The following is a 55438-nucleotide window of genomic DNA, read 5'->3' on the forward strand; positions in this document are numbered from 1 at the left end:
TGGGCGGCGTGGTCGTCCTCCTGTTCGTCGCACTCGCAGCCCGAACCGAACGCGAGGTGGGGCGATGACACCCCTCGTCGAATTGTTCCTCGACCGTGGTGCGTACGTCCTGTTCGCTCTACTGGTCGGTGTCGGCCTTTACGTCCTCGTCGCGGACGACGACCTCGTCAAGAAAGTCGTGGGACTCAACCTCTTTCAGACGGGCGTGTTCCTGTTCTTCGTCACGAGCGCGTACCGGACTGGCGGGCGCGCCCCGCTGCTGTCGGCCGACGGCCCCTACGTGAACCCGCTCCCGCACGTCCTCATCCTGACGGCCATCGTCGTCGGGGTGAGCGTCACGGCACTCGCACTCGCGTTGGTCGTCCGCGTCCACGAAGCGTACGGCACCGTCGACGACGAAGTGATTCGGGAGGTACGCCGTAGATGACCCACCTAGTTCCCCTGCTCGTCGCGGTGCCGCTGCTCGGCGCGGTCGTCCCGTTCCTCCTCGGCGGGCGATTCCCGCGCTTCTCGCGGCGAGCGACGGCGGCGGTGTTACTCCTCCAGTTCGCACTCGCGATTCTCGTCGTTCGCGACGTGGCGAGGACCGGCAGCGTCAGCTACGTCGTCGGCGGACTCCCCGCTGCCTACGGTATCGGCCTGTTGGTCGACGCCCTCTCCAGCGTGTTCGTACTACTGGTCGCGGGAAGCGGGGCGGTGTTCTACTGTACGGTCCGGACCGATGCGACGGGGCCCACAGACAGCCTCTGGCTGTTGCTCGTCGCCGGTCTGACCGGCGTCACCGTCACCGCCGACGTGTTCAATCTCTACGTCTTCCTCGAAATCTCGGGGCTGGCGGCGTACGCGCTGGTCGCCGGTCGGCGCGACGGTGCGGCCGCCCTCGCCGCCCTCAAGTACCTGCTCGTCGGGACAGTCGGGGCGACGCTCTACCTCCTCGGCATCGGATACGCCTACGTGGCGACCGGCACGCTCGCGATGGCGGACCTCCGAGTCGCACTCGCCGGGGTCGGGTACGAGTCACCGCTCGTGCTCGCCTCGTTCGCGTTCGTCACCCTGGGGTTGGCGGTCAAACTCGCGTTGTTCCCGCTCCACCAATGGAAGCCCGACGCATACGCCACGGCACCGGTCGACGTGAGCGCGTTGCTCGCAACGCTCGGGTCGACGGTCCCCGGGTACGCCTTCGTCCGTCTCACGTTCGATGTCTACACCGTCGACCTCTTCGCGGCCGTCCCGCTCGTCCAACACAGTCTCCTCGCAGTCGGGGTCGTCAGCGTCCTCGCCGGCGGCTACCTCACGCTCCGGCAGTCGAACCTCCGCCGCCTGCTGGCGTACTCCTCGATACTCCAGTTCGGCCTCGTCGTCGTCGGGTTGGCGCTCGCGACCACTGCCGCCGTGACGGGTGCGCTCGTCCTTCTCGTCGCCAACGCAGTGTCGAAGGGCGGGCTCTACGTCGCGGCCGGACTGTTCGAGCGCGAGCGCGGTGCGACGACGGTGAGCGCGTTCGCAGGACTGGGTCGGGCGTGGCCGGTGACCGCAGGTGCGGCCGCGGTCGTCTTCGCCTCGCTCGTCGGTCTCCCGCCATCCGCAGGCTTCGCGGGGAAGTGGTACGTCGCCCTCGCGGCGGTCGAGTCAGATGCGTGGTTGGTCGCGACAGTCGTTCTCCTGAGCACACTGCTGTCGCTCGCCTACGCTGGCCGCGTCGTCGAGCGCCTGTTCCTCGCTGGTGAAGCTGCGACTGCAGCCACGCCCGGGCGGGTTCCGGCCGAACACGTGCGAGCGACCGACGGTGGCGTCGGCGGCAACAGCCCTGGCGTGTCCGAATCACCGCCGACAGTCACGTTGAACCGGGACCGACTGGCGGTGGGAATCGTGGTCGGCACGGCCGTGGCGACGGTCGTCCTCGGCGTCGGTTCGTCCGCGTTCGCGGACTGGGTCGCGCCGGTCGTGGAGGGGTGGCTATGACCGACACTGCGTCACTGCTTCCGCTCGCGGCCGTGCTCGTCCCGGCACTCGCTGTCGTGGGTATCGTCGCCCTCGGTCGATTTCCGTTGGTCAGAGAACTGTGTACCGCACTCGCGGCGCTCGGGACGGTCGCCTCGGTGTGGGCCATGGTCCAAACCGAGTCGACCGAGGTGACCACCCTCGGCAGCGTCGCCGGCGTCGACCTGTCGCTGCGGGCGGACCCCGCAGGACTACTGTTCGCGCTCCTCGCAGCCGTGCTGTGGGCCGCGACGAGTCTGTACAGTGTCGGCTACGTGCGGGCGCTCGACGAGCACGCCCAGACGCGCTACTTCGCCGCGTTCGCCGCGAGCATCGCCGCGACGATGGGCGTCGCATTCGCCGGGAACCTGTTCACACTGTTCGTGTTCTACGAACTGCTGACGCTCGCGACGTACCCGCTGGTCGTCCACGCCGAGACTGACGAGGCCCGCTCGGCCGGGCGAACCTACCTCGCGTACACCCTCGGTGGTGGCGTGGCTGCGCTCGCCGGCGTCGTCCTCGTCGGTGTCCTCGCCGGTACCGTCACGTTCGACGCGGGCGGCATCGAGGCGCTCGCCACGGTAGACCCGACCCTCGCCCGCGCCGCGTTTGCCTTGCTCGTCGTCGGCTTCGGCGTGAAGACGGCCATCGTGCCGCTCCACGGCTGGCTCCCGACTGCGATGGTCGCACCGACACCCGTCTCGGGGCTGTTGCACGCCGTCGCCGTCGTCAAAAGTGGCGTGTTCGCGCTCGGGCGAACCGTCCTCTACGTGTTCGGCCCGGAGACGACGTGGGACCTCGGAATGGGGTTCCCACTGGCCGTGGCCGCTGCAGTGACGATGGTCGTCGCCGGTCTCGTCGGGCTCCGACAGGACAACCTGAAGCGGGGGCTCGCGTACTCGACCATCAGCCAGCTCTCGTACATCGCGCTCGGGCTCGCACTCGCCACCCCGGTCGCGGTCTTCGGCGCGTTCGTCCACATCGTCGCCCACGCGTTCATGAAGATTACACTGTTCTTCGTCGCGGGTGTCGTCGCCGTCGAGACTGGCGAGAAGTACGTCTCCGACCTCGCCGGGGTCGGTCGCCGCTTGCCCGCGACGATGACCGCGTTCGCCGTCGCCGCCGCCGGCCTCGTCGGGTTTCCGCTGGTTGCAGGCTTCGTGAGCAAGTTCTATCTCGTGCTGGGTGCGGCCGAGAGCGCGTCCCCATGGTTGGTCGGTGCGTACCTGCTCGCTGGGCTGTTGAAGTTGCTGTACTTCTGGCCAATCGTCTACGTCGCCTTCTTCGGCGAGCGCGGCGGCACCGACGCCGCGAGTCGGCACGCGTTCGCGCCAGCACACGCGACCGACGGCGGCTACGTCGACACAGGCTACAGTGAGGCGATGACGTGGGAGCGTCGAACCATCTCCACCGAGACCTCACCGGCCCTGCTGTTGCCCATCCTGTTCACCGTGGGTGTCGCGATCGCACTCGGCCTCGCGCCGACCGAGTTCCCGTTCTGGTCACTCGCCGAAGCCATCGTCGCGGAGGTGTTCGCATGAGCGACTTTCTGACGCTCGTCCCACCGTGGGTAGCGTTCCTCGTGGCCATCGTCGCAGTCGTGGCACTACCGCGGCGTGCGGGGACCGCGGTCGCTATCGTGTTCACCATCCTGACGGTCCCATGGGTGTTACTCGCACCCGCCGGAACCGCGGTCACTGTCGCCCCGTTCGGCTTCGAGCAGGTGCTGTTCCGCGTCGACTCGCTTACGCGGCCGGTCGCCGCCCTGTTCGGTTTCGTCGCCGCGCTGAACCTCCTCTACGGAGATGGGACGGGGGCCGACGAGCGACAGACGGTGTACTCGCTGGCGTACATGGGCGCTGGCGTGGCGGCCGTCCTCGCCGGCGACTGGCTCACGCTCGTGGTTGCGTGGGAACTGCTCGCTGTAGCCGCGACGGTCCTCGTCTGGCACCACGGGGGGGAGGCCGTACGCCCGGCGTTCCGCTACGCGGTGTACCACCTCGTCGGTGGTGCGTTCCTCGTCGCTGGCGTGTCGTTGCACTACGCCACGGTAGGGACGTTCACCTACGACGGTGGTCTCAGCGTGGGAGTGCCGACGACGCTCGCGCTCGTCGGCGTCGGCGTCAACCTCGGATTCGTCGGCCTCCACGCCTGGCTGCCCGACACCTATCCGCGGCCACACGTCGCCGCCAGCGTCGTGCTCGCCGGCTTCACCACGAAAGTCGCAGTCTACGCCCTGGCACGGGTCGCGCCGGACGGGAACACCGTCGTCCTCTGGCTCGGCGCGGCGATGGTCATCTTCGGCGTCACGCAGGCGGTCCTCCAGACCGACATGCGACGACTCCTGTCGTACCACATCGTTTCGCAGGTCGGCTACATGGTCGTCGCCGTCAGCCTCGGCACGGCTGCAGGGATGACAGGCGCGTTCGCACATCTGACGGCGAACGTCCTCTACAAGGGCTTGCTGTTCATGGTCGCCGGGGCCATCGTGTTCCGGACCGGCGAGGCGTCGCTGAAGCACCTCGGTGGACTGGCTCGCCGGATGCCGGTCACGTTCGTCGCCTTCATCGTCGCGGCGCTGGCCATCACGGGTGTTCCGGGCTTCTCCGGCTTCGTCAGCAAGGGGCTGGTCACGAAGGCCGCCGAGACGACGGGCCCAGACCTCGTCTGGTGGGTGCTCGTCGTCGGCAGCGTCGGGACGGTGCTCTCGTTCGCGAAGTTCGGCTACTACGCGTTCATCCGGCAGGCACCCGAATCGATTGCCGTGCGTCCGGCCCCACGAACGCTGTCCGTGGTCTTGCTCGTCACTGCAGTTCCGTCCGTGGCGTTCGGCCTGCTGCCGGGCCTGTTCCTCGGCGTACTCCCAGGCGACCCCGGCAGTTACGACCCGTACGCCGTCAGCGAACTGACCAAGGCGTTGGTCGTCACCGCGGTGGGAATCGCCGCGTTCGTCCTGCTTCGGTCACCCATCGCTCGGATTCAGCCGGTCGACGTCGACCGATTCCTCCACCCGGCGGCGGCGTCGGTGGCCACCACGGCCGGCGCAGTCGCGGTCGAACTCGGAGCCACAGCCTCTCGGACCGGTCGCGCCTTCGTCGCACGGGCCGGCCGGTACGTCGGGCGTGACGCCCCAACTGGCGACACCACCGTCCACGATGCACTGTTCGCGTTGGCGCTGACGACGGCACTCGTGTTGTTCGTCGTCGCCATCGCCTGAGACACAAAAGACACGAAAAGACATGTTCACCAAAACCCACGACGATTCGAACCCGAACTACGACCGCCTCGTCGCGTACCTTCGCGACCGCTTCGACGACGACCTCCGGTGGGTCGCTTCGTTCGATGCGCAGCGTTACGACTACACGGTCCAGTACGTCCGACCGGATCTCCAGACCGAACTGTCGACGCACGATTTCGACACGGTCGTCCACCGCTCTATCGGACTGTTCCGTCGCCCGTACGTCGAGTCGGTATACACCCACCTCGGCGATGCTCGGACGCTCGTCATCGAGCACGAACGCGCCACCGCCGTCCACTTGTACCTCAGCGACACCAAGGGCGTCATCATCAAGATCAAAGCCGGAAACGAGATTTCGGTCCCCCGGTTCGCCGACGAGTGTTTCGACGCGATGTTCAGCGGGAGGGCAGCGCAGTGACGTTACAGGGGCTCGACGACCTCGATCGTCGCATTCTCTTCGAACTGCAGCGCGACGCACGACGTATCTCCTCGCGAGACATCGCCGAACTCGTTTCGGCGTCGCCGAGCACGGTTCGCAAGCGGATTCAGCGACTCGAAGACCGCGGCATCGTCACCGCGTACCGAACCGACATCGACTTTCAGGCCGCAGGCTATCAGCTACACGTACAGATCGTCTGTACTGCTCCCATCGGCGACCGCGAAGCGATGAGCGACCGGGCACTGTCCGTGCCGGGCGTCGTCGGCATCAGAGAACTTGCGACTGGCGAACGGAACGTCCTCGTGACGGTGGTGGGCAAGGACGGAGACGACCTCACGCGCATCGCGACCGCACTGAGCGACCTGGGCCTTACGATCCTCGAAGAGGAACTCGTCCGTCGGGAGACGACGCAGCCGTTCTCGGGGTTCGGTGATGCTGTAGGCGTCGACCAGTGAACAGTCGTCTCTCGGCACACCTTCTACCGGACGATGTCGCGCGGCTCGAACAACGATACGTCGTCGCGTTCCTCGGCAGTCTCTCGCAACCCATCGGAGAACCCCGATCGACAGAAACAGCAATAGTGGTAGTCGGGGTCGCCACCGTTCGGCGGGGTCCACTCGACACGAGCCGCACTCCGTTCAAGGTCTGCGAGGTCGCCCTCGTGCATCTCCCGCGTGGTCCACTTGCACTCGCCCGCGACGAGCGTCCCGTCGCTCCCGAGACCGACCACGTCGAGTTCGTGCTGTTTGTGCCACCAGTAGCCGATTCCCTGGTACGTCTTTGGCACGAGCGACGGCAGTTCGGTCTGACAGACCTGTTCGAACACTGCGCCCATGTACGCCGAGAACGACGGCGCGACGAGTTCGTCGTAGGCGTCGTCGCCCAGCTGTGCGAGTTTCCCCTCCTGAGCGTAGACGTAGCGGAACCAGAACCGGAACAGCGGTTCGGTCAGGCGATAGCGACTCTTTCGCGTCGCCGTCGGATTTGCGGTCACGGGGATGTCGCGCTCGACCAGTCTGAGTCGCCTGAGTTTCGCCAGATACGCCCCGAGTGAGTTTGAGCTGACGCCCGCGAAGTCGGCAATCTCGTTGGCCGCGCGCTTTCCCGTCGCGATGGCTCGCAGAATCGTGTAGTAGGTCTGGGGTTCCCTGATGCCGAATTCGGTGCGAAGGAGGAACTCGGGTTCGTTGTGGAGCAAGCCGTGTTCCGAGAGGACGTGTGACTGGACGTTTTCGGCCAGTGTCGCCCCCGGCGTGAGTTTCCGGAGGGAGTACGGCGTCCCGCCGAAGACACCCCACGTTTGAATCGTCGTCTCCGGGTCGTCCGCCGCCTCGTCGGTCGGGTAGAACTGTCGTGCGTCACCGAGCGAGAGCGGTGGCAGGTCGATGGTCCCGGTCCGACGACCGTAGAGTGGGCTCCCGCCGTCCAGCACCTTCTCCTCCATCACACTGTTGGACGACCCGACGAGCACCAGCGTGATGCCCGTCTCTTCCAGATGCATGTCCCACACCCGCTGGACCTTCGACGGGAGCGCGTCGTCGGAGTCGACCAGATAGGGGAACTCGTCGAGGACGACCACGGCGTCTTCGCGACCGAGCGCCCGCAACAGAGCCTCCCAGTCACGCTTGATGTCTGTGAGTTGTGGGTACGTCTCACTCGCCGTCTGGACGAAGTTCGTCAGTTGTGCGTCTGGCGTCTCCTCCGTCGCCTGCCAGTACACCGCGTCGTCGCGGTCCCGAATCGCCTCGCGGACGAGCGCGCTCTTCCCGAGTCGGCGACGACCGTAGACGACCTGCAAGTCGGCAGCGTCACGGTCGAAGCGCGATTTCAGCAGGTCGCGTTCTGACTCACGGTCGACGAAGCCGGGGTCGGTCATGCATAGAGTCGTGCCGAGAGAAACATAATTGTGCCAATTATCTAAAACACGATTTTACTAATCTAGATTTTACTATTTGCCCAGTCGGTCCGTCTCCCGCCCTGCAGTTGATCCACGCAGGTCGACGATACCGACCAAAACCTCACCGAAAAGTGGGTTCAAACATCGAAGATGAGAGCCGACGTTTCCACAACTCAGGGCGGTCAGTCGGTTGAACGTTCGTCGATGGCTCGCGGTGTTCGGACAGTACTACAACGATCAGCGACCGAATCAGTCGATCGATGGAAGAAATCCAGCTGAGGAGGGTACCTAGAAAGTGGCGAGGAACTGTACAGTCTCGGATGCGACACATCCTTATTTTCCATCCAATAGGGGCGCAGTATATCCGCCGTCGGCCGATTAGTCACAACGAGAGCCAGTGGAACCTAGTAAAGACGAGGCGGCTATCGCGTTCGTGGGCTGTCCCGAGTGTAGCCCCGGCATTCTTCGGCCTCTCGTTCCGAAGGGGTCCACCGTTGTGGACGAAACCGACGACACCGACGGGATGGTGTGGGCGACCTGTGACTCCTGCGGAGAAACCGTTGCGGTGCACTTCACTTTCTGACGGTCGTGTCCGCTCTTCGACCCGCCTGCTGCGAAATCGGTCCCTTCTGCAGATAACACGCTTGGCTCCCGTCCACGTCGGCCGACGCCCGTCCACCCGCCGAAGGGGCCGAATGGCAGCAACGATCACTCGGGAGCTTCGTCTTGCAAGTCGAGCGACGAGAGAACGTTCGAGACTTCCTTCGAATCGGGATACTCGTCGCTTGCGCTTCGCACATACGCTGGCGCAACTTCGATGACCGCTGAAAGGATCCCTACGGCTGGCTCCGTCTCTCCATACTGACTGACGTAAGCGAACACCCCGGGGACGATGGACTTGGTGTCTGCTGGTGCTGCAGCGATGGGGCGTTCAACGTCGGCCAGTGCACGCTGTCCCTGCTGTTCCGTCACGTGATGTAGAAAATTTGTGAGCGCCGTCGAAAAACTCGTCCGTACCCAGTGACTCCCGTCCGGCGTTTCTCGCTCGAGGGTCCGGATAGTCGTCGCAAGTGCGTTTTCGATCAGTTCGCCCGGTCTGTTCATCGATTCACGTCCTATGGCATCAAGCGTCTCGACCAACAGCGCTACTCCGAACTGTTGTTTCCATGCCTCGTCTTCGGCGACGAGCGACAGTATCGAGTCCTCGACTGGGCCGACACACTCACTCCATCGGTTCAGCGAGGGAACGAGCGCCATGCTAACGTATTTTCTGACGTACGGGTCATCGCTGTCGAGTGCGTCGACGAGTCGGCTCCGATGCGGTTCGAGTAGGTCGGGTCGTTCGACTCCGAGTGACGCGACGACGACCCCAGCTGTTCGACGAGGACTTCGACCTCTTGAAGCCCTGTCGGTGAAATCGTCGACGGGATCGGCGAGTGCATCGAGCAGTGTACCAACTGCCTCCGCGGGGTTCGGGTGGCCAAGAAACACTTCCGCACCGTTGTCGTACGTGTCGTCGTCGTAGCCACGAATCCAGTAGCCCGTGGTTGAATTCCCGACGAGGAGTTCGCCGGCTCGTTTTCGGACGATGTCGACAGGGTCGGTCAATCCGTCGACGAGGACCGACGCCAGTCGTGCGTGCAGGCCTTCAGGGCCGGCGTCCTCCGCGACGACGGCTTCCACGACTTCACTGAGCATCGTTACGTTGATTACGTTCTGGCGGACTCGCCAGTCCGTATCGTCGGCTAGTGCCAGATACCGCTCCAGCAACGTCCCGTTCGGGCCCAGGTAGACCCCCTCCGAACTGAACGTCCGGATACCTAGCACCCGCCGCACGACGACGGTAAGATAACTCCGCACCTGCGGGTCCGGGTCATCGAGATGAGCCGCAATCGTGGTCAGCGTCTCGCCAGTTGGCAGCGCATCCACCCCGAAAAACTCCGCGTTCTCGATGAACCGACGAGATAGTGTTTCAGCGGCAACGCGTCGAACTTCTGGGTCAATCCCGTCGAGTCGGTCGATTAATACGTCGACTGAGGGCAGGTCGTCCTCAGATGACGGCATGGATTCCGTACTTGGTAGCGAAGTAGTCGAAGAACCCGTCGGGCATCGTCCCAGCGTCCCGATTCAGCTGTTCGTGTTCGGCGAGGGTCGTTCCCTCACGCTCGTAGTAGGCGGCACTCACTGCGCCGACTCCGTCGTGTACGTGGACCAGCGCGACTCGGCTGACGTGCTCGATGACGGATTCCAAGCTCTCGACGACGGTGCGAGTACTGTACTCGATGCCACCGAACGCCAACACGTCGTTGTGGGTCGCTAGGTACGCGACCCTGTCGGTCCCCCTCTCGACAGTATCGATGACGGTGTCTGGGTCCCCACCAGCCGTGAGTTCGACGCCAAACCAGTGTCTATCTGCACCCATGGTGGTCTCTCATCTCTCTGTGATAGTAAAAGGCGACTGTCAGCACGTAAAATCGTGTTTCCGTTCTCCCGATGAACAACTAACGGCCAACAAAGTCCCTCTAGACGACGGAACCGGCTGAGCCCGAGACGAAATCAACCCGAACGTCCTCACGCAGTCAGTACGCCGAGCAGGTGGACGACGCCCAACAGCGTTGCCACCGCCACGACCGTCGTCGCCAGCACCGTCGCGGATGCGAGGTCGCCATCGCCGCCGAGTTCGCTCGAATAGATGTACGTCGAGACGGCGGTTGGCATCGCCAGCATCACGACGCCGGCACGGAGCGTGGTCGGGGACGCAGCGAGTGCCGTGAACACGATGACGGCGACGATGGGCATGACGAGCAGTTTCACCGCAGCGACGACACTGACCGTCGGTAGGTCGACGAATCCCTTGTCGGCCGTGAGTGATGCCCCGACGGCAGGCAACGCGATGGGAAGCGCGAGGCTGCCGATTGCACCGAGCGGATTCAGAATCACGCCCGGGAGTGCGACGTTGCTGGCGGCACCGACGAGTCCGAGCGCGAGTGCGATGAGGACGGGATTGCGTGCGAGCCCACGCAGTTCTTCGACCACATCCGCCTCGCCACTGGTTATCCGTGTCAACAGGAAGACAGTGAGTGTGACCTGGACGAGGGAGCCGATACCGAGGATGATGCTCGCTTTGCCTGCAGTGACGCCACCGAACGTCGCCGCGACGAACGGGACGCCGAGAAAGCCCAGATTGCAGTGGTACGATTGGACCACGGCGACGCCACGACGTGCTGGGGTTCCCCGACCACGATGGACGAGCCAACTGATGCCCGCGACGACCCCGAGGACGACGACGACGCCGACGAGGAGTCGCCAGACGAGCACCTCCGAGAGTGCTCGACCGACCGTCGACGAGAAGACGAGCGCGGGGAGTGCGACGTAGAACGCGAGTGTCGTGAGGTAATCCCGACGGCTCGGCGTCAACACACCGACAGCTCGCAACCCCACGCCGAGTGCCAACAGGACCAGCATATAGGCGAGCTGTGTGGCGACGCTCATACGGTCGCTCACCGGAGGAGATGTATCGGCGTTGCGATTGCGGCCAACGATGAATCTGTCCAGAACGAGGAGTCGGAGACAACTATCAGTCCACGCAACGATTTAGCAGCAGCGTCACGCTAGTCCAGCGAGAACGGCAGCCGATGCGGTGGCGGATGGGTGCGAGACGTGATCCAGACCGAGAAGAGGGACAACGAGCAACGTGGAGACGACGAGGACGACACCGAGGTTCGAGAGAATCGGACACTCGAAAGTGAGGAGCGTGAGGTCCGTCGATGGTGACCTCGCTATGGAGGCACGCCGGGACGTCACGATTTTCCTCCTCACCGCACTGCTGTGGTTCGTCGGTGGACTGGCGGTCTTCGCAACGGGTCGCTTGCCGGCCACGAGGGCATCCTGTGCTACCGCTTCGTGGGTCTGCTCGCTATTGCAACCTTGCACATCAGCGGGACCGTCGCCGGGGACGAACTGGTCGACATCGGCTGGGGGACGTTCGTCTTCTTGCGTGGTGACACCTACAGTCGTCACTATCACCATCCTCGTCGGCGAACTCGCCTCGAACATCGCGATGGCCGCCATCCCCGGGCCAGTGCTCATCAACGTGGGGCCGGCTTCCGTGACCGCCCTGGGTACTACGTCTGAACTCGGGGCGGTCATCTTCCTTGCCACCGGGAGGGCGTCTCTGCTCGTTTTGTTCCTCTGACCGTCCGTCCTCGGCCAAGCCTGTACAACGGACTTTAGTTCTCAACGCTCGCCACCATGTGATACTGCGTCGTTTCGAACCCGAGCTTTTCGTAGAGTTACTCCGCAGAACGAACTAGTACCACTCGTCGACACAACTGCTGAGACATTGTTTCTACTGAGGGCTCCGCAAATACGGCTCTCATCCACGAACTTGGGTTCCTGTAGAACGCTTCGTTTTGAGTCCTTAGGACCAGTACAGCCTATAGAGCTCCAGCGACCGACGACGAGTGTGACGCGCTCTCGGCCATGGCCTCGACGATGCTCGCGAGGGGCACCCGCGCCGAGGTGTCGGTCAGGAACGTCTCGAACGGGGTGAGCTGTGTTTGCCAGTCCGCAGCCCGGTCGACTTGCCCGCAGTACTCGACTGCAGCGATTGGTCCGTTCGCTGGGACCAGCCGGTCGGGTGCCCAGTCCATCCGCGTGAACTCGTAGCCGTCCGGGTAGAGACTCCGAAGGATGCGCGTCACCGCGTCGATGGCGTCGGTCTCGACGCCCACGTAGTACGTGGTCTCGTCCCCATCACCGACGAGCAGTGCCTTGATGGTCGGCCGTGGTGGCGCGCTGACCCGGTCGAGCAGCGATGTCGACGCTGTTTCGAGGCGGACCTGGTGGAGTCGTCGGAACTGCGCGGCGACGGTCTCCGCATCGAGTGCGTCCACTGTCGGACGGATGCGAACGTACGACCGTGATTCGTCGGCAACGACGGGCAGCGCATCATGCTCAGTGTGTGGGGTGCGACGGGCCATCTCCGGCTCCTGTGTCGATATATCCGACGCGTGAATACCGCATAAAGTGCTCTGTCAGCACACCACACGAATAGGGCGCATCCGCAGGCCAGTTGCCACTGCTCGCGTCCGTTCCACTGTCCCTTCAGCCGCGGCTACCGTTCTCGTCGACGACCGTGTTGCACGCGGGGTGCTTCCCGCGAGACGTACTCGAAAAGCCACCCCCAAAACGGGGTGGTGAGGAGCGAGCAGTGATGGTGACGACTGCGTGGTGGATTTTGCTCCTCGTTGGACAGACCCCCCGGCCTATCCATTTCGAACTCTATTCTCGGACCGATTAATCTTTGGGGGTAGAGATGCTGAGGCGTTGATACGTCCTGGGACGGTGCCGTGTGGAGTGAAGGGTTACGGTCGTGAATTTCTGACTTCAACCCTGAGCGCGTATTGATTCGACCCCTACCCTCGGGGACGCAAGCCAGTTTATCACCCCCTCCTGAGGGGTGAGGGGGACTTCCAGTACTCCTCGGAGACGCTTGATGTCTACCGACACCTGCGGCGACAGTGGACTGCTCGTTGGTTAATCTGATTGACCCTCAATTCCTCGGTGCGCCCGCACGGCATTTTATCGCCCCTTGAGGGGTGCGGGGCGTTCCTGTAGAGCGACCTGCGAGCAGTGATTTCGACAGTGGCGAGTAGACACATCTACGCGACTAGCTTCGACGAGTGCGAACGACTACCGATCGACCTGCCGTGCCCGGAGTGCGACGGCGACCTCGAACGCGAACGACGGCAGACGTACTGCGTCGACTGTGGGCTCGTGGTTCGAGAGTACGAGATCGACCACGGGCCGGACTGGTTCGACAACAACGATGGCAGAACGAGCAGTCGAATCGGGTCGCCACTCACCCCTTCCAGACACGACGATGGCCTGTCGACGGAGATCGGGTCGAGGAAAGATGCGAAGGGGAACGTCCTCTCCTCTCGAACGAGACGACGGTTCAGCAGGCTCAGACGCGAGCACAGCAGGGCACGAACACCGACGAAGCGGTCTCGGAACGCACTCCGCGGCCTCGTCGACGTGCGGCGTATCGCGAGCGAACACGAACTTCCACGAAGCGTTCGCGACCGAGCTGCCACCCTGTTCCGCGAGGCACAGGCCGAAAACCTCCTTCCCGGTCGTTCCGTGAACGCGATGGCTGCTGGTAGTGTGTATGCAGCGTGTCGCTGCTTCGACCTCCCTCGAACACTCGACGAGTTCGAACCAGTCGCCCGCTGTGACTACTCTGCACTCAGAAACGCATACATGGTGCTCCAGAGCGAACTCGGCCTCCACATCGCGCCGCCGTCACCGTCGACGTTTGTGCCGCGATACGCAGCACGCTTCGACGTCGGCGAGGCCACGCAGTTCCGGGCGCTCGAACTCGCCCGCCAGTTGGAGGAGACGGGCCGAGCAATAGGCAGAGCACCGACCGGCGTTGCCGCGGCGTGCATCTACGTCGCCGCGCAGGAGCACGATGAAACAGTGTACCAGACCGACCTCGCAGACGCGGCACACGTGACTCCGGTCACGGTGCGAGCGCGACGGGACGAGATTCAGGAACTGACGAACGCGTAACCCACAGGGTGCGCCAAGTCCGACCGGTTCACTATGCCTACAGATGTTTACGCTAGTCCAGAACAACTCTCACGACATGGCTACGGAGCTCACCGAGCGGGTGCAAGAAATTGCCGCCTCGAAGGGCGTTCCTGAATCGGAGACCCTCAAGCGGGCGTTGGAGCGCGGCGTCGAAGCCCTCTGGGCCGACCTCGTCCTCTCACGCTACATTAGCGACGAGATTGACCGCGAGAAGGCAATCGAACTCGTCGGACGAGCCCACGTCAAACGTGCAGAGCGCGAGCTCGACGCTGTTGAAGACGGCGTTCGATGGGGTCTCAGCGGGTAGCTGGCTTCTCCCCAAGACTCAATTTTTCCTCAGGAAGCAGTCAGGGCATCAATATCGTCGAGCGAGTACAGCTGCCAGTTATCCCCCACGTCTTCACGTAGCCCGTCTTCGAACCCACTCTTCGAGAATATCGCGAAGCGTTCGCTCCGAGACGCTGGCCCCCACCGAACACTGTCACTCTTCGCTCGCAAGTCTTCGACGAGTCCGTGCCCGACTGGCTCCGACGTCCACTTACACTCCCCGAAGAGGATTCGGTCGTCGTTCGGTGCGAGGCCGACGATGTCGATTTCGTCTTCGTCGTACCACCATCGACCAACGTCTGCATAGGCATCGAGATCACCGCGTCGGATGGCCTCCCAGACAGCCTGCTGGCAGATTGACTCGAACGTTGTGGCAACGTGGTCAGGGAGGGCAGGCTCAATGGTTCCATCGAGCACGAGGGCTGGTGCTTCTTCGATGCTCGACCGATTCGGTTCGACGAAACGGAACCAGAATCGTAGGAACTCGTCGGCGACGTGGTAGCGCGACCGCTTGGACTTCTTCGCCTTGGCTGTCACCGGTACCTCTCGGTCGAGTAAACGGAGTCGTCGAAGAGTCTGGAGGTATTTCGAAAGTGGCCCGGAATTGATGCCCGTCGCCCCGGCGATCTCGTTCGGTGTCGTGTGCCCAGTCGCCACCGCTTCGAGGATACTCATGTACCGTGCAGGGTTGCGCAACTCTGTGCGAAGGAGGAACTCGGGTTCGTTGTAGAGGACCGCCGTCGAGGAGAGAACCTGTGAGCGGATATTCGAACGCAAGTCCTGCGAATAATCGAACAGCAACAGGTACATCGGGGTGCCACCAGTCACGCTGAACGACCGAATCGCCGCCTCGATATCGTATGTGATGACGTTCCGTGCGTGGGCGAACGAGAACGGCTGCAGGTCGATTTGGCCCGTTCGACGCCCATACAACGGACTCTCATGACCGAGTACCTCCGACTCCATCGTGCTAATACTGGATCCACAGAGAACGAGCATCGAATCCGTATTCTGGAGCTGTTCGTCGACGAATCCCTGTAGATACGACGGGAGAGATGCGTTCTCGTCGACGAGATACGGGAACTCGTCTATCACGACAACCATCGCCTCGTCCGCGACTAGGTCGCCGAGGTATTCGAACGCATCTTCCCAATCGTCGATGCGTGGAACCCGGTCATCACGATACGTCGCTATCTGGCCGACGAACTTCTCACGCTGGCGGGTCTCTGACCCCTGTGCAGCAAGGAAATACACGTGCGGTCGCTCCGTACAGAACTCTTTGAGCAACGCTGTCTTCCCCACCCGACGTCGACCATACACGACGAAGAAATCGTGACCGGAAGCGTCGAACGCCGCTTCGAGCGCAGCGAGTTCGCGGTCGCGATTGTAGAAGGTCATACTCTGGATAATGATTATCGCGATAATGACTTTGCTGTTCCGGTCATAGAGATACAAGGAAGACACCAGTGGCTTCAGCCGCCTGTCGAAAACTCGATAGACTGAAGAAAGTCATTGAACTCGTCGGACGGGACTACATTACCCACACAGAGTGCGAACTCGAAGTTACCGAAGACGATGTTCGATGGGTAAAGTGTTTCTGAACTATCGGCCGTGCTCACCCTAACAGAGCGACTGCTTAGGGCGACTCGACGAGTGCGAGTATTTCGGGTGCTTCGAAGACTCGGTTTCGTTGTTTGTCAGTGAGTTCTTGGATGATTCCCTCCGCGGTGAGTTTCTCGATCGCGTCGTACACTGCCTGCCGTGACCGTCCCGTTCCCTCGATCGCACGCGACGCTTTCAGATACGGTTCTTCGAACAGATGGTCTATCACGTCGCGAACTGCTGGACTGTTCGGGAACTTCTCTCGATAGCCGTTTCGGAGCGATACGAGTTTACGACCGCAGTCGTAGGCGTCGATGGCTTGCTCCGCGATTGCGTTGAGCACGAACACAATCCACGTCTCCCAGTCCCCTCTCTGGCTGACCGCCAGCAGCCGGTCGAAGTACTCGGTTCGATAACGGTTGAAGTACGCCGAGAGGTACAAGTATGGTTCAGAAAGCAACTGTGATTGGTACAGCTGTAGCATGATGAGTAGACGGCCGAGACGTCCGTTCCCATCTCTGAATGGGTGGATGGTCTCGAACTGGTAATGCGTGAGGGCGATGTCGATCAACGGGGGGTACGTCCCGCTTCGGATGTACGCGAGAAGTTGATCGACGAGTAGTCGAACTGACTGGGGACTCGCTGGAACGAACCGGGCATGTTCGATATGGTTGTCTGGCCCGATCATGACGGCGATGTCCTCTCGCATCTGTCCTGGTCGTTTGTCTTCCCCACGGACATCGATGAGGAGCGTCTCGTGGAGGTCACAGATGAGTTCCTCATCGATCTGCCGTCCCTCAGCAAGGGCGTCGAACCCAGTACGAATCGCTTCGACGTAGTTGTACGCCTCCCGAACGTCCCGCAATTTTGCTGCTGACCGTTTTGGATCGTCGTCAAGGTTGTGGAGGACGATGTCGGAGACTGTGACGTCCGTTCCCTCGATCTGCGAACTCATCGCTGCTTCTCGAACCACAAATGGCGCAATCAGTAGGTTCTCGTTCTCGATGTCGTCATGGAGTGTCGAGAGTTGGCCCAGTGCGTATCGAGCGTCTCCGTACGCACGGAGCATGTCGTCAGTATACGAGATTTCGGGTGGAAGACTAGCGGGCTGATAGCAGGGCACGTCTCCATACATCTCGATCCGCCCTGGACCACCTTCAAACTCGTCTGGATTCATTTGACTCACACGACGTTCTACCACCACCTAAGTCTGCTGTTCCTATTTTACCAGATTAAGGGGAGGAAAATATGGTTATATGTCTCCGAAATTCAGAAATTATTGATTAAAACGGCGCTCGGCGGCCAGCAATTCAAATTCAGTTGGTATCGTTTCAACGGAGCACCCACAACAGCATTTTATCACCCCCTGAGGGGTGCGGGGGGCGAGAGAGCCTCTCGCTGAACACTATGTCGACAAATCCGCTCAGGAAACTCCAGTACCTGACTCGCGTCGGGAAGCGTGCACAGTACGAAGCGTTCGAGTTCGAACTCGTCGCCGACGGCGTTCGGGTTCGAAACGGCAGTCACGCAAACCCGGAAGACCACGAGTACCTCGTCACGGTTCGTGATGGCGTCCCGTCGTCGTGTACCTGTCCCGCCGACGAACACTACGAGGGTGCGTGCAAACACCGCGTCGCCGTCGCGATTCATCGGCCGGTCCTCGACGCAGTGATTGAGCAGCAACTCGTCGCCGACGGTGGCAAGGCCAAGCCAGTACCCGACGAAGTGGGCGACAGTCACGACACAGAGGAGTCGTGTGACTGCGACTGCGATGATCTACGCGACGGCTTCCCCTGCTGGACCTGCTACCGCGACGCGAAACGGACCTTCGACGTCTGACCTCGGCGACGACAGGGACGAACGACATCTTCACCCACCGTGCGAAGGGCATGGCCGAAGGGTCGAAGCGAACCTGTCAGAGGTTCAGTCGGCCGTTCTTTCGTCAGCAAGCCTGACAGTTGCGCGCATGCAACAGAGAAAGGTGCGCTATCCAGACGCTCATGGAACCCTTCACGACGTTTAAACGATTCAATACCCCGGGGAACGCCTGCGAGACCCAGTCGGCAGTTGCAATTGCTGAACGGACGCTCCTGTTAAAGGGGTGGTACCGCATCCCCTTCGAGCGGGAGGCGCCCCATAACCATCTCGAAGTCGACCACGGTCACGCCTGTCGTGCGCCCCGTAACTGCGGACAGCGTCGTGACCACGTTCGGGCAGTCGAACAACGAGTTCGACATCGGCGACGACGAGACGGTCGATGAATAGGCTGGCGACCATCAGGCCGTTCGCACCGCGGACCGCGATTCTCGGACCGGCCTCATCGAGGCCGTCCCTGGTCGCGTTACGAGCAACCACACCAACATCGACGCGGTATGGATGCCATGGTCGGCAGGGGCAGTAGCGACCTGACCGACGACGCTGGCGGCGATGCTCGCAAGCGCACGGTGGCCGATGCGAACACACCGGTCACGACCGTCCGCAGTCCGGCTGGGTAGACCTACTCCCACTTCGTCTGCACATGCACGCTCCCCCTTCCCCAACCCCGTCTGTGCAGACATACTCCCAACGCAGTTTTCTTCGGGTGTCTATACCCTCGGAGCAGCAGACTCCACGGAACGATGCCACTGTCTCCCTTGCTACTCCCCTGACTTGAAGTCGGCAGCCGCCGACGAAGAGGACCGAGAACGGCCTACTCGTCCACTTCGACGATGTCGGGACGGAGGCTCTCGACCGTTTCCAGCACGTCTCGACGGTCCTTCTGCGAGACGTCGTTCTCGGCCAGTGCAACGTCGAGATGCCCTGCGACGACGTCGTACTCCGCATCGGTGATGTCCATCCCATCGTGGGCAGCTTGCATGTCGTCACCGGTGTATTCGACTGGGCCACCCGTCACTGCCGAGATAAATTGTACCTGATGGGCACGAAGTGCCGTCGTGTCGCTCCCTTCGAAGTGATGGAGTACCCGTTCATCGGACAGGACACGATCGTAGAAATCGTCGACGACAGCCTCGACAGCATCTTGACCGCCGAGTCTGTCGAATACGGTTTTGTCTTTGGTCACATGTAGAAACCCAGTACCACGTGGAAAGGGTATTTCGGACGTTCTCAAATAGTGGGAGTACAGAGTTCCAATTAGTGTAGGAAAAATGTCTTTATGCTACTTTTTCAGTTCTGCTCTCACCGTGAGCGCGTCCTGGTTGTCGGAGATGGCGACGACGATCCAGACCCGGTCCTCTGCCATGATGTTTGGTAGCACACTGATTGGTGGTTTCCTCCTGCTCGGTAACACTGTCACCACGTGGGTGGCCGCCGGGCCGCCCACGAAACTGGAGTCGAAAAAGCCGGAACCAGAGCCTCGTCTGGGGCGTCATTGTCCCATCACTTACCACGGTTTCGCGGCCAGAGCGACGATTGATGGACCATCCGAACTATCCCGGTAACCTTCACGACGTTCAAACGATTCAAAACGCCGAAAAACTGGTTCAGGAGGTCTGAATCGACTGAACCGTCTGAACGGCTCTCCCCCTTCAAGTGGTCCTCGTCCCTCCGGTCAGAGTGGAGGCACTCCCCAATTGAACCCCTCTAAGCTGACCGTGATCGCACTTGCTGCGCTCCTCGTGAGCGCGGGCACAGTCGTGGCCGCGTCCGGACAGTCGAACAGCACGTTTAGTATCGGCGACAACGACACGCCGACCGTCCCAGCGGACGACCACGCGAACAAGACGGCCGACGAGCGGCCCGGTGAGCACGCGAGCAACGGACAGCACTCCGAGCACGCGAACGAGCGTGCCGAGAACGCAAGCGAACAGACTGACGAGCGCAACGAGAACGCCACCGAAAAGGCGAACGAATCTGCCAACGCCGACGAGAAGGGTCCCCGAACCGACCTTCCGACGGCTATCCCAGACCACGTCCGTGACCGCGTGCAGACCATCCACATCCGCATCACGGAATTCATCGACGGGTCGCTCGACGACCCACTCGGTGCCGTTATCAGCGACCTGAACGAGGACGCTGGTGCTGACGCCGAGGCGACGGCCGGTGCGAACGCGACGGCCACGGTCAACGACAGCGCGACCACCCACGCGAACGGGAACGCGACGGTCTCGGCCACCATCGGTATCGACGCATAACGACTTCACACGACGTTTCTCCACTCTGTTCGGTGTTCAGGGCGAGTAGTGGCAACCCTCGATGTTGTGTGACCGTATCGAACAGGACGCAACACGCTCCGACGAGCGCAGACCCCTGGGAAGGGAACGGCAAGAACAAGCGACTGCCGAGCCCGATAGCGCGCTGACGACGATGTCGAATTCGTCGATTACCGCGAACGCGAGTGGCTCGCCGAGGTCGGCCGTTCGTACGTCGGCCCGCTTACCGACTCGCGCTCTCGCATGCTCGACCATCTCCGCGCTCCCGTCGACGGCTGGCAGCAGTTCAGGGTAAAATTTCTTCAGGGAACGTAAGCCACCCGAAATAGACGAGGAGGAGGACGAGTATGGTGTACCCGATGGACATCACAATATCGACAATGATGTCACGACGACCATAAGGTCGTGGTCCGTCGGATTCTCTAGTGAGTGCCTCTACACCGCCGATATGGAGCAACACGAAGCCCAGAATGTTCGTCAGCCAGTACCCGACGACGAGGGCCGGAACGAACCATTGCCGAGCGATGAGGCCGATAATCGTCGCAAACGCATAAGCGAGCGGGACGTTCACCAGCAGGTCGTTCCACCACGAAAGCGGCGAGAGGATGTACCCGATCGTTGCGAGGGCCCCGCCCCGAAGGCGTCGTCGAGTGAGTCTAATCGTTCTCATTGGTCACCACGAAAGCAGACCGATTAACCCTACCCCTGACTTTCCTTCCATCGACCCCTGGGCTACCTGGGTGTCACCGACGAACCCGGAAAGATTCTATTCCCCTCGACGCCTCGCATGCACCTGCTAATTTCGCTGACGCGCGTCGAGAACTCGGAGCGACGTGGGTACTGACCTCAAACCTCCTGACGAGCGGCAGCCACGAGACAATTTTCGAACGAATCCGCGGAGGGCCGCCGACCAGATTCGTCCTGCGTCGGCGATTTGTCCGACTCGACGACGCAACACTCTACCCGTCTGCACTGCGGGATACAGCCCCTAGGTTCAGCGCAGCACATCTGGCAGCATCCAAGTAGGTCTCTGTGGACGTGTTGAATTTTGGGCGCGTATCAACCAGCACTGGCACCCATCTCAATTATTTTCTTTAGGTACTTACTCGTGACTGAAAACATGGAGGTTCGAGAGCTAACAGATGAAACCGAACGAAGCGAGGCTGTTCCAATTCTCCGTCAATTGTGGAGTGACGCTGACCCTGCTTCCGTGTTGGAGTGGACTGGAGATGACGAATACAGTCTGTTTGGGGGGTATGTTGATGATGCGTTAATTGGTGTCGCTGGAGTCCGTGTTACCGATGTCCTACACCATTCGAGCCATGCGTGGCTCTACGATCTCGTGGTCGATGAATCACACAGAGCGAAAGGGTATGGAACGGAACTTGTTGAGTTCGTAGAGCAGTGGGCTGACGAAAGAGGGTGTGAATACGTCATACTCGTGTCGCCACGAGCGAAAGAAGGTATTCATCAATACTATCAGAATCGAAATTACGAGAAGTGGGGGTACGTTATCGAGAAAGAACTCTGATCGTTCGTGGCACGAGTGCGATCTGAGCCGGGGCTTCTCGCCGTCGTCGAGCGTCTCTGAGGAATCCGCTCCAGTGTTCCAGTCGTATGAACAGTGTCACCCATCAGTCGTGACAGACCGGGCTCTCTGTGTCTGGCGAGGCTCCGTTGACAGAGCGAGCGTGTGAGTGTCTCGGCGATGGGGACGGGTTGGCCACGAATAGAGGTCGCGACGTGGAACGTCAGGGGGAGCGTCACCAGGTTCGTGTGGGAAGGAGGTCGATTGCAGGGACGACACGAAGCGTCTCTTCGATGGGTACGATCACACGGAGGTCGTCGTCGAAGTCGGCCAGCATCTCTCGACAGGGACCACACGGGGGGACGACACGCTGCTCGTCGGTGTCGTGGTGCGGGAGTGGGTATGCGACAGCAACGCAGGTTTCGACTTCGCTGTGATGGCGACCATCGGCTGCTGCCGACCCGAGCGCGACGGGTTCGCCACACATCGAAGCACGCCCAATGCTTGCGGGGATGCTGACACCGTCGTAGATGGTACCGTCAGTGGTTCTGACCCCGGCTGCGACGATGTGTGCGCCGTCAAAAAACTCCGGATCGAACGTCTCGCTGTTGATGTCTCTGACGTGCTCGACGAGCGCCTCGTCCTCGGAAGTCAGTGGAGAGCTGTCCATAGACGAGAACGGTCAATTTCTGGTAAAGAAGTTCCGAAACCGTGTGACAGTCGAGGCCGATGGACCTGCCTCTGAGGCTGGCAATTCACTGAACTCGTTCACCGACGACGCACACTTGACAGACCGGGTGTGCGAATCACTCAGTTCGGAACGTGGAACGTATCGGAGCGATTGATGAGTGCATCAGTGTTTGTGCCGTCGATACTCGTCGCGATGAGCGAAACCGAGCCGGTTCGAATAATCGATATAACGTCGCCCTCGATTGCTGCCTCTGCAGTTTCTACGTCAGGATCTGTCGGGTCGTCGCCCCACTGGACGATCACGATGCGATACGACCCACCATCTGGCCCCGAATAGTGTGCGTTTACCGCCGCGTCCGCGTTCTCGTGTAACTGTGAGGCGTCCCACTGTTGTTGTGTCTCAATCTCCCAACCGTCCCCTTCCGGTGGAAGCAGGGTCGCAGGATCGGTCTCTGAATCTGGAGCGTTGGAACTCGAATCGCTCAGACAGCCAGTAATTGATACTGTGGTGACGGCGACGACTCCACTGAGAAGGTTCCTCCGGTGCATACCAACTAACATCAACTATAATTAATATGTGTTCTCATGTTATCCTTCTCCGCTGCGTCTGGCAGAGTGGTTCCCTCACTAGTAATCCACAGAGACATCAGTTCTGGATAGTCATACTCAAGGAGTTCGGGAACCGCCGTCTCGAATGTGAATATTCCGCTCCCGGGAGCGCAAAGCGAGGGGCGACTCGTTCTCGGGTCGGTCATCGTCAGCACGTTTTTCATCGGGTTCGGTGGTGGTGTAATCTTCCCCATCTTGCCAAACCTCGGTACGATTCTCGGCATCTCCCCGTTTCTCGTCGGGCTCATCTTGAGCGCGAACCGATTTTCGCGTCTGTTCGCGAACGCACCGGCCGGGAATCTCGTCGACCGATTCGGGACGAGGAAGCCGTTCGTCATCGGGATGTTCGTCCAGGGAATCTCGACGTTCGGCTACGTTATCGCGATGATCGCACCACTTCCAGCAGCGTGGTTCATGGCCGCCCGGATTCTCTGGGGTGTCGGCAGCGCGCTCGTCTTCGCGACCGCGTACACGATCGCCGACGATATCAGCGACGGTGGGTCACGAGGGTCGAATATGGGACTCATCAGGGGCGGGGTCCTTTTCGGGTTCCCGACTGGAGTCGTTCTCGGTGGCCTCGTCAGCGACCTCTCCGGGAACGTCGTCGCGTTCGCGGTCGCGACCGTCTTCGCGTTCATCGCCAGCGCCATCGCCTATCAGACGGTACCCGAAACGCACGTTGAAGCAGGGACGAATGAGTCGGTCAAACCGTGGGGCATCAATACGAGTCTCCCTGCGGTCACGGTTGGCCTCGTGAACTTCGCCGTGCTGTTCATCTACATCGGGGCGCTGTTCGCAACGCTCGTCCTGTTCCTCGACCGGAACCAACTCACTGTCCTCGGGTTCGATGCCCAGGGCTCTTCGGGCCTGTTCATGGGCCTTACCGTTGTCGCTGCGGGCCTCTCGATGTACCTCGGAGGGTACGTCAGTGATCGGGCACAGTCACGAGTCCCGGTATTGCTCGTGTTTCTGGGCGTCACGTCGATCGGGTTCCTGTTGCTCGCACTCGCAGACTCGGCGTCGACGCTGGCTATCGCCTGCGTGTGTATCGGACTCGGACAGGGCGGTACGAGTGGACCACTGATGGCACTGTTAGGCGATCTCGTCGCCGACGGCGAGATGGGTCGTGCCGTAGGAACGAACAACGTCTTCGGCGACATCGGTGGTGGGTTTGGGCCCATTGTCACCCTCCCGCTCGTCGAGAGCGTCGGGTTTTGGCCCGTGTATTTCTGCTGTGCGGCCATGCCGCTCGTCGCGGCCGTGGTCCTCTTGGTCGGTGTGCGACGCGAGACTGGTCACTTTCTCCCGAGCGTCAGTCCCTGACGTGGGGGTCCTGTACCGCCCGTAGAAGCGTGTCGACAGAGCCGACGACGAGTAACTGGGTCGCGTACGGGTGTCCTTGAACTCGCTCAGCAGGTCGAGGACTCGCCCCGTTCGAGGACAGTGAGCTGCGCTGCAAGCGCGTTGAGTTCCAGTTTAACGTCTTCGAGTGACCAGTCCGTCGCCGTCGACGGGTCGGTTTCGAAGCTGACCCACTGCCCCTCTACGTTGCTGATACCACCGTAGACGGAAACTTCGAGTTGTAACTGGTATCGGGTCAATGATATCTGCTTCTGTGCTCTCGTGTATGCCACGTACTGCTGTTCGTCTTCGAGCCAGCCGACGAGACACGGCCGGTTCTGGTACGTATACTGGGCGACGACCGGCGTGTACCGAAGAGACTTCGGTCTCTCATGCGTCCCCATACAAGAGGATTTGTTCTCGTAAGGAAGACAATAGAGGCTGACCATCCAGGCTCTCTTTAAGCACAGAAAACGATTTTTCGATGGACGACTCGGACTTGGTGGACGCCGAAGCACTCACCAGTGACTCGCGCCGCTCTCACGGAGCCGTGACGCCCGCCAGCACGTCACTTCGAGTTCATTGCCGTCGGGGTCGGCGAAGTAGAGACTCGTCTCAGCGTCTCGAACGTCGATTCCCTCGGCGTCGAGTCGTTCTTTCACTGTTTCGAGGAACGACTCTGGTGCAGTGAACGCGACGTGGCCGGGGCGAACGGACTCCTCGTCGGCGGTCGCTGCGAGATTGATGGCTTGGCCTTGCCCGACGCTCACCCAGTGATAGTTCGCGTCCGACGGATTCCGCTCGTCGACGGACCGAAGGCCGAGGACGTCCGTGTAGAACGAGACTGCCCGGTCGAGGTCTGCGACGGGGAGCGCGACGTGGTCGAAGCCGATAACGCCATGTTCCATAACTGACACGCTGGCGAGTGGTCTGATAGTCGTTTCGTCTCTCGAGTAGCCCGCTTTGAACGTGTGTTCGATGGTCTCCCGCAGCGATTCAGGACGGGGAAACGGTATTGCCACAGGGGCGCAATAGGGACCCGATGAAGGTCGCCGTCATCGGCGCTGGTGCGCTCGGATGTCTCTTCGGTGGCCGCCTCGCTGCCGCCGGCCACGACGTGTGGCTCCTCCATCACCGGGAGCAGACTGCCAGTACCCTTTCGAGGACGGGTATCACCATCCACGAGCAGGGGGCCGACCCACTGACAGCCGAGGTCCAAGCGACGACGACGGCCAGTGAGGTGGGCACCGCCGACTTGGTGTTGGTCCTCGTCCGGGCACACCAGACACAGACGGCGCTGACCGAGCATGCGGCGTGTATCGGCCCGGAGACCTGGGTGCTCTCGGTGCAGAACGGCCTGCGCAATCGCGACTACCTGCTCGAACAGGTCGACCGCAACCGGGCGTTCTGTGGGGTCACCTACGAGGCAGTAGTTATGGACGAGCCGGGAACCGTCGTCCACACTGGGACCGGCCTGACGACGCTCGGTGGCGGCGACGCAGCCGCACGCACGACGATTCAGGAGACACTCACAGCAGCGGGGTTCGAGGTCGACACCGTCGCCGACCCGCGGCCGGTCATCTGGAAAAAGGGCGTCCTCGTGGGGGCAACAGCACCCGTGCTGACGCTGACGGGCAGCCCCGTCACCCAGCTAACGAGCGACCCGCTGGCCGGCGTCGTGACGCAACTCCTGACGGAAGCCGCCCATGTCGCCACGAGTCGGGGAATCGATGTCGACGTGGAGTCGATTCAGCAAACGGTCGCGTCGGTGGCCGACTCGCACGCAACCCACCGCGTGAGCATGGCGCAGGATATCGAACAGGGACGACGAACGGAGATCGACGAACTGAACGGCGTGATAGTCAACATTGCGGAGAACGCAGGCGTCGCTGTTCCGGCGAACAGCCTCGTGACAGCACTCATCCACGGCCTCGAGCAGTCGTCGTAGTTAGCGCAACCAGTGAGTGACAGACAACTCACCAGAGGTCCACCAATTGCGACTACACACGGTCGTGGCCGTTAGTCCCCGTAGAAGGTTTCACTATGAGGCGTTGTGACCAGAACGCCCTCAAAGCCGCTGGTGTCGCTACTGCGACTGCGAGGATTTCGCCGCACTCTCACGGCAGGCGGCGACGAACTCGGTGATCATCTCTTTGAACTCGTCGAAATTGTCGCCGTTGCAGATAGTCTCGAAAGACACCTCTAAATCGCCAGGGGGAACTCCCTGCAAGTCCTGGAATTTGCGTCGAAGTGTCGCGTACTCCTGCTGGTCCCACTCCACCAGGGAAGCGTCTGCGTCGTCGCGGACGGGACGGCCTGCTGGCCAGATTTTCACATCCCCGGTCACGTTTGCGGAGAAGACACTCGGGGTTCCAGGATATCCCGCGTGGTGGGCGTCGACGAAGACTCGGAAGTTCGCGTTCTTCGCTTCGCCGATGAAGACATCGTCGCCGAGGCCCTCCGCGAATTCATACAACTCTTTGAAGTCCGCTGCGGTTTGTGCTGAAATCGTCCCAGCCTCCTGTTTTCGTTCGAGGTCTCTCTCCATCTCGGCTTCTGACTCGACGTATTCTGGTCCTGTCCGTGACATCAGACATCCAACGTAATTCAAAATGCATTATTAACCTTTTCACATTCGAGACACGGCAAGGAGATGAGACCGGAGAGTCGTTTCACAGAAAACCAAGGCGGATGCCCCGAGGCTTGACCTCGGGGAGGAAGCCGACAACTCGGTACACAAACCACGCTACGAAGGCAGGCCGACTCTCAACTATTAAATAACCACAGACCAGTATGTGAAACACAGTGGAATGCCGTCGTACCGCCGTCGTCAAGCTCGACACCCCTGATGGAGCCGATCCGTTTCTCCGCGAGACTGTCGAGCAGTTCAAACACTGCGCCAACACCGCAAGCGAGTGGTGCTGGCACGGCGACGACGGATACCACGTTACCTCGAAAGCCAAAGCCGAACGCGCTCTGTACGACCAACTCCGCGACGAAACCGACCTCACCGCCAACCTCGTCCAGAAAGGGATTCGGCGGGCTGTTGAAGCAGTAAAAAGTGGAGTCGAACGCCTCAAGCGTGGAGAGAACACGTCACGACCCTACTTCTCAGCGGACAGCGCGGTGTACGACAAACGCAGTGCGACGTTCCACCGCGACCATGTATCCCTCTCCACCATAGACGGAAGAATCGAGTGTGAATACATCCTCCCCGACAACTCAGAGAAGCCTCCGACGAAGTACGTCTCCGACGAGGACTTTGAGTTTCGGATGGCACACGTGCAATACCGAGACGGCGACTGGTACTTGCACGCCTCGATGCGGCAGGTCGAAGCAGATGACGAACCTGAATCCGAGTCCAAGCACAGAACAGTCCTTGGTGTGGATTTAGGAGTCAACAACATCGTCGTCGCTTCAACGGGGCGGTTCTGGTCAACAGACGAGTTCAACCACTGGCGCAACGAGTACGAGAATCGTCGTGGGTCGCTCCAACAGTGTGGCTCACGTCACGCTCACGAGAACATCGAGAGCGTCGGGCGCAAAGAGACGGGGCGGTTCGAGATATACCTGCACACGGTGGCGAACGAACTCATCGAGGAGGCCGTCGAACACGACTGCTCCCACATCGTGTTCGAGGATTTGACCCACATTCGGGAGAACATCCCGAAGGCGACGTGGCAACACGTCTGGGCGTTCCGACGCCTCTACGAGTACGTCGAATACAAGGCCGAGGAGTACGGCGTGGAAGCCGTACAGGTTGACCCACGGAACACCTCGAAGCGGTGTTCGACGTGTGGGTTTACCCATGACGACAACCGGACGGGTGAAGCGTTCTGTTGTCAGAAGTGTGGGTACGAGAACCACGCTGACTACAACGCTTCAAAGAACATCGGTTTGCAGTATCTCCGCCGTCGGCAAAACGCAAACGACGGAGGCGCACCCGTAAATGTGCGCTTGAATCGCGGGACGCTGAACGTGAACGGCGAATATTCGCCTACTGCTCTCCGCAGTTAGAACGGGAGTCCACGCGAAAGCCTCGGGGCTTGACCCCGAGGCAATTTACGCAGCTCTAAAGCACGCTTCACCCCACGATGCGACAGCGTACGCTCCTGGTCGTAGGTCCCCGCAGAATGATTCACTATGAGAAATTGTGACCAGAACGACTTAAAGAACGGCCGGTGGTCCAAGCAATCCGATGTATCAGGGACCGCCCTGTCTGAGCGGAGGAGTGAGAGAAATTTAACCGAGGTAGTCAGGTATCGAGCCGAGCGGCGAAAAACGGCGGCTGCGGCCCGTCTGACGCCGTCGTCGCTGGTGGCTCCCACTCGTCCGTGATGTGGAACCCCGCTGCTTGAAGTTGTTCACGGGTCGCTTCCGCGCCTGCCATGTGCCACGTCATGGTGATGCCACTGTCGAGCCAGTTCGGATTCACTCGCTCGAACTCATCGGAGGCTTCCGAGAGGAGTACACGCCCACCGGTGCGGAGGACGCGGGCGAACTCATCGAGGACCGTCTGGTGGTCGGCGAGTGGGACGTGAATTATCGAATTGTACGCCGTCACGGCGTCGAACGTGTCATCCTGGAACGGGAGTCGCGTCATCTCGCCATGTACGAGTCTGGCAGGGGGAACGGTCTCGGCGGCGACTTCGAGTTGTTCGTGTGAGACGTCGAGTCCGACGGCGGTCGCCTCCTCGGTCACCCGGCCGAGCACTGGCTTCCCCTGTCCACACCCAGCGTCGAGCAGGCGCGTGGGTGCTTCGAGGGAATCGAGAAAGTCGCTGAGGATGGCGAGTTCACGCGCTTCGTCGGAGGTCCGTGCAGCATAGTCTGCACCCAGTTCCTCATACCCCCGCCGAACCCGGTCTATCTCGTCCATGAACACGGACTCCTCTCGGCTGCGGGTTCAGTCTTTTGTCTGTCAGTACGTGCAGACCGACGTCCACAGTGCCATCACCGTGGTACAGAGAGGGCCGTTGCCCGAACCGTCCGCCCAACACCTACGATACTTCGACCTGTAGTCCTACATATGCCCATCCGGTCCCGTCATCGCCTCCTCATCGCTGGCCTGTGTGCCACGGCCGCCATCGCCGCGTTCGGCAGACTCTGCTTCGACTACGACACACGCAGTCGCATCGACGACCTGCACGCGGCTGTCAACCCACGGACTAGCGAGTCCGTCCAACATGGCGATTTCGCCGACCTCCCCGACCCGATTCGACGGTACTTCGAGACGGTCATCGACGAAGGCCAGCAGCCCGCCCGAGCGGCCAGAGTCACACAAGCGGGCGAGTTTCGACTGGGCGATTCGTGGAAGCCGATGAGGGCGACGCAGCACTACACCGTTTCCCCACCGGGCTTCGTCTGGGACGCCGAGATTGACGTTCTCCCATTCGTCCCGGCCCGCGTCGTCGACGCGTACGAGGCCGGTCAGGGGTCGCTCCAGGCACGAGTTCTCTCGACGATTCCCGTCGCCGACGTCGAGCCCAGCCCAGACATGAACGAGGCAGAGTTGCAGCGCTACCTCGCCGAGGCGGTCTGGTTCCCGACCGCACTGTTGCCGTCGGACGGCGTCGAGTGGACGCCAATCGACGAGCACTCGGCGCGAGCACGTCTCACTGACCACGGCACAACTGCCGAAGTCGTCTTCCACGTCGACGACGATGGCCTTGTCGAGCAGGTGACGGCCGAGCGGTACCGACAGGAGAACGATAGTCACGACCAGTGGACGGGCCACTTCGACGACTACGAGTGGCACGACGGCGTGCAGATTCCGACCACTGCGTCTGTCGAGTGGAACCTCGCCGACGGCGACCAGCTCTACTGGCGTGCGACGCTCACGGGAGTCGATCACCAGCGGTACTAAAGAGAAACGGGCGGGCTGAACGAGCCCACCCGTCTAGAGGCCGATGTAGACGATGAACAGCCCAGCGACGACGAGTATCGTGCCGATGAGGTAGGCACCATACCGTTCACCGGAACTCACCTCGTCGGACGTGATCGCGTCGACGTCCCTGGCACCCTGTAGGCGGGGCTGAAACATGGCTGAGAGTCCGATTACCGCGAATGTCAGTCCAATCGCGATGGTGAGCAGCGCCATAGCGTACCGTCACAACGATTCGTGGAAGAAGTATGTACATTCTGGCTCGCCGTCTCTCGTACATTGGCGAGACGGATCTCAATGAACGACTACCCCTCTGTGACTTCTCGTCACCGGTGACTGACCGAAGACGGACTCGTCTCGGGTCGACAGATGAATGCCCGGAATTTATCACCTACAACTACAACCGAGTAATATGCAGCTCACAGACGGACAGTTCGAGCAGTACCAGCGGGAGGGATACGTGGTCGTCCCAGACCTGCTCGACGAGGAGCGGGTGGCACGGACGAAACAACGACTCCAGGAGTACGTCACGGGCGAGCGAACCGAGACACAGTTCTCGCGGATGCTCGAACCGACAGCGAGCGACGGCGGTTCCGGAGCCGACGACACTGGTTTCGACAGTGAGGGGGAACCAGTCCGCAAGTTCGAGGGCGTCGGGATGATTCGCGAAGACGATGTCTTCGGCGACCTCGCGTACGACCCGAGCATCCTCTCGGTCGTCCAGCAACTGCAGGGACCGAACCTCAAACTACTGCGGAGCGCGGCGATGTGTAAACCGCCACACGTCGGCAGTGAGAAGAAGTTCCATCAGGACGCCGCGTACTACCCGACTCACCCGATGGACCACGTGACAGTGTGGGTCGCACTGGACGAGGCGACCGACCGAAACGGCTGTATGCAGGTCGTCCCGGGTGGGCATCTCGATGGCCTACTCCGTCACGAAGAAATCGAGTACGACACCGACATCACGCTCACCGGTCGGGAGTACGGCCCAGCGGACACCGTCTCGCTCCCGATGAAGCCAGGAAGTGTGCTGTTCCAGCACTGCCTCCTCCCGCACTACACCGCCCCCAACACGACCGACGACTGGCGGCGGGCGTTCATCCTCGCGTACATGCGGAGCCGGTCGCGGTTCACCGATGACGAACCGCCGGAATGGGTCGACAGCCTCCACATCACCGGCGACGAGTTCCCGGGGTGCGTCTAAATGGCGACCGAGCAAGAAACGCGGCGAGAGCCAGAATCGGGGAGCGAGAACAGCCGACTCGACTCGCTGTTCTCCCGGATGGGCCCGACGTGGCTCGCTGGGGCAATCGCTGCCGGACCGGCAACCATGGCGAGTCTACTGACCGCAGGCGCTGGCTACGGATACACACTCCTCTGGATCGTCCTGCTCTCGGCGGTGCTGGGCGCGACCGCACAATACCTCGCCACGCGACTCGGCCTGCTCACCGAACAGGGCATCGTCAGCGTCGTCGAGGATCGACTCGGCACGAAGTGGGCGTGGCTACTCGTCGCTGATACTGTCCTCGCGTCCGGTCTCGCACAACTGGTCATCATGAAGACGGTCGCCGACGTGAGTGCGACAGTCACCGGCGTCGATAGCGTGGTCTGGGCCGTCGTCTGGGCGTGCGTTCTCGCGGTCGGACTCGCCGGCGGTGGCTACCGTGTCGCCGAACTCGGCGCGAAAGTGCTCATCTCGCTCGTGGTGCTCGCGTTCGTGGCCTCGCTCGTCGTCGTGCCCATCGACGCTGGCGCGGCCGCAGGCGGACTCGTCCCGGAGATTCCGGGTGGCCAGAGCGGCGCACTGGCCGCGGCGGGCATCCTCGGCGGCGCCGTCCACATCTCGCTCGTGACGATGCAGTCCTACACGATGCGCGCTCGCGAGTGGACCGAGTCGGAGAGCCGACTCGCCAATGTCGACGTTGGCGCGTCGATGTTGGTCGCCTTCGGCGTCTACAGCCTCGCAATCTTCCTCGTTGCGGCCTCAGTCCTGCGCACGCCAGATATCGCCGCGGGCGAACTGACCGCGACCGGTGCGGCGAACGCGCTCGGCCCGCTCGTCGGGGCGAACGCGAAGTGGCTGTTCCTGCTCGGTCTGTGGGGGGCGGCCATCTCGACGCTCGGCGGCAACACGACGGTCCCGCCGTACCTCCTCGCGGACAAACTCGGCTGGGAACAAGATACCTCGGACTCGCGCTATCGGGCAGCAATCGTCGTCACCGCACTGGCGAGCATCGGCGGCGTGTTCCTCGGCGGATCGTTCTTCTCGCTACTGGTGCTCGTCCTCGCGTTCGGGCTGGTCGGGACGCCGTTCGTCCTCGTACTCGTCCTGTTCTTGCTCAACGACCCCGAGACGGTGTCGAAGCCGAACTCGACCGTGGCGAACGTCGGCGGCCTCGTCCTCGTCGGTGTCACGATGGTCACGGCAGGGTCGTTCCTGCAGGGGCAGGTGGAAGCCGGGGTGGACGACCCGATTACGCTGTTCGTCGTCGCCTTCGCCGCGGTGTTGACCGTGGCGATGCTCGCGCTGGTCGGATTGTTCGTTCGAGACCGACTCGGCACGGAGTCGACGACCTCGCAGTCCGCCGACTGAGCATGGCTGGCCACCAGAATCGTGTCCCACTCGCCGGACAGACGCTCGTCGTCGGTCCCTCGAACAGCGGGAAGACACGGCTCACGGCGGCGACCCTCGACCGATGGCTCCGCGAACACGGGACCGGTGGCGTGGTAGTGTTGGAGTTCGCGCCGGTCGTCGAGCGCGACGACGTCGTGTTGGGTGGCCGACTGACGCAGTTCACGACGGTTCCCGACGGCGTGTGGCACGGAATTCTGGACGCACATGCCCCGCGGGCCGACAGCGATTCTGCGGCGGCAGCGCTTCGCCTTGCGGAAGAGAACGCGGTCAATGCCGGTCGAATCCTCGACGTTGCGCCCGCAGACCCGCGGGCCGTCTTCGTCAACGACGCGACCATCACGATGCAAGCTGGGGACGACGTGGCGACGCGACTCCTCGACTACTGTGGTCGCGCAGAATTCGCTGTGTTGAACGCGTTCGAGAGCGACGAACTGGGTGTCGACGACGCGGTGTCGAGGCAGGAACAGGCATCGCTCGCAGCCCTTCGGTTGTGGGCAGATTGCGTGGTCGAGCGTACCTGAAACTGGGTCGAGGGTTGTTGCGCTCGAAAGGCCTTCGTGCTATGCGCTCTTTCGCGGTGGAGAAAACGGGAATCGGTCCCACTCCCAAATCATACAGTAGAACACCGAGATAGCCCCCAAGGTGCCACTCGCCACGAACAGATACCATGCCCAGGGAACGTTCTCCCAGAGGAGGACCAACGGGAGGCTGATGAGGATACCAACCACCGCGAGTACGATGCCCAGCACACCGAGACAGTCGAACGGGCTTGGAATCCACTTCATGGTCGAACCATCTAGCTGTACGTACGCTCAGTGGCTGTTTCAAACGAGACCTGATATTCGACTCCGTTCAGCGTGGTGTGGAGACGGTGCATCGACGACTGAACCGACCTCTCAGTAGGCACCCGACGGACCTCGTCGCGACGGACCCCAGGCGGAACATCGTCTCGTTCGTGCCGGACCGGGAGGAATGGTTGTCGCTCTGGTTGACCATCCCGAACATGACCGTCGCGTCGGACGCGATGGCGGGTGTCGGCACCGACGGGAAACTGCTCTCGTGGGAGTCTGTCGACTGATCGTGTGCGTGACCGAATCGTTGAGTCGGTCAGACCGAACAGAATACACATATGTCTCTGAAAGAAAATTTCCGCATGGCCCGTGATACGCTGGTCTCGTGGCGAACGTTGATAATTCTCATCCTCTTCCCACCAGCAGCAATCGCTGCAATCGTTTTCTTTCCAATTACTATCGCACTCCTGTTTTGGTTTTACTATAGGGGGAGACACCAAGCGCTAGAACAACAGCAAAACCACCAACAAGCAGTTCGTGAGGAGTAGAGCATACGTACACTCTGTCTGTCAACAAAGTATCGCCAGTGAGCAAGATAGCTGCATTGCCAGACTCAGAGGCATAGGTCTTGCAGGTGAGCGACTTGCTTTGACCTACTCTGAAGGAACAGAATAAGCGAGTCCACCTCCACGGTTTCGCTTGCGTAGATAGAACGCGAATACGAGAACTCCACCCAAAAACGGGAGGAGAAAGAATGCGACAAAAAACCCTACTGCCCACATATCCGCCGTGTCCATCTTTCGTGATTTAGCATCTCGATACATCCACAGAGTACCAAAAAGAGCAAGGGGGATAATAAAGAGGGCAATATCGAACTCGACCATGGACTCAGTTCAACTAGTGGACAATTATACTTTGTCACACACCTGATGGTTGTATTTGCACGTTCAGTCTGTCAACTAAGCTTGGTCGCCCAGTGAAGTCGTGGAATTACCAGACTCAGAGCGCTGGGTCTGTCACCTTTACCAGTGTTCTGAATCAGCCTTGTCAGGAGTGCCGTGCTGAATGGAGTGGGCATGCACACAGAGTCAGGATTCAAGAAGTGAGAAACCTTAAAAAGATTATAAATTTGTAGTTAAATCGATGGGGTATGTCCGATTCCGATGGGTTTGGGGACGATGGAACGTCTTCTATGCACGAAATTGAAAGTGATAGGACAGAGATAGACTCCTCTAATTCGTCCCTTGAGGCGGTCTACGGCATAGAAAATAAGAATTCTGCGAATTCCAGTCGCTTAAACCTCAAATCGGTCCCATCCATGGTAGTGAAGATACTCTTCGTCCTACTCCTCTTATACTTCATATTGTACCCCTTTGTCGCCGGTTTCTTGGACCTGTTCGGAATACATGTGTAGGATCGTTTTATTATACTATTTTCTCAGCAACAACATCTCTCTGTAACCGCCAAGTTCTACAACCGCTATCTGATATCTTCATATGTGGTGGAGTACTGCGAGAGATACGTGCCCTGTATTCAGCACGGCATCGAGAAAATTACACAAGATTGTCAGGAGCATCCGGGATTCACTCGCAGCCTCGGTCTGGCAACTGAGTCTTGACGGAGATTGAGGTCGTCGAATCGCCAGACTCAGAGCGTAGGTCCATCACATTCTCGTTCGCACTCAGTGGAAGCCGGAGTTGAAGAACGTGGGTATCCCCCATACGTGGGCGGCGCGAGCGTCAGTTACAAGCAGAACCCGACCTCAATTGCTCGCGAGCGGGAGGCGGTGTCACGTCGGAAGTTATTACTGGTCCCCGAATGGACCGCTGTCACATGTATTGTCATGGCGAACCCAGCAGCGCGGCGCGGAGTGTACGATGACGATTACGAGCGACTGGGGCGAGTGGTGGGCGCGCGAGGAACTCAACGGCATCGACGTCGAGGAGGGTGTCTCCCTGTGGTATCTCGGTGTCGCCGGCTGGGCGATACGGACGCCGGAGACCGCCATCTATATCGACCCCTACTTTAGCACCGAGCGGGACCGCGAGTACGTCGCGCGGATGTCGCCGGTGCCGATGGAACCACAGTGGGCGGACGCCTGCGACGCAGTATTCTGCACCCATGACCACCGCGACCACTTCTGGCCGCCCTCGTTCGGTCCACTCCTCGACCACGGCGGCGACGTCCACGCGCCTGTCGAGTGCTACGAGAACTTCGACGTGAGCGCAATCGATGCGGAGAAACGAACGGTCGCCGAACCCGGCGACAGCTACGAGGTTGGCGACCTCACCGTCCACGTCCGGGACGGGTACGATCCAGACGCGAACGGCACGGTGACGTACGTTATCGAGCACGAAACGGGTACCATCTTTCACGGTGGCGACAACCGACCGTGCGAGGCATTCCACGAGATTGGGGCGGAGTTCGACATCGACCTCGGGATGCTCTCCTACGGCACTGACGCCCGCCTCGTTGAAGACGGCGAGGTCATTACGCGCAAGCTCTACAACGACGCCGACGAGATCGTCGAGGCCGCGAACGCGCTCGGCATCGACCGCCTGATTCCCGAGCACTGGCGGCGCTGGCGGTCGATCCACGCCGACCCCGGTGCACTTTCGAAGGCAGCGACGACGTTCGAGTACCCGCACGTGATTGAAGAGGTCGAGGTTGGCGACCGCTTCCGGCTCGACCGGCCGGGCGTCGTCCCACCCGCGCGCCTCGGCACCGAGTAAACTTAACTGACTGATTCAGTGCCTCGGCCTGCCAACTGCGCCTCGACGGTGATTGCGGTCGTCGAATTGTCAGACTGAGAGTTCTCGGTCTGTCGCTTCACCCAGTGTTCTGAATCGAACTTGTCAGGAGTTGGCTGCTGCATACAGAGACTGTATTCAGCACGACGCGACTGTGTTCTCGCATCCACAGATCTGAACTAGCCGTTCGGAAGGGTCTGCGTACCACCTCGAACAGAGAGACTCGAACCGAGAAGCATCTATGGCCGGTGCTCGAGGAGAAGATACCCCAAGACCCCTATCACGAACGCAATACCGATGTTTGACGCCACACCAAGTAAACCGATTCCAAGTGTGAGTGGAAGGTGGTCGGTGTCGAGACCCGCTCGCCCGAGCTCGATAGCGATTAGACCGAGGACGACCCCGAGCATCGGTAAGGGGAAAGCGGCCACGATACCGACCGCCAGTACAGCAGCAACCGCGTAAATCGCTCCGAGAATTACGTTCGCGCCGGCGGTCCGGGCGCCGAAGGCGTACTTACCAGCGACACCACCGCTCCCGTGGCACATCGGCATCGCCCCGAACGGGATGGCGAACAGATTCATCACACCCATATTCTTCGAGAGTTCGTCGGCAGACACGTCTGCATCGTAGTAGTCCGAGAGAAGTAACGACGTGGCGACGGCGGCGTTTCCGACGGTCATTGCGAGTTGCGCAACCGTTCCTTCAACTGTCGCCACAGATATCGACGACAGAGTCGGAAGCGTAGCCGTAAACGCAGGAAGCTGCGATGCCGAGAAGCCGACCTGCGTGATTGTGACGACGACGCCGACACACAGGACGATGAGCGCGCTCGCCTTACGGTAGCCCGCGACAATCACGACCGCTGCGACGCCCACCGAAAGGAGTGCGAGCGTCAAGCCACGGAGGCTCAGTCGAACGCCAGTTTCGAGAAGGATGAGACCAACCCCGAGTTGAACGCCCCGAATCACTGGCTGGCCCACGTACCGCTCGATTCGACAGAGTGTACCCGTCCACCCAATGACGAGGAGAACCACGCCAGCGAGGAGACCGGCGACTGCGAGTTCGCTCGCGGTGAGAGCCCCTGCGATCACGAGTGCGGCGAGTGCCTTCATCGGTTCGACTGAAACCGGCAGGCCGTAGTAGAGCCCCCAGACGATCTGGAACACTGCGAACCAGAGAAGGAGATGAGTCAGCGAGAGGTCCGTGAGGGCAGCGATAGCGACGACCACCGGAAACACCGTAACCGAATCTCCTATCGCGCCGGTGAATTCACCGACCGAGAATTCGATCGAGTGTGTACGCCAAAAATCGCTTGAGAACGCCACTATATACGGTCAATCTCTCAACGAAAATCAAGCTGTTCAGCAACCATATCTGGATATCAGACTAGCCATCAATAATCAATATCGGTTTCATAAGCCGACATCCTCAAATCTCCGAAGTAGAAGAAACGTCGCTGGAACTACCGCTTTGATTCCCGTCAGATTACCACGGCCACAGAGACCTCACCAAACGCTGTCAGAAGCCGCGTGAACATACAGAGTGCGAGTCAGTCGCGAGAGCTTCTGACGATTCTCTGTTGTGTTCTGTGGCTCCTGCTGAATAGAGGGTGCATATTCAGCAACGACAGCTGACCCACAGACCTGCAGGGAGGAGTCGTTTTCTCGCTCGGACCCGTAGAGACTCGTTATGAACACTGTTGGTGGCGCCTGGACCGAGAATCAACTCGACGACTTCCTCAAGGAGTCACGGATTCCGATCCGCCTCGCAACGCAACGGGGAGATGGATCACTATGGATGGTCGCGTTGTGGTATCGGTACCGGAATAGTACATTCGAGTGTGCAACGTGGGCAAACGCTCACATCGTGCGATTTCTCCAGAGCGACTCCGAGGTCGCATTCGATGTTTCGACGAATCACCCGCCGTATCGAGGTGTCAGAGGGAACGGAACTGCCACGGTGTCGCCCGACAAGAACAAAGAGATACTCCGAGCGCTCATCGAGCGCTACCTCGGAGACACGGATTCCGCCCTAGCCGAGTGGCTGTTGGGCGATGCGCGCGAGGAAGTCAGGGTCCGCGTCCATCCGAACGAAATGTACAGTTGGGACTACACCGATCGGATGCAGGGTATCGGGACTTCTCCCACATAATAATACACCTCGGTGTCAGAATCGATCGAAGGGGTGTCGTCCCCCGTGCTGAATACGTTCTCTCTGTCTGTCAGCACATTCAGCGCACAGACGCGGAAACAAACGAGCGCCGGTTGCTGCATACATCCTCTGAATCGGTCGTTTCGATACTGTCAGAACTAGAGGGATTGGGCGGTCGGGGGAGAATTGTACCCAACAGCGACCGAAATTGCGCCGTTGTGTTGGGAAATCCTTGAAAACCCAGCAGCCGATGCACGGCTTATTTCAGCGGCCCAGCGAGAGGTAAGCCAATGACCGACGCGTTTGCAGACAGGACACTCGCCGAGCACCGGCGTGTTTTCGAGAAGATCTGGTGGCAAAACCCCGAGCGACAGAACGGGACGTCCTCGTCTTGGTGGTTCTTTCTCCTGTTCCCGGAGGGCGAGGAGGGCTACGGTCCGAGACAGCTCATGTTCTCGGTCGCTGCCTGTGTGGGTGACCAGAGCCGTGTGAACGACCTCCCGCCCCAGGGGATGGACGCTGACCGGCCCATCGTCGACGGGGTGGACAGATTCAACGCGACGACGGTTGGCTGGGCCGGCGACGAAGACGTGGTCCACGACCACGTCGTCAGGCAACCAGCCGAGGCGGTGCTCTCTCGCGACGACCAGCGGCTCGAAGCCTGGGCAGAGCGCGAGGACGGCACCAGACGCGGCAGCGAAATCTCGGCGCTCTCGGACCGCCCCCTCGGGCTCCGAGCCCACGTCATCGGTGACGGTGCCGAGGCGGAGTTCGAGGCCTGGGGCGACCTCGACTCGAAGATGACCGCACCACACCACTCACTGGATATCGACACACCGCTTGGTGGTGCCGAGGTCGTGGCGTGGCGTCGGATGGAGTTCGAAGGGGAGTTCGACCTGCCCGACGGCCCCGAGACGCTTTCTGGAGCGTGTTACTTCCAGCGCGTGTGTTTCGACATGCCGCTGGTGCCCTGGAAGTGGGTCTGGGCGATCTTCCCGGACGGGACCTCGTTTTCCGTGTTGGTTCCGTTTCTCGGGCCACACGTGTTCCGCAAGGGCTACAAGTTCTTCTCCTCGGACAGACTCGAACGCCTGACGATTCCCCTTCGCCAAAACGGGTTCTGGGACTGGGGTCAGAAAGATGGGCACGTCGAGTTCGACCGGATTACTGTCGAGCCACTACTGGGCACTGGCGAACACCCTGACTTCGACGTTCGCGTCGAGAACGAGGCGGGCGATTACGTGCGGTTCGTTGCCCGGACCTATGGCCATGCGCGAAACTGGCTCGACCGGCCGAGGCTCGGTGGTCGGCTTCCGTCTCACTGGAGCTACAACGAGTTCATGTTCCGGATGACCGGACTCGCCGGACACGTCGGCGGCACAGCAATCGACGAGGAGTCACTGGGCACCGGATTCGGGACGCTGGAATACAGTACCGGACTGGGTCTGTGAGCCACCGACCGGCCCACCAGTTCGATAAGCGGTTTTGACCTCAGTGCGGGAGACAGGGCGTATCTCGCTCGTCGGCGCGACGGTAGGTCGCAGAACGTAGCCGTTCAGCGGGTCGAAATCACTGCTCGATTCCGTAGACCTCTCGCGTCCAGTCTCGCGTCGGCGTATCGTAGACAGGATAGTCGCGGTCACGCTCGTCTAAGCGCTCGCGGTCGGCCGCATCGAGCGACCACTCGATGGCGATGTTGTCTTCGATGTGTTCGGCACTTGTCGACCGCGACAGTACGACCACGTCATGGTCCAGCGCCCACCGAAGGACGACCTGTGCGGGGCTTTTGTCGTATTTCGCGGCGAGTTCAGTGACGACCTCGTCGTCGAATACTTCGGTTCGTGCGAGTGCTGCAGCCCCCTCGATCACCATCCCCGACTCGTGACAGTACTCGACGAGTTCTGGTCGCTGGAACCACGGGTGGAATTCGATTTGGTTGACGGCAATCGGGACATCGGAGATGTGCTGTGCACAGCTCAACTGATACGCAGTGAAGTTCGAGACGCCGATATTGCGAACGAGCCCTTCGTCGTGCAGACGCTCCATCGCGTGGAGTGTTTCCCGAAGGGAGATCGCAGGATTGGGCCAGTGGACGAGATACAAGTCGAGATAGTCCGTGCCGAGTCGGTCCAGGGAGGCCTCACACGACCGTATCACCGACTCGTAGTTCAGATTCTTCGGGAGAACCTTCGACGTGAGAAACACGTCGTCACGGTCGTATTCCATGAGTACATCTCCGATAACGTCCTCGTTCTGGTAGCCTTCAGCAGTGTCGATATGCGTGTAGCCAGCGTCGAGGGCTACACGGACGCTCGAAGCCGTTTCCTCGTCGGACATACCGTAGGTTCCTAACCCGACTGCGGGCAGCTCGTCTCCACTTGGCAGTGTCTTTGTTGGGACAGACACGTCCACGAGTACTGGAGATCGAGTGTTAGTTGTTGGGCCTTGTGGCAAGGCCGTCTTCTAGTCTGGGCGGAGTCATAGTCACCGGTCATCGTCGTCTTCTACCGACCGTCGTTCACACAGGATTCAGACTACGGACATTCGGAGAATACGCGCAGCTCCCCCACCGCCCGAATGGGAGTACATTTTCAGACATTGCTGCGGACGACTGATGGTCTCTGACCAGGATAAGGCGCCGTATATCTAATTAATTGACAACTATGAATCCGGTACAGTCGTGGAAAAGACTATGACCGTAACGGGAATCTGAGAGTACGTATGCCACACGCTCACAACCTCGAAGACTACGACGCGGAACGCGAGGACTTCAGCTGGGACGATATCTACGCCGAGGCGGACTGGGACGCACCCGACTCACTGAATATCGGCCACGAGGTCGTCGACCGACACGCCGACGACCGAGAGAAGGTGGCGCTCTATCAGGTCGGCACCGACGGCGACCTCACGAAGATGACGTTCTGGGAACTGTCGAACCGTACCAGCCAGTTCGCCAACGTCCTTGCTGACCTCGGCGTCGAGCAGGGCGACCGCGTCTTCTCGTTCATGCCGCGGATTCCCGAGCACTACGTCGCACTCGTTGGCACACTCAAACACGGCGCAGTCTGGGGGAGCGTCAACGAGCGGTTCGGCCCGGACGGCATCTCGTACCGACTCGACGATTGCGAGGCGAAAGTCGTCGTCACGACGACGGACAACCGAGACACCATCGCGGAAGCCCTCGAAGACGCCCCCTCGGTCGAGCACGTCATCACCGTCGACCGCGGCGACGGCGCACCGGCGGACGATGTCATCTTCGGCCCGACACTCGACGACGCGAGCACGGAATACGAGGTCCCCAAGACTGGCGGCGAAGACGACGCCATGCTGTACTATACCTCTGGGACGACTGGACTGGCGAAGGGTGTCCTGCACAAGCAGCGCTGGGTGGCTGGCGTCGCCGCGACGCAGAAGTACGCCGTCGACCTTCAGCCGGGTGACCTCTACTGGAGTACCGGCGACCTCGGCTGGTTGACCGGGTCCATCAACACGCTCGGCGCGTGGTTCTGGGGCGCATCGCTGTTCGTCTACGAAGGCGAGTTCGACCCGGAAACGTGGGCGAATCTGTTCGACGAGTACCCGATTACGGTGCTATTCTCGGTTCCGACCGCCTACCGGATGCTCCGCGAGAAAGAGGAACTACTGGACGGCGTCGACCTCGACCTGCGCCACGCGCTCTCCATCGGCGAACCGCTCAGCGCGGGCGTCGTCGAGTGGGGCAAAGACCGACTCGGCGTCACTATCCTCGACACCTACGGCCAGACCGAGACGGGGAACATGATCATCAACAACTACCCGACGATGGACCTCCGGCCCGGGTCGATGGGGAAGCCACTCCCCGGTATCGAGGCCGACATCATCGACCCGCAGACCGGCGAGGTCCTCGAACCGGGCGAGACCGGCGAAATCGCCCAGCGGGGTGACTACCTCTGCTTCTTCGCCGAGTACTGGCAGAAGGAGGACAAGACTGCGGACTGCTTCATCGACGGCCCGAGCGGGACGTGGTACCGCTCCGGCGACCTCGCGCACAAGGACGAGGACGGGTACTTCTGGTTCGAGGGACGCGCCGACGACGTGATTCTGTCCTCGGGCTACCGCATCGGCCCGTTCGAGGTCGAGAGCGCACTCGGCGAACACGAGGCCATCACGGAGGCCGCCGTCGTGCCCAAGCCGCACAGCGAACGGGGCAACATCGTGAAAGCGTACGTCGTCCTCAGCGAGGGCGTCGAGGCGTCGGACGACCTCAAGACGGACATCCAGAACTACGTGAAAGAGCGACTCTCTGCCCACGAGTACCCGCGCGAAATCGAGTTCCGGAAGGAGCTACCGAAGACTGTGACGGGCAAGATTCGGCGGACAGAGTTGCGGGACAAGGTCGACGGCACGGCGGAGTAGGTCTCACAGCGGCGACTGGGTGGCGGAATTGTACGCCGACCCGCTTCGTCTCTCGGGTTGCTGTGTATAGTCGATTGGGCGCTACTCACGAGGTCGGACTTGCTCTCGGGAACCGTCCTATCTCTGCTAAAAACCGTGCCAGATGGCCGAAAATAGTTTCACTTTCACTCCGCCCGGGATGCCTTCATGACCGTTCGCTGTGATGGTCAGACGAGGAGTACTTTCGTGACAATTCACATCGTCGAGGAGCGTGATGGGCGGTTCGTCGTAGATCACTGGGAGGGTACAGAACTGGACTCGTGGAGCAGACGGACCACCGTCGTCGCCGAGCCGTTTCCAGCTACTGTCGGGGTTGGCGACGTACTCGAAGTCGAAGATTCGTTGTACGGATTGCAGGCGGGCGACGACGCACCTGTAATTTCTCACGCAGACGAAGCCACTGCCGACCGAATCAAGGAGGAGTACGAGGTCTTCGAGGAGCGACTACGCGAGTATGCAGCCGAATACGGTGTCGACTTCGACGCGGGATACGAGTCGTTGGCTGACGGCGATTTCATCTTCGTTGCGACACCGCCACAGATGCGTTATTTCCCAGTTAGAGACTTCGAAGTCGGCTACGTCTTTCCCGGTGGCATCTACGCCGATGGTGCTGAGACATCCCGGCGTTTCGCCAACCTCGTGCATTGTCCTGAGTCCGTGTTGGAGTCGGGGATGGCCTTCGACGTGGTCGAACTCGACGACCTCGTCTACGGCTTACGGTACGACGAGCGCCTGACCGAGGACGTGCAATCTCAGTCCCCGAAGATTCAATTCTACTTCTCGGACTTCGCCGAACTGGGCGACGACATCGAGTCGAAAGACGACCTCGAACACCCTCTCTACGTCCTCGTCGACGGCTTTGACGACGGTCAGTATTATTCGAGTCTCTACGAAAGTGCCCCGTCTGGGCGTTCGCACGGCTTCCAGAACTACCGGGAATTCTCCGGAGGGAGTGCTCGGACTCCGTATCACATCCCGAAGCACTGGCCATACGTCCACGGTGATGGACTGCTGATTCCGGTAGACGAGATGTACCTCGACACGTCGGGGTACGAGGACACATACGTGGCTGTCCTTTCGCGCGATGCGGACCCAGTCAAACCGGAGCGGAAGTAGCGGAGAAACGGGGGGTAATCCACCTACCCAGCCAGTTTAGTTTCGTCGTTCACCGCCGTCAGCCATCGGTTCGTCCAACCGTCGAATCTCGCTGCCCAGCCTGTCGAGGTCGAAACTCGTCGACGACAGTCGTGCGGCCACGAGAGTCAGTCCGGTCGAGACGAGGAAGGCCCCGCCGAACGAGGTCAGATACAGCGGGTCAGCCGCGGGCAGCAGTCCACCGACGACGGGCACCGCAGTGAGGTACTCACGCAAGTCGGGGAAGTACGCCAGTCCGAACGCGAGACCGACGACACTGCTCCCCAGTGCCCCGAGGCCGGTAATCCGCTCGGAGTAAAACCCATACACGAGTGGGAAGGCGATGGCCGCACCGAGCAAGTCGGCGAGGAAGAACAGTCGCAGCACACTCTGGGCACGAAGACTGACGTACACCGCAGCCAGCGCGACGATGACGGTGAACGTCCGAGCACCGAACGCCAATTGGCGGTCACTCGCCCGGTCGAGCAATCGCGCGAGGTCGGCCGTCACGAGGCTCGACAGCGCGTTGAACAGCGAGTCGACGGAACTGACGACGAGGACGAGCGCGAGGAGGACCACGGCGAGCACGGCCCACTCTGGGAATGCGCCGTCGAGCAGGAGGAAGAACGCCACGTCGGCGTTGTAGCCCGTGCTCGTAGGGTCGGTCACCACGTCTGTGTTGGCGACGGCGACGATGCCGAAGAACGCGGCGACGAACACGAGCAGGCCGTTGATTCCCGCAGCGTTCCGAAAGCTTCGGGAAACTGTCTGGCCGTCTTCGGCGGCGTAGATGCGCTGCCACCACGTCTGGTTGATGAGTTCCGCGCCGAGGACGGCGAATGCGAGGCCAAGACCGAACTGGAGGCCCGCGGCGAAGCCGGGATCGAGCAGGCTCGGGTTGGTCGTCTCGACGCCCGAGACGAGGGCGGACGGACCACCGAGTGAGACGACAGCAGCGACGACGGTCAGCACGAGCAATGGGAGCACGAGCAGCGCCTGTACCGTGTCGGTGACGATACTCGCTCGGAGACCACCGTAGGCCGTGTAACAGAGGACGAAGCCGCCGACGAGGACCGCAGTCTGCCACTGGGGGACGCCAGCGACGAACGCCAGCGCACCGGCGATACCCGTCAACTCGGCGGCCAGGAAGACGAACATGTACAGCGCGCTCACCACGACGACGAAACCGTACATCGCGTCGCCGTAGCGCACGTGAGCATATTCGGTGAGCGAGTGCCCGTTCGGCATCACCTCACGAATTCGGGGGCCGAGTTTCGCGTAGACGAGCATCGGGACCGCCTCACCGATCGCGTAGCCGACGACGGCGGCGATACCGAATCCTGCGCCGGCTTCGGGCGCGGCGAACAGAATCCAGACACCCATCACTGAGGCGACGAGCGTCGCAGTCGTTCGCCGGTCTCCGGCGGAGTTCCGGGCAGAGATGAGCGACTCGACCGAGTCGACACGACCACATGAGTACCAGACACCGAGTACGGTGAAGCCGAGCAACGTACAGACCGTGAGAGCTAGCGCGACCGTGCTACTCACCACGTTACATCGCCCTCGTTTGGGGCCGATTGCGACGGAGACCGTGTGGGAAAATCGTCGTAGGCAGCGTCGAAGAACGCGACTTCCAGTTCGACCGTCCGCCGGAACAGTCGGGCGAGTCGCTGCTGGCGGCGTGGGGACGCCGCGGCTCCTTCGCGGTCGAGTTCTGCTCGGAGCCACGCGACGAACTGCTCGAAGTCGGGCATCGCGTGCAGGGCTATCCACTCGGCGAGGTAGAACCGCTTTGGCGGCTCACCGTCGATACGGGTCGCCCACGAGAGGTAGATCCACTCCGCCGGGACGAGGACGGCGAGGGTCTCGGCGTAGCCGCCCTGCCTGGCCGCGCGTTCGAGCAAGTCGACGAACGCGCGGGTCGGGGGACGCAGTTCCGGATTCTGGTACGCAGGCTCGGGTACGCCGAGTGCCGCGAACGACCGCTCGAAAAAGTCGTTCTCGTCGTCGGTGAGGACGCCGAGAAAGTCGACGAGTCGTGACTTCGCCGCCATCGTCGGGGCCTCGCCGACGGCGTGACCGAACACGCCGACGAGCGTTTCGAGGAAGGTGTAGTCCTGCAGGAGGTACCGACGGAACACGTTGTCGGAGATGTCGTCTGCACCGAGTTCCGTGGTGAACCGATGTTCGGTCGCCGCCGCCCAGTCAGGCCCGCTCTGCTCACGTAGCCAGTCGGTGAACCGTGAGTCTTGACGTGCCGCGGAGAATTCGTCGAACTCGCTCGTCATAGCGGCCACTCCTCTTCGGTCCACGCGGCCTCCCAGAACAGGTACTCGTACTGTGCCGAGGTCTCGAACAGGTCCCGGTACCGGGCACGCTCAGCCTCGTTGGCGTCGCCAGCCACCTCGTCCATGAGGTCTTTGCACCACTTCGTCAGTTCGCTGAACTCGTCGCCGGCGTACATCTCGACCCACTCGGCGTACTGCTCGTGGTCCGGTTTCCCCTGCGCGGCGAGTCGCTTGCCGGTCTCGTTGAACCCCCACATACACGGGAGTAGTGCCGCGACGAGGCCTCCGAAGGTCCCGAGTGCAGCCGTCCGGAGCAAGAAGTCAGTGTAGGCCCGAGTCGTCGGCGACGGTTCTGTGGCACCTAGTTCGTCGGGCGAGATACCGAACTCGGCGGCGTACGACCGGTGGAGTGCCATCTCTTCGTTCACCGTCGAGTCGAGTAATTTCGCGAACGTCCCGAGTTGGTCCAGCGCCGGAGCTTTGGCTGCCCCGAGCGCGAACAGTCGGCTGTACTCGACGAGGTAGACGTAGTCCTGCTTGACCCAGTATCGAAACGGGTCCTCGGCCAGCGACCCATCGCTGAGTCGCGTGACCATCGGGTGCGCCACGATGGCGTCCCAGTAGGCGTCTGCGTCTTGGCCTAGCTCTGCCGTGAAGTTCATACGTGGCCATTCGGCATCGGAGCGAAAAGTCTTACCATCGGGTGGTATAAATGGGTGGTTTTCTGGTTCGGTGGAATACACCAGCTACAGCTGTGAGCAGCTACTACGTGAGATGTGGGCCACCAATTGTGGCGGCTTGACTGGCAGACAAATTCGAATTTCGTGCAAATACTTTGTCTCGATTCGGAACGGGCGGTCCTCGCTTCGAACTCGCGCCTACTTCGCAGCGAGAGTGTCGTCGAATTTGCGCTCCAGTTCCTCGAGTTCGTCCTGTAGTTCCGTTCGCCGAGCAGCATCCACTGTGTCGAGTCGTGCCTGCAATCCGGCCAGCCGTCCCTGCTTCTCCTGTTCGTGGGTGCCGGTCTTCTGGACGAACGTTCGGTCGGCCAGGTCGTAGACTTTCTCCTCGTCGAGGCTCGTCGCGGCCAACACCACGTCGAGTTTCTCTGGGACGACACCGGTGGCCCACTCGGTCGGGATATTGGCGTCTTCGAGGGCGTGCAGTACCGTCGACTCGTCTTTGAGGTAGCGATACCGTCTGGTCGCTCGGCTGACCGACCCGTAGGTCCCGTCGAGTCGTCCATCCGGACCGATTTGGTCGAGTAGCCGTTCGCCGACCGACCGCCGGAGTGCGCCTGCGCCGCGCTCTACGTCCGAGAGCAACACGTACAGGTCGACGAGGTCCGTCGTGAGTGTCGTCTCGTCGGGCGGCGTGTCGGCTAACTGGGTCGCCAACAAGAGCGCGTCGTCGTGGACGTGTTCAGGTTCGCTTCTGGCCTCCCACGATTCGACAATAAGTGGGGAGTCCTCGGGTGTGCGATTCTGTTGCTCCTCCCCGACCGCTCGCCGGAAGACGTTCGTGTCGAAGTCGACCACGTACTCCGGGAGCACGCTGAACACGCTGACGTACGGTTCGACGCCTGCGGGAAGGGAGCCGAGTCCGATGCCCACGTCTTTACTCTCCAGTTGGTCGTAGAGGACGCCGAACTGGTCGCGTCTGAGGACGCGCTCTTCGAGCGAGTCGGTGAACCGGGCGAGCAATCGCTCGTCGTCGACGATTTCGACGGCGAACGGCCGACAGGTGTCCGGCGTGACGAACACCGTGTCAGCGTCGAGTGCGGCGCAGGCCGCGTTCACGTCTCGCCACCTGTCTGCGAATACCATACCATAAATTCGTCGCAGAAGGGCTTGACACTGCCGTCAGGACAGAAACCGGGAGTGTCAGGCGAGAAGTTCGAGAGGGTCGCGCACCTAGTGATACCCGAGGAATCACAATGGCGACCAGAAAGAACCCGTTCGAAGAACTGGAACGGCTCTTCGAGCGGATGGGCCGACAACTCGAATCGCTCGACGACACGTGGACTATCCCGAGCCGAGGGATGGGTCCGTTCGGCGACATGGAGACAGGAACGATGCCGCTGGACGTCGAGGACGTCGACGGCGAAATCGTCGTCACGGCCGACATGCCCGGCTTCGACAAGGACGAAATCTCCGTGAACATCGACGGCGACATGCTGACTATCTCAGCCGAACACGAGACCGAGTCCGAGACCACCGAGGGTGAGTTCTTGCATCAGGAACGCTTGCATCGGTCGGTGAAGCGGTCGATAACGCTCCCCACGGCAGTGGAGTCGGAAGCGGCGTCGGCACGGTACAAAAACGGTGTCCTGACGGTGACGCTCACGAAGAGCGAGACCCCGAAAGGGAAGCACATCGAAATCGAGTGATTGCGGTCTAACTTTCTACCCGTACTTCTGCCGCAACAGTGCCGAAGTGGAGCTAGTGGGCTCCGAGGAGACCACTGCCGGCTGATTCACTCGTCTTCGGCGAGTTCTTCTTCGTACTCCTCCTCTTCGTGCTCTTTCAGGCGTTCTTTAGTCGCCTCATCGTGTTCGCGAGCTTCTTCGACCTCGCGCTTTCGTTGGCTGCGTTCTTTGTCAGCGGCTTTCTTCTCCCGCCCCCGTCGTGTATCCGCCATGTTGTAGACAAAGGGCGGGACGGGCCTAACGCGTTCCTTGATTCCTTCGTACGGCCGCATCGGCGAACTCACCGAGGGCCGTCACATTCGTACCCACACGCATCCTTCGCCGTCGACGACCCGAGGACCTGTGCCTGCCGCGAGCCGGTACGAAAGACGGTCACGCCCTTCAGGCCGAGGGCACGAGCCTGAACGAAAATCTCCCGAACGTCCGCGGTCGATGCCGATTCGGGCAAGTTCACCGTCTTGCTCACGGCGTTGTCGGTGTGGCGCTGGAACGCCGCCTGCACCGCGAGGTGACGTGCCGGTGTGACGTCGTGGGAGGTCTGGAACAGTCGGCGAACGTCGGCCGGAATCTTCGCTACGTCCTGAATCGACGAACGGTCGCGCAGTTCGTCGAGGAGCGACTCGTCGTCGAAGCCGTGCTCGCTGGCCAGTGCGACGAATCGCTCGTCGACGAGTTCCACCCCGCCGAGTACGTGCTTCTCGACGACGACCCCGTATATCGGTTCGATGCCGGAGCTACAGCCAGCGAGCATGGAGATGGTGCCTGTCGGCGCGACTGCGGTCGTCGTGGCGTTCCGAACCGGCTTTCGGAACGTCGACCGGTCGAACGCGGGGAACGGGCCGCGGTCGTCGGCGAGTTCGGCCGAAGCAGCCCACGCACGGTCGGAGACGAACGCCATGACCTCCTCGGCTACTTCGACTGCTTCGTCCGAGTCATACGCGACGCCGAGGTCGACGAGCATGTCGTGAAAGCCCATCACACCGAGACCGATTTTTCTCGTCCGGGTGACTGCCGTCTCGATGGCCGGGAGCGGGTACGAGCAAGCGTCGATGGTGTCGTCGAGGAAGCGGACACCGAGCCTGACGGTCCGCCCGAGGTGGTCCCAGTCGACTTCCCCGCCGGTCGTCATGTGGCCGAGGTTGACCGAGCCGAGGACGCACGCCTCGTACGGGAGCAGCGGCGTCTCCCCGCACGGGTTCAATGCCTCGATGTGACCGAGCGGTGGCGTCGGGTTGGCCGCGTCGATGGTGTCGAAGAACAGGACACCAGGGTCGCCAGTGGCCCACGCCGCGGCGGCGATACCGTCTAGCAATTCGTTCGCGTCGACGCGGTCGACTGGCTCACCAGTCCGCGGGTTCACGAGGTCGTACTGCTCGCCTCGCTCGACCGCAGTCCAGAAGCGCTCGTCGGTCCCGACGGAGAGGTTGAAGTTGCGCAGCACCCCTTCCTGGCGCTTCGCCGCGACGAACTCGCCGATGTCGGGGTGTGAGGCGGCCAGGACGCCCATGTTCGCGCCGCGGCGTCGTCCGCCCTGCTTTATCTGCTCCGTCGCGGTGTCGAAGATGCGCATGAAACTGACCGGCCCGCTGGCGACGCCGCCGGTCTCGTGCACCACGTCGCCACGAGGCCGAAGCTTCGAGAAGGAGAAGCCGGTCCCGCCGCCGCTCTGGTGAACGAGTGCCGCGTCGCTGAGTGTCGAGAAAATCCCGCCGAGTGAGTCTTCGACGGGGAGCACGAAGCAGGCCGCGAGCTGATTGGAGCCAGTCCCGGCGTTCATCAGCACCGGCGAGTTCGGGAGGAAGTCGAGCGAGTCGAGCATCGCCGCGAACTCGTCGTCCACGGCGGTCGGGTCGCTCCCGTACGCCTCTTCGACGGCAGCGACTGTCGTCGCGATTCGTTCGAGCAACTCGGTAGGTGTCTCCACGACCTCTCCGGCGTCGTCTCGGCGGAGACACCGCTCTTCGAGGACTCGGCGGGCTACCGGGCTTGGGTCACTGAGCGTGTGCACGGCCTTTCACCCCGTATTTCGGTCCCGAGGTGGGTAACGATACCTCGCGGTAACTGAGGTATCTCTGGATACTCGCACTCGCCGCGGACTTTATCTCGACACGCATGACGCCCTCCCTGCCCTTCAGGGAGGGCTTGCAGCCTTTCGACTTCGATAACCGGGTACTTCCGATACGTTGACTCAGCTGGGGAGGCTATTCGGCTACTTCCGACCAGACGTGACGAAACTTCGCACTCCGTGGCTCTCGCTGCGGAGACTCAGAAGCCGCTTCCACGGCTACGCTGCTAACGCCGTGGGTACGAAGGAACGACTGGAGGTTTTGCTCGACGTTCGTCCAGACGTCCCCCTCGTCTGCATCTGGGGTGACGTCCACGCGAACCTGCAGTGCGAGAGGGGCCGTTCGGATGATTTGTGTTCGCCGGACACCTGGAATCTCTTCGACGACACTCGATAGTGCGAGTGGGAAAATCGGCACCTCGTTTCCTTCGTCGGTTTCGAACCAGAGTACATCACCTTGCCGTCCCTCGACTGCCAGTACCGGGAACTCGCTCCCACATGGACACCGTTCACCAGTCAACGTGATACTGTCTCCGAGGTCGTACCGGATGAGCGGTTGCACTCGATTCGAGAGGCTCGTAATGAGAACGGTATCCGATGGTGTGCCTGGTTCGACCGGTTGATAGTCCTCGTTCACTGGTTCGAGTACGACCCAGTCGATGTTCGCGTGGAGCGTGCCCCGCTCACACTCGACGGCGATTGGGAAACATTCAGTCGCCCCGTAGAGTTCTCGAACCACACAATCGAAGGACCGCCTGAGGTCTCGCTTTTGCGCAGCCGAGATGGGCTCTGCGGTGGGGGTAACGACTGCCGGACTGATGTCGAGCCGCCCGTCTCGCTGGGCTCGCGCTAACTCGACGAGGACGGACGAATAGCCACCGAGGATGGCGGGTCGGTACTGATTCAGGTCCACGATGAGGTCGTCGAGCGGACGCATCGCCGAAAAGAGTCGGAAGCGACGCGCTCCAGATACGGACTCTCTGCGCTTCAGTTCGAGTCCGGCCGCTCCGCCGAAGTGGCCACCAGAGACGGCGACGATAGCGACGCGCAGGTTTTGCCTGACGAGTCGGTTCAGTGGGATACACCTGACCATCGCGGGCAGAATCCACCGATCAGCCGCCACATCTGCAACGGTCCATGCAGTCTCGTCCTGAACGAACACACCCGGTTCCCCTGTCGTTCCCGACGTTGTCCAGACCGGATAGCGGCCGATGTAGCGGTGGCCGATTTTCGACTCGTCGGCGACGAACGCGGCGATGTCATCTTTTGTAATCCCGGTATCGGTGACGACGTCGTCGAAGTGCTCCATCAACATCGGTTTCGTCACCGGCGGAAACTGCGTGAGGTCGGTGCTGCACTCGGGGACATCGGCGTAGTGTCGTTTGTAGAACCGTGACTGTCTCCGGCTGAACGAAAGCAGCGCCGCGAGACGGTGTCGCTGCCGAGCCTCTATCTCTGCGCGGGTCGCTCCGTTGGCCAACCACACGTCGAGCGTTATCTCCCCTCTCCGCAACAGCGACATCGCCGGGCTGTCGAGCCAGTCGTTAGACGACATTGACGGTATCTCCGTTCCACTGCTCACCGTGGTCCGGTGACAGTCTCGCTCGAACGTCGTCCGTCATACGGAAAGTATCGCAGCACAGCACGTTTTTTCTGGCGAGAGTGAACACGAACGACCTTGCGGTATGGCCGGGGACGTGGCTGGCTGTCGGGTGATCGGAGATATCGAAAGGGGGCGCCTCGATGCTGTCGAACAGTTCGTCGACTCGGCTCACCCCCATGGCCGAGAAGATTTCCGCGAACTCTCTGACTACCTCGTTCTCGCGCATACTGTCACCAACGTCGCTATGACGGATGGCGATGACCCTGATACAGTGTGTGACGTCAGGCCAGTCTCTGCTCGAACCAGTCCGCAGTGAGGTCGGCGACCGCTTCGAGTTCGCCCGGTGCTTCGAACAGGTGGCCTGCGCCGTCGATGACAGTCAGGTCCTTCGGACACGTGAGTTTCGTCAATGCCGTCTCGTTGAGTTCGAGCACCTGTGTGTCCGCACCACCGACGACGAACATCGTCGCTGCGCTGACCGCCGGCAGTTGCTCGGTCGCGAGGTCGACACGCCCGCCACGCGAGACGACTGCGCCAACGTCGTCGCCACGCGCTGCTGCGGCGCGAAGGGCCGCCGCGGCCCCGGTACTCGACCCGAAGTAGCCGACGTTCAGGGATTCGGTGTCCTCGCGTTGTCGGAGCCAATCAGTCGCGGCGAGCAGTCGCTCGGTCAGGAGGTCGATGTCGAAGCGCGTCTCGTACGTCTGGTCCTCAGTCTCGGTCAGCAGGTCGAACAGCAACGTCCCGAGGCCATGGTCTCGGAGCACCTCGGCGACGAAGTTGTTCCGCGGACTCTTCCGACTGGACCCACTCCCATGTGCGAAGACGACGAGTCCGGTGGCTCGCGGCGGGACGATGAGTTCGCCCTCCAGTTCCACGCCGTCGACGGGAATCGTGACGAACGTCTCTCTGTACTCGGCCATACGTGGAAATAGGTGGCTGGCGGGTGTGAGGGTTCTGTACGGGTGATTGAGGCGATAGAACGGTGCGGTCTGCGGTCGACGGCCTATCGACTCCGTGCCAGTCGCCGCGGTAGCGCCCGCTTTCGGAGGAGCGGCTTGTACCGTTTTTCGAGCGTCACCCAGAGGATGCCGTCGTCGTATGTCGCCGAAACGTGGTCCAGATTTACGGGGGCGGGTAACTCGACGACCCGGCTGACCCTGCCACGGCCGCGCTCTCTCGTGAGGTACGTGCCGACCGTGTCCCGGTCGAGTTTCGCCACAATCTGGACCTCGTTCCGTCGCGCCCTGACGTGGATGTCTCTCTTTCGGACACCTGGAAGTTCAGCCGAGACGACGAACTCGTCGCCCTGGTCTGTAACATCGACCGGGAACGGCGGTGCTCGCCCGATCAAACGCTTGATTCGAGTCAGTACCCTCGTCGCGGCAGGTCGGTTCTTCGCGGACATGTTAGTTCCGTCCCAACAGAGGCTACGATTCTGCATAACGCACACTCTTGACGAGGCTGATTCCCCAATCTCAGGTGCTCTCTGGCTGGTGATTTCCCGTCGTTGACGGCGGATAAGGGCGAACCGTATCCGTCGCTCCACTCCTACTCTCAGTATGGAGTGATTCGAGATGGCCACTGCAGCGTACCCACTCAATCCGGTCGAGGAGAACGTCTACGAGCTACCGCAATCGGGGGACATGCGTGTCCCAGTCAGGGTTTACGCCTCGGAGGCGTTACTCACAGAGCTACAGACGACTGGAGACCTGACGCTGCGGCAGGCGCGAAACGTGGCGACGCTGCCGGGCATCCAGCGGTTCTCCGTCCTACTACCGGACGGACATCAGGGATATGGCTTCCCCATCGGTGGCGTCGCCGCGGTCGACCGGAACGAGGGCGTCATCAGCCCGGGCGGTATCGGGTTCGACATCAACTGCGGCGTCCGCCTGCTCCGAACGGGACTCGAACACGACGAAATCGCTGGCCACGAGCGGGAACTCGCCGACCTGCTCTACAGTCTCGTCCCGGTCGGACTCGGTCGCGGTGGCTACATCCACGTCGACAGTGAGACCCTGCCAGCAATCCTCTCGGGCGGGCTCGACTGGATGCGAGACCAGGGCTACGCGACCGACGCCGACGTGGAGCACTGCGAGGAGAACGGTCGGCTCCCGGGTGACCCAGCGAAGCTGCCCGACGAAGCCTTCCAGCGCGGACTGCGGCAGGTCGGCTCGCTCGGGTCGGGGAATCACTTCCTCGAAGTCCAGCGCGTCGACGAGGTGTTCGACGACGCCACCGCGAGCGCGTTCGGACTCCACGAGGGACAGGTCGTCGTCACCATTCACTCCGGCTCTCGCGGCCTCGGCCACCAGACCTGTACCGAGTACATCCGCCGGTTCGAGCGCGCCTATCCGGCCCTCGTCGACCGGTTACCGGACAGACAACTCATCTACGCGCCACTGGGCGATGACTTGGCGCAGGACTACCGCGACGCGATGTACGCCGCGGCGAACTTCGCGTGGGCGAACCGACAGGCCATGACCGCGGCGGTCCGCGAGGCGTTCGAGGAACTGTTCGGGCACACCGACGTGCAACTCGTCTACGACGTGTGTCACAACGTCGCGAAGGAGGAGCGACACGAGGTCGACGGCGTCGAGCAGACCGTGCTCGTCCACCGAAAGGGCGCGACGCGGGCGTTCCCGGCTGGTCGTCCAGAAATCCCTGATGCCTACCGCGACGTCGGCCAGCCAGTGCTCATCCCGGGGAGCATGGGCACGAGTTCGTACGTCCTCTGTGGCGGGCCGCGGTCGCTGGAACTGACGTTCGGCTCGACCGCCCACGGTGCTGGTCGACTGCTCTCGCGGACGCAAGCGAAGAAGGACTTCCCCTCGGACGAACTGCAGCGGTCGCTCCACGAGCAGGATATC

The 55438-nt window shown here is 61.4% G+C and carries 60 protein-coding genes (2 of these 60 only partly in view); 31 read left to right on the forward strand and 29 right to left on the reverse strand.

Annotated elements, in window-relative coordinates; all coding sequences use genetic code 11:
- The 7 genes in view from ACSC1P_RS17915 to ACSC1P_RS17945 are tightly spaced (at most 22 nt apart) and all read left to right on the forward strand, a layout consistent with a single transcriptional unit that may run on beyond the window.
- On the forward strand, positions 1 to 68 hold the 3' portion of the coding sequence (locus tag ACSC1P_RS17915; RefSeq protein ID WP_435361575.1) for a DUF4040 domain-containing protein. It extends 1045 nt beyond the left edge of the window; 68 of the gene's 1113 nt are visible here — the last part of the coding sequence; the start codon falls outside the window, past its left edge; it ends in the stop codon at positions 66 to 68.
- Positions 65 to 427: a cation:proton antiporter subunit C gene (locus tag ACSC1P_RS17920; protein WP_435361576.1), complete on the forward strand. Its 363-nt coding sequence runs from the start codon at positions 65 to 67 to the stop codon at positions 425 to 427. Before ACSC1P_RS17915 ends, ACSC1P_RS17920 begins: the two co-directional genes overlap by 4 nt.
- The gene (locus ACSC1P_RS17925) at positions 424 to 1962 is read left to right on the forward strand and encodes a complex I subunit 5 family protein (protein ID WP_435361577.1); all 1539 of its coding nucleotides are present in this window, start codon (positions 424 to 426) and stop codon (positions 1960 to 1962) included. Before ACSC1P_RS17920 ends, ACSC1P_RS17925 begins: the two co-directional genes overlap by 4 nt.
- On the forward strand, positions 1959 to 3521 hold the full coding sequence (locus ACSC1P_RS17930; protein ID WP_435361578.1) for a complex I subunit 5 family protein: 1563 nt from the start codon (positions 1959 to 1961) through the stop codon (positions 3519 to 3521). The genes ACSC1P_RS17925 and ACSC1P_RS17930 overlap by 4 nt, the downstream gene beginning before the upstream one ends.
- Positions 3518 to 5197: a proton-conducting transporter transmembrane domain-containing protein gene (locus ACSC1P_RS17935; protein ID WP_435361579.1), complete on the forward strand. Its 1680-nt coding sequence runs from the start codon at positions 3518 to 3520 to the stop codon at positions 5195 to 5197. The genes ACSC1P_RS17930 and ACSC1P_RS17935 overlap by 4 nt, the downstream gene beginning before the upstream one ends.
- 22 nt (positions 5198 to 5219) lie before the next feature.
- Entirely contained in the window at positions 5220 to 5636 is a 417-nt protein-coding gene (locus ACSC1P_RS17940; protein WP_435361580.1) for a DUF7522 family protein, read from the forward strand.
- Positions 5633 to 6112, forward strand: a complete 480-nt coding sequence (locus ACSC1P_RS17945; protein ID WP_435361581.1) for an Lrp/AsnC family transcriptional regulator — start codon at positions 5633 to 5635, stop codon at positions 6110 to 6112. Before ACSC1P_RS17940 ends, ACSC1P_RS17945 begins: the two co-directional genes overlap by 4 nt.
- A gap of 23 nt (positions 6113 to 6135) precedes the next feature.
- Here ACSC1P_RS17945 and ACSC1P_RS17950 read toward each other — a convergent pair whose 3' ends face one another.
- From ACSC1P_RS17950 to ACSC1P_RS17965, 4 genes are all read right to left on the reverse strand, one after another.
- Entirely contained in the window at positions 6136 to 7533 is a 1398-nt protein-coding gene (locus ACSC1P_RS17950; protein WP_435361582.1) for an ATP-binding protein, read from the reverse strand.
- 729 nt (positions 7534 to 8262) lie between these two features.
- Positions 8263 to 9483, reverse strand: a complete 1221-nt coding sequence (locus ACSC1P_RS17955) for a hypothetical protein (RefSeq protein WP_435361583.1) — start codon at positions 9481 to 9483, stop codon at positions 8263 to 8265.
- Positions 9484 to 9604: 121 nt separating this feature from the next.
- Positions 9605 to 9976: a hypothetical protein gene (locus ACSC1P_RS17960; protein WP_435361584.1), complete on the reverse strand. Its 372-nt coding sequence runs from the start codon at positions 9974 to 9976 to the stop codon at positions 9605 to 9607.
- A gap of 149 nt (positions 9977 to 10125) precedes the next feature.
- Positions 10126 to 11046 carry an AEC family transporter gene (locus ACSC1P_RS17965; RefSeq protein WP_435361585.1) on the reverse strand — a complete coding sequence of 307 codons (921 nt, stop codon included), beginning with the start codon at positions 11044 to 11046 and terminating at the stop codon, positions 10126 to 10128.
- 159 nt (positions 11047 to 11205) lie between these two features.
- Here ACSC1P_RS17965 and ACSC1P_RS17970 point away from each other — a divergent pair, with 159 nt between their 5' ends.
- Positions 11206 to 11328, forward strand: a complete 123-nt coding sequence (locus ACSC1P_RS17970; protein WP_435361586.1) for a hypothetical protein — start codon at positions 11206 to 11208, stop codon at positions 11326 to 11328.
- 223 nt (positions 11329 to 11551) lie between these two features.
- Positions 11552 to 11749, forward strand: a complete 198-nt coding sequence (locus ACSC1P_RS17975) for a hypothetical protein (protein ID WP_435361587.1) — start codon at positions 11552 to 11554, stop codon at positions 11747 to 11749.
- 241 nt (positions 11750 to 11990) lie between these two features.
- Here ACSC1P_RS17975 and ACSC1P_RS17980 read toward each other — a convergent pair whose 3' ends face one another.
- Positions 11991 to 12536 carry a hypothetical protein gene (locus ACSC1P_RS17980; protein WP_435361588.1) on the reverse strand — a complete coding sequence of 182 codons (546 nt, stop codon included), beginning with the start codon at positions 12534 to 12536 and terminating at the stop codon, positions 11991 to 11993.
- A 664-nt stretch (positions 12537 to 13200) separates the two neighbouring features.
- Between ACSC1P_RS17980 and ACSC1P_RS17985 the strand changes: the two genes are divergently transcribed.
- Both ACSC1P_RS17985 and ACSC1P_RS17990 read left to right on the forward strand, forming a co-directional pair.
- On the forward strand, positions 13201 to 14130 hold the full coding sequence (locus tag ACSC1P_RS17985; protein ID WP_435361589.1) for a transcription initiation factor IIB: 930 nt from the start codon (positions 13201 to 13203) through the stop codon (positions 14128 to 14130).
- A gap of 76 nt (positions 14131 to 14206) precedes the next feature.
- A complete protein-coding gene (locus ACSC1P_RS17990) occupies positions 14207 to 14458 on the forward strand; it encodes a hypothetical protein (RefSeq protein ID WP_435361590.1) in 252 nt (83 codons plus the stop codon).
- 29 nt (positions 14459 to 14487) lie between these two features.
- On the opposite strand, the gene ACSC1P_RS17995 is transcribed toward ACSC1P_RS17990, so the two are convergent.
- The gene (locus tag ACSC1P_RS17995) at positions 14488 to 15876 is read right to left on the reverse strand and encodes an ATP-binding protein (protein ID WP_435361591.1); all 1389 of its coding nucleotides are present in this window, start codon (positions 15874 to 15876) and stop codon (positions 14488 to 14490) included.
- A gap of 238 nt (positions 15877 to 16114) precedes the next feature.
- The gene (locus tag ACSC1P_RS18000) at positions 16115 to 17257 is read right to left on the reverse strand and encodes a Fic family protein (RefSeq protein WP_435361592.1); all 1143 of its coding nucleotides are present in this window, start codon (positions 17255 to 17257) and stop codon (positions 16115 to 16117) included.
- 230 nt (positions 17258 to 17487) lie between these two features.
- On the opposite strand from ACSC1P_RS18000, the gene ACSC1P_RS18005 reads away from it, so the two are divergent.
- The gene (locus tag ACSC1P_RS18005) at positions 17488 to 17919 is read left to right on the forward strand and encodes an SWIM zinc finger family protein (RefSeq protein ID WP_435361593.1); all 432 of its coding nucleotides are present in this window, start codon (positions 17488 to 17490) and stop codon (positions 17917 to 17919) included.
- 533 nt (positions 17920 to 18452) lie between these two features.
- Positions 18453 to 18575, forward strand: a complete 123-nt coding sequence (locus tag ACSC1P_RS18010) for a hypothetical protein (protein ID WP_435361594.1) — start codon at positions 18453 to 18455, stop codon at positions 18573 to 18575.
- A 194-nt stretch (positions 18576 to 18769) separates the two neighbouring features.
- On the opposite strand, the gene ACSC1P_RS18015 is transcribed toward ACSC1P_RS18010, so the two are convergent.
- Positions 18770 to 19141: a group I truncated hemoglobin gene (locus ACSC1P_RS18015; RefSeq protein WP_435361595.1), complete on the reverse strand. Its 372-nt coding sequence runs from the start codon at positions 19139 to 19141 to the stop codon at positions 18770 to 18772.
- A gap of 511 nt (positions 19142 to 19652) precedes the next feature.
- Here ACSC1P_RS18015 and ACSC1P_RS18020 point away from each other — a divergent pair.
- Positions 19653 to 20213, forward strand: coding sequence for a hypothetical protein (locus tag ACSC1P_RS18020; RefSeq protein ID WP_435361596.1), 561 nt, complete (start codon positions 19653 to 19655; stop codon positions 20211 to 20213).
- Positions 20214 to 20517: 304 nt separating this feature from the next.
- Here ACSC1P_RS18020 and ACSC1P_RS18025 read toward each other — a convergent pair whose 3' ends face one another.
- Positions 20518 to 20901 (reverse strand): DUF7980 family protein, encoded by a 384-nt coding sequence (locus ACSC1P_RS18025; RefSeq protein WP_435361597.1) that lies wholly within the window; start codon positions 20899 to 20901, stop codon positions 20518 to 20520.
- A gap of 450 nt (positions 20902 to 21351) precedes the next feature.
- Here ACSC1P_RS18025 and ACSC1P_RS18030 point away from each other — a divergent pair, with 450 nt between their 5' ends.
- On the forward strand, positions 21352 to 21762 hold the full coding sequence (locus tag ACSC1P_RS18030; protein ID WP_435361598.1) for a GNAT family N-acetyltransferase: 411 nt from the start codon (positions 21352 to 21354) through the stop codon (positions 21760 to 21762).
- A gap of 232 nt (positions 21763 to 21994) precedes the next feature.
- On the opposite strand, the gene ACSC1P_RS18035 is transcribed toward ACSC1P_RS18030, so the two are convergent.
- Together ACSC1P_RS18035 and ACSC1P_RS18040 are read right to left on the reverse strand one after the other, a co-directional pair.
- On the reverse strand, positions 21995 to 22429 hold the full coding sequence (locus ACSC1P_RS18035) for a cytidine/deoxycytidylate deaminase family protein (RefSeq protein WP_435361599.1): 435 nt from the start codon (positions 22427 to 22429) through the stop codon (positions 21995 to 21997).
- A gap of 140 nt (positions 22430 to 22569) precedes the next feature.
- On the reverse strand, positions 22570 to 22998 hold the full coding sequence (locus ACSC1P_RS18040) for a hypothetical protein (RefSeq protein ID WP_435361600.1): 429 nt from the start codon (positions 22996 to 22998) through the stop codon (positions 22570 to 22572).
- Positions 22999 to 23145: 147 nt separating this feature from the next.
- Between ACSC1P_RS18040 and ACSC1P_RS18045 the strand changes: the two genes are divergently transcribed.
- Positions 23146 to 24381 (forward strand): MFS transporter, encoded by a 1236-nt coding sequence (locus ACSC1P_RS18045; RefSeq protein ID WP_435361601.1) that lies wholly within the window; start codon positions 23146 to 23148, stop codon positions 24379 to 24381.
- An 86-nt stretch (positions 24382 to 24467) separates the two neighbouring features.
- Here ACSC1P_RS18045 and ACSC1P_RS18050 read toward each other — a convergent pair whose 3' ends face one another.
- Together ACSC1P_RS18050 and ACSC1P_RS18055 are read right to left on the reverse strand one after the other, a co-directional pair.
- Positions 24468 to 24803 (reverse strand): hypothetical protein, encoded by a 336-nt coding sequence (locus ACSC1P_RS18050; protein WP_435361602.1) that lies wholly within the window; start codon positions 24801 to 24803, stop codon positions 24468 to 24470.
- A gap of 114 nt (positions 24804 to 24917) precedes the next feature.
- Positions 24918 to 25307: a VOC family protein gene (locus tag ACSC1P_RS18055; protein WP_435361603.1), complete on the reverse strand. Its 390-nt coding sequence runs from the start codon at positions 25305 to 25307 to the stop codon at positions 24918 to 24920.
- A 134-nt stretch (positions 25308 to 25441) separates the two neighbouring features.
- Here ACSC1P_RS18055 and ACSC1P_RS18060 point away from each other — a divergent pair, with 134 nt between their 5' ends.
- Positions 25442 to 26347 (forward strand): ketopantoate reductase family protein, encoded by a 906-nt coding sequence (locus ACSC1P_RS18060; RefSeq protein ID WP_435361604.1) that lies wholly within the window; start codon positions 25442 to 25444, stop codon positions 26345 to 26347.
- Between the two features lie 138 nt (positions 26348 to 26485).
- Here ACSC1P_RS18060 and ACSC1P_RS18065 read toward each other — a convergent pair whose 3' ends face one another.
- The gene (locus ACSC1P_RS18065; protein WP_435361605.1) at positions 26486 to 26989 is read right to left on the reverse strand and encodes a hypothetical protein; all 504 of its coding nucleotides are present in this window, start codon (positions 26987 to 26989) and stop codon (positions 26486 to 26488) included.
- A gap of 215 nt (positions 26990 to 27204) precedes the next feature.
- Between ACSC1P_RS18065 and ACSC1P_RS18070 the strand changes: the two genes are divergently transcribed.
- Positions 27205 to 28416: an RNA-guided endonuclease InsQ/TnpB family protein gene (locus ACSC1P_RS18070; protein ID WP_435361606.1), complete on the forward strand. Its 1212-nt coding sequence runs from the start codon at positions 27205 to 27207 to the stop codon at positions 28414 to 28416.
- Positions 28417 to 28654: 238 nt separating this feature from the next.
- Here the strand turns inward: ACSC1P_RS18070 and ACSC1P_RS18075 are convergent, their stop codons facing one another.
- Entirely contained in the window at positions 28655 to 29278 is a 624-nt protein-coding gene (locus ACSC1P_RS18075) for a class I SAM-dependent methyltransferase (RefSeq protein ID WP_435361607.1), read from the reverse strand.
- 150 nt (positions 29279 to 29428) lie between these two features.
- Between ACSC1P_RS18075 and ACSC1P_RS18080 the strand changes: the two genes are divergently transcribed.
- Entirely contained in the window at positions 29429 to 30265 is an 837-nt protein-coding gene (locus tag ACSC1P_RS18080; RefSeq protein ID WP_435361608.1) for a DUF6920 family protein, read from the forward strand.
- A gap of 33 nt (positions 30266 to 30298) precedes the next feature.
- Here the strand turns inward: ACSC1P_RS18080 and ACSC1P_RS18085 are convergent, their stop codons facing one another.
- A complete protein-coding gene (locus ACSC1P_RS18085; protein ID WP_435361609.1) occupies positions 30299 to 30442 on the reverse strand; it encodes a hypothetical protein in 144 nt (47 codons plus the stop codon).
- 253 nt (positions 30443 to 30695) lie between these two features.
- On the opposite strand from ACSC1P_RS18085, the gene ACSC1P_RS18090 reads away from it, so the two are divergent.
- From ACSC1P_RS18090 to ACSC1P_RS18100, 3 genes are read left to right on the forward strand one after another with little or no spacing between them, the layout of a single operon-like run.
- Positions 30696 to 31490 carry a phytanoyl-CoA dioxygenase family protein gene (locus ACSC1P_RS18090; RefSeq protein ID WP_435361610.1) on the forward strand — a complete coding sequence of 265 codons (795 nt, stop codon included), beginning with the start codon at positions 30696 to 30698 and terminating at the stop codon, positions 31488 to 31490.
- Entirely contained in the window at positions 31491 to 32879 is a 1389-nt protein-coding gene (locus tag ACSC1P_RS18095; RefSeq protein ID WP_435361611.1) for an NRAMP family divalent metal transporter, read from the forward strand.
- Between the two features lie 2 nt (positions 32880 to 32881).
- Complete coding sequence (locus ACSC1P_RS18100; RefSeq protein WP_435361612.1) at positions 32882 to 33442, forward strand: hypothetical protein; 561 nt, start codon at positions 32882 to 32884, stop codon at positions 33440 to 33442.
- Positions 33443 to 33481: 39 nt separating this feature from the next.
- On the opposite strand, the gene ACSC1P_RS18105 is transcribed toward ACSC1P_RS18100, so the two are convergent.
- Positions 33482 to 33706: a hypothetical protein gene (locus tag ACSC1P_RS18105; protein WP_435361613.1), complete on the reverse strand. Its 225-nt coding sequence runs from the start codon at positions 33704 to 33706 to the stop codon at positions 33482 to 33484.
- Positions 33707 to 33792: 86 nt separating this feature from the next.
- Here ACSC1P_RS18105 and ACSC1P_RS18110 point away from each other — a divergent pair, with 86 nt between their 5' ends.
- From ACSC1P_RS18110 to ACSC1P_RS18120, 3 genes are all read left to right on the forward strand, one after another.
- Entirely contained in the window at positions 33793 to 33999 is a 207-nt protein-coding gene (locus ACSC1P_RS18110) for a hypothetical protein (RefSeq protein WP_435361614.1), read from the forward strand.
- Between the two features lie 863 nt (positions 34000 to 34862).
- Positions 34863 to 35126: a hypothetical protein gene (locus ACSC1P_RS18115; protein ID WP_435361615.1), complete on the forward strand. Its 264-nt coding sequence runs from the start codon at positions 34863 to 34865 to the stop codon at positions 35124 to 35126.
- 463 nt (positions 35127 to 35589) lie between these two features.
- Positions 35590 to 36444 carry an MBL fold metallo-hydrolase gene (locus ACSC1P_RS18120; protein WP_435361616.1) on the forward strand — a complete coding sequence of 285 codons (855 nt, stop codon included), beginning with the start codon at positions 35590 to 35592 and terminating at the stop codon, positions 36442 to 36444.
- Positions 36445 to 36701: 257 nt separating this feature from the next.
- Here the strand turns inward: ACSC1P_RS18120 and ACSC1P_RS18125 are convergent, their stop codons facing one another.
- Positions 36702 to 37790 carry a putative sulfate/molybdate transporter gene (locus tag ACSC1P_RS18125; RefSeq protein ID WP_435361617.1) on the reverse strand — a complete coding sequence of 363 codons (1089 nt, stop codon included), beginning with the start codon at positions 37788 to 37790 and terminating at the stop codon, positions 36702 to 36704.
- A 364-nt stretch (positions 37791 to 38154) separates the two neighbouring features.
- Between ACSC1P_RS18125 and ACSC1P_RS18130 the strand changes: the two genes are divergently transcribed.
- Both ACSC1P_RS18130 and ACSC1P_RS18135 read left to right on the forward strand, forming a co-directional pair.
- Entirely contained in the window at positions 38155 to 38616 is a 462-nt protein-coding gene (locus ACSC1P_RS18130; RefSeq protein ID WP_435361618.1) for a pyridoxamine 5'-phosphate oxidase family protein, read from the forward strand.
- A 290-nt stretch (positions 38617 to 38906) separates the two neighbouring features.
- Positions 38907 to 40067 (forward strand): hypothetical protein, encoded by a 1161-nt coding sequence (locus ACSC1P_RS18135; protein ID WP_435361619.1) that lies wholly within the window; start codon positions 38907 to 38909, stop codon positions 40065 to 40067.
- 118 nt (positions 40068 to 40185) lie between these two features.
- On the opposite strand, the gene ACSC1P_RS18140 is transcribed toward ACSC1P_RS18135, so the two are convergent.
- Positions 40186 to 41022: an aldo/keto reductase gene (locus ACSC1P_RS18140; RefSeq protein WP_435361620.1), complete on the reverse strand. Its 837-nt coding sequence runs from the start codon at positions 41020 to 41022 to the stop codon at positions 40186 to 40188.
- Between the two features lie 315 nt (positions 41023 to 41337).
- On the opposite strand from ACSC1P_RS18140, the gene ACSC1P_RS18145 reads away from it, so the two are divergent.
- Both ACSC1P_RS18145 and ACSC1P_RS18150 read left to right on the forward strand, forming a co-directional pair.
- Positions 41338 to 43011 carry an acetate--CoA ligase gene (locus tag ACSC1P_RS18145; protein WP_435361621.1) on the forward strand — a complete coding sequence of 558 codons (1674 nt, stop codon included), beginning with the start codon at positions 41338 to 41340 and terminating at the stop codon, positions 43009 to 43011.
- A 225-nt stretch (positions 43012 to 43236) separates the two neighbouring features.
- Positions 43237 to 44166, forward strand: coding sequence for a hypothetical protein (locus ACSC1P_RS18150; RefSeq protein WP_435361622.1), 930 nt, complete (start codon positions 43237 to 43239; stop codon positions 44164 to 44166).
- Positions 44167 to 44202: 36 nt separating this feature from the next.
- Here the strand turns inward: ACSC1P_RS18150 and ACSC1P_RS18155 are convergent, their stop codons facing one another.
- From ACSC1P_RS18155 to ACSC1P_RS18170, 4 genes are all read right to left on the reverse strand, one after another.
- The gene (locus ACSC1P_RS18155; RefSeq protein ID WP_435361623.1) at positions 44203 to 45735 is read right to left on the reverse strand and encodes a sodium:solute symporter family transporter; all 1533 of its coding nucleotides are present in this window, start codon (positions 45733 to 45735) and stop codon (positions 44203 to 44205) included.
- The gene (locus ACSC1P_RS18160; protein WP_435361624.1) at positions 45729 to 46472 is read right to left on the reverse strand and encodes a TenA family protein; all 744 of its coding nucleotides are present in this window, start codon (positions 46470 to 46472) and stop codon (positions 45729 to 45731) included. The genes ACSC1P_RS18155 and ACSC1P_RS18160 overlap by 7 nt, the downstream gene beginning before the upstream one ends.
- A complete protein-coding gene (gene tenA / locus ACSC1P_RS18165; RefSeq protein ID WP_435361625.1) occupies positions 46469 to 47134 on the reverse strand; it encodes a thiaminase II in 666 nt (221 codons plus the stop codon). Before tenA ends, ACSC1P_RS18160 begins: the two co-directional genes overlap by 4 nt.
- Positions 47135 to 47350: 216 nt before the next feature.
- Positions 47351 to 48298 (reverse strand): DUF7983 family protein, encoded by a 948-nt coding sequence (locus tag ACSC1P_RS18170; RefSeq protein ID WP_435361626.1) that lies wholly within the window; start codon positions 48296 to 48298, stop codon positions 47351 to 47353.
- Between the two features lie 110 nt (positions 48299 to 48408).
- Between ACSC1P_RS18170 and ACSC1P_RS18175 the strand changes: the two genes are divergently transcribed.
- The gene (locus ACSC1P_RS18175; RefSeq protein ID WP_435361627.1) at positions 48409 to 48861 is read left to right on the forward strand and encodes an Hsp20/alpha crystallin family protein; all 453 of its coding nucleotides are present in this window, start codon (positions 48409 to 48411) and stop codon (positions 48859 to 48861) included.
- 86 nt (positions 48862 to 48947) lie between these two features.
- Here the strand turns inward: ACSC1P_RS18175 and ACSC1P_RS18180 are convergent, their stop codons facing one another.
- From ACSC1P_RS18180 to ACSC1P_RS18205, 6 genes are all read right to left on the reverse strand, one after another.
- On the reverse strand, positions 48948 to 49112 hold the full coding sequence (locus ACSC1P_RS18180) for a hypothetical protein (RefSeq protein ID WP_435361628.1): 165 nt from the start codon (positions 49110 to 49112) through the stop codon (positions 48948 to 48950).
- Between the two features lie 68 nt (positions 49113 to 49180).
- Positions 49181 to 50908: an adenosylcobalamin-dependent ribonucleoside-diphosphate reductase gene (locus tag ACSC1P_RS18185; protein WP_435361629.1), complete on the reverse strand. Its 1728-nt coding sequence runs from the start codon at positions 50906 to 50908 to the stop codon at positions 49181 to 49183.
- A 193-nt stretch (positions 50909 to 51101) separates the two neighbouring features.
- A complete protein-coding gene (locus ACSC1P_RS18190; protein ID WP_435361630.1) occupies positions 51102 to 52520 on the reverse strand; it encodes a phenylacetate--CoA ligase family protein in 1419 nt (472 codons plus the stop codon).
- Positions 52510 to 52794: a hypothetical protein gene (locus ACSC1P_RS18195; protein WP_435361631.1), complete on the reverse strand. Its 285-nt coding sequence runs from the start codon at positions 52792 to 52794 to the stop codon at positions 52510 to 52512. Before ACSC1P_RS18195 ends, ACSC1P_RS18190 begins: the two co-directional genes overlap by 11 nt.
- A 55-nt stretch (positions 52795 to 52849) precedes the next feature.
- A complete protein-coding gene (locus tag ACSC1P_RS18200) occupies positions 52850 to 53491 on the reverse strand; it encodes a dienelactone hydrolase family protein (RefSeq protein WP_435361632.1) in 642 nt (213 codons plus the stop codon).
- Positions 53492 to 53574: 83 nt separating this feature from the next.
- Positions 53575 to 53976: an Hsp20/alpha crystallin family protein gene (locus tag ACSC1P_RS18205; protein WP_435361633.1), complete on the reverse strand. Its 402-nt coding sequence runs from the start codon at positions 53974 to 53976 to the stop codon at positions 53575 to 53577.
- A gap of 169 nt (positions 53977 to 54145) precedes the next feature.
- Between ACSC1P_RS18205 and ACSC1P_RS18210 the strand changes: the two genes are divergently transcribed.
- Positions 54146 to 55438, forward strand: the 5' portion of a protein-coding gene (locus tag ACSC1P_RS18210) for an RtcB family protein (protein ID WP_435361634.1). 147 nt of this gene lie beyond the right edge of the window; 1293 of the gene's 1440 nt are visible here — the first part of the coding sequence; it begins with the start codon at positions 54146 to 54148; its stop codon lies beyond the right edge, outside the window.

The organism is Haloarchaeobius caseinilyticus (assembly GCF_051207395.1).
Lineage (GTDB): Archaea > Halobacteriota > Halobacteria > Halobacteriales > Natrialbaceae > Haloarchaeobius.

Bases quoted from the DNA above. Each gene is read 5' to 3' on its own strand.
- ACSC1P_RS18080 (WP_435361608.1), top strand. From the start codon at position 29,429: ATGCCCATCCGGTCCCGTCATCGCCTCCTCATCGCTGGCCTGTGTGCC.
- ACSC1P_RS17980 (WP_435361588.1), bottom strand. From the start codon at position 12,536: ATGGCCCGTCGCACCCCACACACTGAGCATGATGCGCTGCCCGTCGTT.
- ACSC1P_RS18065 (WP_435361605.1), bottom strand. From the start codon at position 26,989: ATGTCACGGACAGGACCAGAATACGTCGAGTCAGAAGCCGAGATGGAG.
- ACSC1P_RS17930 (WP_435361578.1), top strand. From the start codon at position 1,959: ATGACCGACACTGCGTCACTGCTTCCGCTCGCGGCCGTGCTCGTCCCG.
- ACSC1P_RS18195 (WP_435361631.1), bottom strand. From the start codon at position 52,794: ATGCGCGAGAACGAGGTAGTCAGAGAGTTCGCGGAAATCTTCTCGGCC.
- ACSC1P_RS18105 (WP_435361613.1), bottom strand. From the start codon at position 33,706: ATGAAGTGGATTCCAAGCCCGTTCGACTGTCTCGGTGTGCTGGGCATC.
- ACSC1P_RS18170 (WP_435361626.1), bottom strand. From the start codon at position 48,298: ATGGTATTCGCAGACAGGTGGCGAGACGTGAACGCGGCCTGCGCCGCA.
- ACSC1P_RS18160 (WP_435361624.1), bottom strand. From the start codon at position 46,472: ATGACGAGCGAGTTCGACGAATTCTCCGCGGCACGTCAAGACTCACGG.
- ACSC1P_RS17940 (WP_435361580.1), top strand. From the start codon at position 5,220: ATGTTCACCAAAACCCACGACGATTCGAACCCGAACTACGACCGCCTC.
- ACSC1P_RS18115 (WP_435361615.1), top strand. From the start codon at position 34,863: ATGTCCGATTCCGATGGGTTTGGGGACGATGGAACGTCTTCTATGCAC.
- ACSC1P_RS18100 (WP_435361612.1), top strand. From the start codon at position 32,882: ATGGCTGGCCACCAGAATCGTGTCCCACTCGCCGGACAGACGCTCGTC.
- ACSC1P_RS18200 (WP_435361632.1), bottom strand. From the start codon at position 53,491: ATGGCCGAGTACAGAGAGACGTTCGTCACGATTCCCGTCGACGGCGTG.
- ACSC1P_RS17990 (WP_435361590.1), top strand. From the start codon at position 14,207: ATGGCTACGGAGCTCACCGAGCGGGTGCAAGAAATTGCCGCCTCGAAG.
- ACSC1P_RS18085 (WP_435361609.1), bottom strand. From the start codon at position 30,442: ATGTTTCAGCCCCGCCTACAGGGTGCCAGGGACGTCGACGCGATCACG.
- ACSC1P_RS17920 (WP_435361576.1), top strand. From the start codon at position 65: ATGACACCCCTCGTCGAATTGTTCCTCGACCGTGGTGCGTACGTCCTG.
- ACSC1P_RS18040 (WP_435361600.1), bottom strand. From the start codon at position 22,998: ATGCACCGGAGGAACCTTCTCAGTGGAGTCGTCGCCGTCACCACAGTA.
- ACSC1P_RS18130 (WP_435361618.1), top strand. From the start codon at position 38,155: ATGAACACTGTTGGTGGCGCCTGGACCGAGAATCAACTCGACGACTTC.
- tenA (WP_435361625.1), bottom strand. From the start codon at position 47,134: ATGAACTTCACGGCAGAGCTAGGCCAAGACGCAGACGCCTACTGGGAC.
- ACSC1P_RS18175 (WP_435361627.1), top strand. From the start codon at position 48,409: ATGGCGACCAGAAAGAACCCGTTCGAAGAACTGGAACGGCTCTTCGAG.
- ACSC1P_RS18090 (WP_435361610.1), top strand. From the start codon at position 30,696: ATGCAGCTCACAGACGGACAGTTCGAGCAGTACCAGCGGGAGGGATAC.
- ACSC1P_RS18060 (WP_435361604.1), top strand. From the start codon at position 25,442: ATGAAGGTCGCCGTCATCGGCGCTGGTGCGCTCGGATGTCTCTTCGGT.
- ACSC1P_RS18075 (WP_435361607.1), bottom strand. From the start codon at position 29,278: ATGGACGAGATAGACCGGGTTCGGCGGGGGTATGAGGAACTGGGTGCA.
- ACSC1P_RS18005 (WP_435361593.1), top strand. From the start codon at position 17,488: ATGTCGACAAATCCGCTCAGGAAACTCCAGTACCTGACTCGCGTCGGG.
- ACSC1P_RS18190 (WP_435361630.1), bottom strand. From the start codon at position 52,520: ATGTCGTCTAACGACTGGCTCGACAGCCCGGCGATGTCGCTGTTGCGG.
- ACSC1P_RS18055 (WP_435361603.1), bottom strand. From the start codon at position 25,307: ATGGAACATGGCGTTATCGGCTTCGACCACGTCGCGCTCCCCGTCGCA.
- ACSC1P_RS18120 (WP_435361616.1), top strand. From the start codon at position 35,590: ATGACGATTACGAGCGACTGGGGCGAGTGGTGGGCGCGCGAGGAACTC.
- ACSC1P_RS18010 (WP_435361594.1), top strand. From the start codon at position 18,453: ATGGATGCCATGGTCGGCAGGGGCAGTAGCGACCTGACCGACGACGCT.
- ACSC1P_RS17960 (WP_435361584.1), bottom strand. From the start codon at position 9,976: ATGGGTGCAGATAGACACTGGTTTGGCGTCGAACTCACGGCTGGTGGG.
- ACSC1P_RS18025 (WP_435361597.1), bottom strand. From the start codon at position 20,901: ATGAGAACGATTAGACTCACTCGACGACGCCTTCGGGGCGGGGCCCTC.
- ACSC1P_RS17965 (WP_435361585.1), bottom strand. From the start codon at position 11,046: ATGAGCGTCGCCACACAGCTCGCCTATATGCTGGTCCTGTTGGCACTC.
- ACSC1P_RS18180 (WP_435361628.1), bottom strand. From the start codon at position 49,112: ATGGCGGATACACGACGGGGGCGGGAGAAGAAAGCCGCTGACAAAGAA.
- ACSC1P_RS17950 (WP_435361582.1), bottom strand. From the start codon at position 7,533: ATGACCGACCCCGGCTTCGTCGACCGTGAGTCAGAACGCGACCTGCTG.
- ACSC1P_RS18000 (WP_435361592.1), bottom strand. From the start codon at position 17,257: ATGAATCCAGACGAGTTTGAAGGTGGTCCAGGGCGGATCGAGATGTAT.
- ACSC1P_RS17925 (WP_435361577.1), top strand. From the start codon at position 424: ATGACCCACCTAGTTCCCCTGCTCGTCGCGGTGCCGCTGCTCGGCGCG.
- ACSC1P_RS17995 (WP_435361591.1), bottom strand. From the start codon at position 15,876: ATGACCTTCTACAATCGCGACCGCGAACTCGCTGCGCTCGAAGCGGCG.
- ACSC1P_RS18035 (WP_435361599.1), bottom strand. From the start codon at position 22,429: ATGGACAGCTCTCCACTGACTTCCGAGGACGAGGCGCTCGTCGAGCAC.
- ACSC1P_RS18050 (WP_435361602.1), bottom strand. From the start codon at position 24,803: ATGGGGACGCATGAGAGACCGAAGTCTCTTCGGTACACGCCGGTCGTC.
- ACSC1P_RS18135 (WP_435361619.1), top strand. From the start codon at position 38,907: ATGACCGACGCGTTTGCAGACAGGACACTCGCCGAGCACCGGCGTGTT.
- ACSC1P_RS18145 (WP_435361621.1), top strand. From the start codon at position 41,338: ATGCCACACGCTCACAACCTCGAAGACTACGACGCGGAACGCGAGGAC.
- ACSC1P_RS18095 (WP_435361611.1), top strand. From the start codon at position 31,491: ATGGCGACCGAGCAAGAAACGCGGCGAGAGCCAGAATCGGGGAGCGAG.
- ACSC1P_RS17935 (WP_435361579.1), top strand. From the start codon at position 3,518: ATGAGCGACTTTCTGACGCTCGTCCCACCGTGGGTAGCGTTCCTCGTG.
- ACSC1P_RS18205 (WP_435361633.1), bottom strand. From the start codon at position 53,976: ATGTCCGCGAAGAACCGACCTGCCGCGACGAGGGTACTGACTCGAATC.
- ACSC1P_RS18030 (WP_435361598.1), top strand. From the start codon at position 21,352: ATGGAGGTTCGAGAGCTAACAGATGAAACCGAACGAAGCGAGGCTGTT.